This window comes from Asaia sp. W19 (assembly GCF_003994335.1).
In the GTDB taxonomy this organism is placed as follows: Bacteria; Pseudomonadota; Alphaproteobacteria; order Acetobacterales; family Acetobacteraceae; genus Asaia.
In genome coordinates this window covers 343,756-401,426 of record NZ_PNQZ01000013.1, presented here as the reverse complement: position 1 = coordinate 401,426, position 57,671 = coordinate 343,756, and the positions used below count along the sequence as shown (strand labels likewise).

Genomic DNA, 57,671 nt, shown 5'->3' with positions numbered 1-57,671 from the left:
TCCGGACGGCGAAGAACCCGGTCTGATGCGGGCGGCCAGTTCGCTGACCGAGCCAGGCCGGAGTGAGGCTGAAGCCAGACTGCAGCAAACCGCATCGTTTCTGCGTGAGCCCGCGGACCACCCCGCCGGTCTTGCTTCGGAGCCGGAGAATGGACGAGACGACGGACAGGCTCATGATGCCCTGACCGGCCTGCCGGACCGGGCCGCGTTCGACAGGCAGGCGGCGCTTCTTCTTTTCGAGAAGGGGGCGCTCGACGAGCGCGTCGGGTTGCTCCTGCTCGATATCGACTATCTCGGTGACATCAACACGCTCTATGGGCGTGAGACAGGCGATCGTATCCTGTGCATTGTCGCCGAATGCCTGTCGGATATCGTGGCAGGGAGGGGGATCGTGGCCCGTAGCGGCGATGATGAATTCGCCGCTCTGCTCACGGGGATCGGGCGGGATGAAAATCTGGCCGATCTGGCCCAGGCTCTTCTGGCCGCCACGGATCATCCCGTTGCAATCGGCGCGCAGCAGATCACCTTCGGTCTGAGTATTGGTGCCGCGCTGTTCCCGCGCGACGGGCGCGTACTCTCTCGCCTGTATCAGGGAGCCCAGATTGCCATGGGGGATGTGAAGGCCCATGGTCGCGGTGGCTTCAGGCTTTTTGATCCGACGACCATGAAGCCCGAAGGCGGTGTCAGCGCTCAGGCCAATGTGGTCCGGCAGATGTTGAGCGACGATCTCGTCTATCCGGCCTATCAGGCGAAGGTCAGGCTGACCGATGGGCAGTTGATGGGTGCCGAAGCGCTGATGCGCTGGCGTGGCCGGGGTGACCTGCATTGCGGCCCGGACTCCTTTCCAGAGATCTTCCGTAATTACGATCTCGCCTCACGTGTCTCCGCGCGCGTGCAGGAGCGTGTTTTCGAGGATATCGCACTGTGGCGCCGTACAGGGCTGATGCCGCCGCCGATTTCGATCAATGTCGCTCCGGTCGAGTTCATGCAGGACGATTACGCCGAAAAGCTGCTCGCGCGGCTCGAGCGCTTCGGCCTGTCTGCACGAATGATCGAGCTCGAACTGACGGAGCATGTGCTCTACCAGAACAGCGAGCACTATATTCACCGCGCTTTGGCCCAGCTTCAGCGCGCGGGGATCAGGATCATTCTCGATGATTTCGGGACGGGATATTCTTCGCTCGGCTTCCTGCGCGATTTTCCGGTATCCTGCATCAAGATCGATCGCAGTTTCATCAGGCGTATCTGCGCAGAGCCCTCGATGGAGGTCATCGTCGAGGCGATCATCCGGTTCGGGGAGGCCATCTCTGTCGATGTTGTGGCTGAAGGGATCGAGACTGACGATCAACTCGCCTTGCTGCGTCGAATCAACTGCCCCACGGGACAGGGGTATCATTTCTCTACCCCGATCGATTCCACGGCGTTTGCCCGGCTTCTGACGGGGAGCCGTCGCTTCCCGGTCTGAAACGCTCCCCGGCGCGTATCAATTGCCTTTTCGATCGAACCCCGCTAACAATCCGGCCATCAGGCGAGAGTGACGGAACGGTAGACGTAGTCGGCTCAAAATCGACCGCCGCAAGGCATGGGGGTTCGAATCCCCCCTCTCGTACCAGATTTTTCACTGAAAACAGGTGAGTGACCGGGCCGTGACTTGCGCCTGTGGGTCTGCCTCCGGCATATCTCGCAAACTTTCCTGGAGTTTGCCGGACCGATCATGCCCCAACGTCCCGTTCAGAAACCTGCCCGTCCGTTCTTTTCCTCCGGGCCCTGCGCCAAGCGCCCGGGCTGGACGCTGAACGCGCTCGATGGCGCCCTGCTGGGCCGCTCGCATCGCGCGGCTGAGGGGCGGGCTCGGCTGAAAGACGTGATCGATCGGTCTCATGCCCTGCTCGAGGCCCCTTCGGACTGGAAGATCGGTATCGTCCCCGCCTCTGATACGGGCGCTGTGGAGATGATCCTCTGGGCGCTTGCAGGGGAACGCCCTATCGATGTTCTCTCCTTCGAGAGCTTCTCCGGACTCTGGGCGCAGGACCTGCGCGATGTGCTCAAGCTTGATGACCTGACCGTTCATGAGGCGCCCTACGGGGCACTACCCGACCTGACGCGTATCGACTGGTCGCATGACGTGGTTCTGACCTGGAACGGTACGACCTCGGGCGTGTGCCTGCCTGGCCCGGACAGCATTCCGGCGCAGCATGAGGGGCTCGTGATCTGCGATGCTACCTCGGCCGCCTTTGCGATGGATCTTCCCTGGGATCGTCTGGATGTGGTCACCTGGTCGTGGCAGAAGGCGCTGGGTGGTGAAGCCGCGCATGGCATGATCGCCCTCAGCCCCCGTGCCGTGGCGCGTCTGGAACAGGCTGCGCCACGCCCCCTGCCCAAGATCTTCCGCCTGACCAACAAGAAGGGGCTGATAGATGCCATCTTCTCGGGCGATACCATCAACACCCCCTCGATGCTGTGTGTCGAGGATGCGTTGGACGGGTTGCGCTGGGCTGAGGCGATTGGCGGCCTCAAGGCGCTGAAGGAGCGTTCGCGCCGCAATTTCGACGCGGTGGCACGCTGGGTGGCAGACACCACCTGGGTGGAATTTCTCGCCAGCGACCCCGCGCAGCGTTCGACCACGTCCATCTGCCTGCGTATTACGGCCCCCTGGTTCACGGCCCAAGATGTCGAAATCCAGCAGAAAATCGTCAAGCGTCTGACAGGGCTCATCGCCGATGAGGGGGCGGGTTACGACCTCGCCTCCTATCGCGATGCGCCGCCCGGTCTGCGTATCTGGGGAGGGGCCACGATCGAGGCTGAGGATATCGAGGCGCTTCTCCCCTGGCTCGACTGGGCCTATGAGAGTGTCAGCATGGAATACGCCGCATGAAACTGACCGACGAGCCCGATACCGCCCTTTTGCCCTCAGGGTTCATCGACCTTTTGCAACACGAGGCCGAGGCCGAGGCGCAGGGAATCGAATCCGTCATGGATGTGTTCGCCGCCCATGGTTATGAGCGGGTGCGCCCCCCTTTGCTGGAATTCGAAACTTCGTTGCTCCATGGCGCGGGTCAGGCGCTCGAGGAACAGACTTTTCGTCTGATGGACCCGGATTCCCGGCGTATGATGGCGCTACGCCCGGACATGACCACCCAGATCGCCCGTATCGCCGCCACGCGGCTGGCTGGCACATCGCGTCCTCTGCGCCTGTCCTATGCCGGGTCATGCATTCTCGTCGGAAGTCCCGGGCGCGAAGGCGAACGCCAGATCAGTCAGGCCGGGATCGAGCTGATCGGTGTCGATTCCGTCGAGGCGGATTGCGAAGTCGTGCTGATTGCGGCCGAGGCTCTCGAAAAGCTCGGGATCGAGGATTATTCCTTCGATCTCTCCTGCCCGGCGCTCGTTCAGGCGCTTGTGGCGCTCTCGGGCTATACTGGGACCCGGCGTGCGCAACTCGTTCATGCGCTCGATCGCAAGGATATCGCTGCCGTCGCGGAGCTGGGCGGGCCGGTCGCCTCGGTGCTTACGGCGTTGGTCGAGGCTTGCGGGCCTTCCGAAACGGCGCTGCTGCTGTTGGAAAAACTCGACCTCCCACCCGAGATCCGTATTCATGCCGAACGCCTGATGGCCGTTGTGCGCATGCTCCATTCCCGCGCGCCCGCATTGCGTCTGACGGTCGACCCCGCCGAGTTCCGGGGCTGGCAGTATCATACGGGTGTTTGCATGACCGTCTTTGCCAGGAGTCAGCGCGAAGAACTGGGGCGTGGCGGTCGTTACCAGGCGCAGGGAGAGGAACCGGCCTGTGGTCTGACCTTCCGTCCCGAGGTGCTGCTGCGCGCGGCCCGTCCCATCATCCTGCGCCCACGCGTCTATATTGCCGCCGAGATGCAGGATTCACCCGGCGCGGCGCGGCTGCGGGAGGAAGGCTACGCTACCGTGGCCGGTCTCGAGCCCGTCGAGGACCTGTCTGCCGAAGCGCAGCGCCTGAATTGTACCTTCGTTTTCGTCGCCGACGAACTCATCACGCTGTAAAAGGAAAAGAGCATGTCCAACGTCACCGTCATCGGCACCCAGTGGGGTGACGAAGGCAAGGGAAAGATCGTGGACTGGCTGGCCAGCCGTGCGGATATCGTCGTCCGCTTCCAGGGCGGCCATAATGCCGGTCATACACTCGTGGTGGGCGATCAGGTCTACAAGCTCTCCCTCCTGCCCTCTGGCCTGGTTCGCGGCAAGACGGGCGTGATCGGTAATGGCGTCGTGGTCGATCCCGAGGCGCTGCTGGCCGAAATCGACCGTGTTTCTGCACAAGGTCTGGTGGTCAATCCCGAGACGCTGTGGGTCGCCGATAACGTGCCGCTCATCCTGCCGCTGCATGTCGCGACCGATCGCGCCCGCGAGGCGGCACGCGGCGACCGCAAGATCGGTACCACGGGGCGCGGTATCGGCCCTGCCTATGAGGACAAGGTCGCGCGTCGCGCCATTCGTCTGTGCGATCTTTCGGAGCCCGAAACGCTAGACTGGAAGCTTGATGAGCTGCTGCTTCATCACAACACGCTTCTGGCTGGTCTCGGCGCGCCGACTTTCACCAAGCAGGAAATCCTGGATCATCTGGCGAAGCTGGCCCCGCGTGTGCTGCCCTTCGCCTGCTCGGTCTGGGAACGTCTGGACGAGGCGCGTCGCGCCGGTCGTCGCATCCTGTTCGAGGGTGCGCAGGCCGTCATGCTCGATGTCGATCACGGCACCTATCCCTTCGTCACCAGCTCCAACACGGTTGCGGCAGTTGCGGCCAGCGGCAGCGGCGTTGGTCCCGGTACGGTGGGTTTCGTGCTCGGTATTGCCAAGGCCTATACCACCCGCGTGGGCGAGGGGCCGTTCCCGTCCGAACTGTTCGATCAGGTCGGGCAGGATCTGGGCGAGCGTGGGCGCGAATTCGGCACAGTGACGGGCCGCGCGCGCCGTTGCGGCTGGTTCGATGCCGTACTGGTGCGCCGCGCTGCGCGTGTTGGTGGTGTCAGCGGTATTGCCCTGACCAAGCTCGATGTGCTCGACGGGTTCGAGGAAGTGAGGATCTGCGTCGGGTATGAGCTCGATGGCAAAATCATCACCTCCTTCCCATCCAGCCCGGCCGCACAGGCGCGTCTGAAACCGGTTCTGGAATCGATGCCCGGCTGGCAGGAAACGACCTTTGGGGCGCGTAGCTGGGCCGATCTGCCCGCCGCAGCCATCAAGTATATCCGCCGTATCGAGGAACTGATCGAAGCTCCTGTGACGCTGCTTTCGACCAGCCCGGAACGCGACGACACCATCCTGATGCGCGATCCTTTCGAGGACTGAGCTGGAAGAACGGGCCTTCGGGCCCGTTTTTTTTTGCGTAGACGTCTGGACTTCCTGTCAGTCCAGGCGGTGCAGAGGATGCCCCATGCTCTGCCGCATTTTCTGCGGAGAAAGCCCATAGGCGCGGTTGAAGGCACGTCTCAATCGCTCGGGATCAGCAAATCCGACCTGCCCTGCAATCAACTCGATGGGTGTTTTTGAGTTGATGACCCGCTCACGAGCGGCCTCCAGGCGCAGGGCCTCTACGGCCTTGGCTGGGCTCATCGATGTTTCGGTCTTGAAGCTGCGTGAAAAATTACGCGCGCTCATTCCCGCCCGAGTGGCCAGAGCATCGATCGAGAGGTCGTCGGTGAGATGCGCACGGATCCAGCCGAGGAGGCTGGAAAACCGGTCAGTCCCGTGCGAAATCTGAACCAGAGACGAGATCTGGGATTGTCCCCCGGGGCGATGATAATAGAGCACCATCGTCTGGGCGACACTTTGGGCCACCGCCTCACCGGCATCTTCCGCCAGAAGGGCGAGCGCCATGTCGATGCCAGCCGTGATACCCCCTGACGTCCAGACCTGACCGTCGCGGATATAGACGGCGTCGCTTTCGATTTCGGCATCGGGGGCGCGTGTTTCCAGATGGCCTAGATCCTGCCAGTGGGTCGTTGCCCGACGCCCGGCCAGAAGGCCGGCCTCTGCAAGAAAGAAAGCGCCGGTGCAGACGCTACACAGGCGGCGTGTCTGACGTGCCTGCTGTCTGAGGAAATCAGCGATGGGGGTATTATCCAGTCGTTCACGATAATAGGCGCTGCCCACCACAATGAGCGTGTCGAAGCTCTCCCTGGCATCCAGCAATGCGGTCTCGACGGCAATACCTGACGAGGAGCGCACGAGCCCACCTCGGTCAGAAAGCATGGCGATCTCGTACGAGACGGTACTCATCACCCCGCCAATCTCAAAGACAGCAGCGGGTCCGGTCGCATCGACGATCTGGAAATCCGGATAGAGGATGAAGCCGATTTTTTTTCGCATGGCCTAAAATGAGGGATTTCTGTCGTTGTGGTCAATATTCCCGTCGATGTATCAGGCAAGCAACAAAGAACGGAGACTGGGCCTGTCTCGGGCAATACGCAATAAATAAGTCGGTCATTGTTCCTGTATCATGATCGAGTATTCTATATCGTAAGGTATTCGTCCAAGAAGACAATAGTCGTTATTTCTGGATCGTAAAGACCTGGATTGTGCCTTTCGTCGCCCGTTCGCTGCGACTGACCAAGAGTGATGAGGAAGGTGCGTCATGGGATTGGGTGGCTATATTACGCTCTACAACGATACCGATTACGATCTGAAAAAAGGCGCGGGTGGCGCCTATCAGATGCGTTTTCAGGCACCCGACCTCATACCCGCGCATGAATCGCGCAGGTTTTATGTGGAGTGGGGGCAGAGCGGCAGCGTTGCAGACGACGATAGTGCCTATGCTGATTATGTCGTCCAGGATGGAACCGGACGCGTTGTCACGATCGAGGCCTGGGCACGGGGCGGCAAGCATTTCCAGATGCATTTCAAATCCTATAGTCAGCCCGGCTACCCAATCGGCAAGATCGTCAATATCGGCTGGCAGCATGATGGTACCGTGGGTTTCCACATAACCCAGCCCGTCGTACCAAAGCCGGACCCCTGCTTTCTCAAAGGCTCCCTCATCCTGACGCGGGAGGGGTACAAACCTGTGGAGACCATCACTCCAGGAGAAACCGTGATCACCATGGGCGATCACGGACATGAATTCCGAAAGGTGATTTATGTCGGGCATAGTCGTCGCATTGTCGATGCCGCAGAGGGGCTGGGGCCAGACGAGGCAGGGTGGCCGGTATGTATCCGGGCAGACGCTTTCGGACCCCGGACACCGCGTCGGGATCTCTGGCTCACATCTGAGCATTGCGTGCTGGTCGGGGATCGTCTGATCCCCATCCGGATGCTCGTGAATGGGGTCAGTATCTTCTATGATCGACGACGGCCCGTGTATGATTATTATCATATTGCCACCCGTACCCATTCGATCATCCTTGCAGAAAATCTCTGTACCGAGAGCTATCTGCCGGGTGATAACGAAGCCGGGTTCACGATGCGCCAGGGTTCATTGGCCGAGATAACGGCACCGTTCCATCCAGCGCGGCCTATTGTGACGGACCGAGCCGTTGTCGAGCCTTTGTATCGCGCGCTTGCTGGGCTGGGGCAGGATGACGCGATCAGTGACATTTCCGCTGGGCAAATGACGGACGATCCGGATCTCCACCTCGCTCTACCCTGCGGTATGAAAATTGCCCCGATCTCCGTGGAGGGAGGGATCGCCCTGTTCAGTCTGGGCGCGGGCGTCGAGCGCGTATTCATACGGTCGCGCGCCGGGCGGCCCTGCGATACGGTCGGGCGCTTCATCGATGACAGGAGACGCCTCGGAGTCCTGATCGGGGCTGTCACGGTGCAGGACATGCACAGCCGGACCACGCGAGAGATCGATTTCCAAGACCCTTCGCTCAACGGATGGCATGACCCCGAACAGAATGACACGCGCTGGACCGCTGGATCGGCCGAGCTTGTCTTGCCTGAAACTGTTCAGGCCAATGAGGCGTATCTTGCAGTGCGTATCGTGCGAAGCGAGGCGTACCGGCTATAGAGCCCGCGCGCGCCACGCCCTGATCACGCCGCAGCATCTATCGATGGCGCAGGCAACATGGCCTGCCCCTCGTTTAACTCATGACCGGCATATCAGATATCGAGACGATATCCGAGCAAGACCTCATGCGCGTAGAGATGGCCCTTGAGCTGCTCGTCTTGCAGGTTGCGGGCATTGCCGAAGCCGTTCATGCTGGTATGGACGTTGCCAATATCCGCAAAACGATAACCGAGATCCAGCGTGTGGCGTCCTCCCAGGCGTTGGGATAAACCGGTCCCGACCATGTACATGAGATTTGTATTGGTGTTGGGCAGGAATACGCGGGTATCATTGCCCTGCCAGCCGGTGGATCGCGCAATTGCTACACCGACGCCTGCCATCAGAAATACGGAACTGCGCTCCGTCAGCGCAATATCGCGATAGATATTGACCGTCGCGCGCTGAACCTTGTTCGAAAAATGATTGAGGCTGGTCGGGAAGCGCGTTGAACCACTCGTATAGCTGGTCTTGCGGGGGATCACGTACTCGGCTTCAACGCGCCAGCTCGGTGTCAGTCGCTCGCCAAAGGCGAAGGACCCGGAGGGAAGGTTCGCGGTCTCGCGCCCTTTGACGAAGGCGCCAATGCCGGGGCGGAGACTGGTATCCATCGCCGTGATCGAGTCAAAGCTGCCAAGCAGGCGTGCCGAGAGATAGAGATGCGTCAGCGGCCCGGGTGTCACCATCTGCGATTTTTCCGGTGTCGGCGCGCGTGCGGATTGCTGAAGGTCCGGCCGCGTATGCAGTGTCGCGTTGGGGGCAAGACCGGCATCGGTCGACGCAGCGAAAGCCGTGGCATCGCCAAAGACAGCCAAAAGTCCTGCGAAGAATACTCTTCTCATCGCATTATATCCTTTATCTTACTTTATCGGCGAGTTGTCCGGCCTGTCACTGTGACCTTGGCGCATTTGTTTGTTCATACATTGAACGCAGTAATAAAAAGACCGTATACTCGCGTATCTAGCTAGGTTTTTATTGTTTGTTCTCATAGTGAATAGTATTCACTATGAATGAACAAAATTTCATGGCTTGCGCTGTGCCGCTACGGATCGATGCGCACTGATTTATGCAAGCGGCCCGGAATTGGGTCTCGCAGCGCTCATTGCTGGTCGACATCCCCATATTCTCGCGTCGGCTGCCGCCGGGGCACTGGACAGGGAATGATGGAGAACACACGCAAAGATGATCTGAGGCCTGTGTAGATGATGCCTCATTGCCGCACCGTATCGGCTTGTCGTGCAGGGAGGCTTCAACACGAAAACTTGTCTTTCGAAATGAAAGATTCTCTTTCTTACTTTCCTGTAATGCCGCGTAAAGGCGGCCGAAGCGACAGGAGAGATCATGCAGTCCGCCGTCCCGTCATTTTCAGACCCTACCGGCTCCCCCGGTCCTGCCGGCAACGGACGCAGGCGTGTCTTCATCGCCTCCTGTGTGGCGGGGCTTGCCGGTGTGCTCTTCGGTTATGATCAGGGGATCATCTCGGCAGCGCTGCTGACGCTGGGAGACAGCTTTTCACTCGGCACGCTGGGCAAGCAGGCGATAGCGGCAGGCATGGTCGCGGGTGCTCTGCTCGGCTGTATGGGGGCGGGGCCGCTCTCCGACCGGTGGGGGCGTCGTCCTGTCGTTGCTCTCGCCGGTGCGTTGTTTCTTCTGGGCTCTGTGGGGTCGGCGCTTGCACAGTCTCCTACGGAGCTGACCCTGACCCGTATCGTGCTTGGGTTGGCCGTAGGCGGGGCGAGTCAGATCGTGCCCGTCTACATCGCCGAACTGGCGCCCGCCTCGCGACGCGGCCGACTGGTGCTTCTGTTTCAGCTCGCCATCGTGGGGGGCGTGCTGGCGTCATCTCTCGTTGGATGGGCGCTCAGCGACGATCCCCTGCTCATCCGTCTTTTCAGCCGGGGCGGGGATTGGCGCATCATGTTTCTGTTAGGGGCCGTCCCGGCACTGATGTTGCTCATCGGCCTCATCTTCCTTCCCGAAAGTCCACGCTTTCTGGCCTCCAGAGGGCATGTCGAGCGCGCACGCGCCATCCTGCTTTCCCTGCGCGGTCCTGATGAGGACCCCGAAGCCGAAATGCGCGATATTCAGGGGGCGGCGGGTGAGACGGGCAGTTGGCGTCTGCTTTTTTCACGCAAGCTCAGGCCCGCCCTGATTGCAGGTACTGGCCTGGCCATGTTCAGCCAGATCACCGGGACGAACGCCGTCCTGACCTACGCGCCTACCATTCTCTCCGGGGCCGGGTTTGATCGCAATTCGGCCTTGCTGATTTCCATCGCCATCGGCGTGACGATCACCATCGCGACAGTTTTCGGTTTCTGGGCGGTCGATCACTGGGGGCGCCGCCGCCTGATGCTGCGTGTTCTGCCCGGCTCCATTCTGGCGCTTCTCGTACTGGCCTTCGTCTTTTTCGGCGGGGATCCTCAGGGTATGGGCAAGTTCTTCGCCGTCGGCGGATTGCTGGTCTATGTGCTGTGCACGCTGGGCAGCATCAATGCCTCACTCTGGCTGGTTGGGGCGGAGGTGTTCCCTCTCTCGGTGCGCGGCAAAGGCATGGGGCTGGTTACGATTTCCCACTGGTCCTTCGATCTGCTGATTTCGCTCGTGACCCTGTCGATCATTTCCCTGATTGGCGTGTCCGGCACCTTCATTCTCTTCGCAGGTATGACCAGCCTTGGCTGGGTATTTATCCGCAAATGCGTACCGGAAACGAAGGGACGTTCGCTGGAGGCGATCGAGCGCAGCCTGCATGAAGGTGATTTTCTCTCCCATGGCTGAGGTCGTGGCGAATTGGCTATATGATAAGGGTCAGGGGCGCGAATACCGCCCTGGACTCACGCCTGTCAGGGCCTTGAAGGCGGCGGTAAAGGCACCCTGGCTCTCATAGCCCACCGAGAGCGCAACGTGGGTCACGCGCTCGCCTCGCGCCAGACGCTCCCGCGCATTCAGGATACGCAGCCTTTGCCGCCAGGCACCGAAAGCGAGGCCGGTATCCTGGCTGAAATGCCGCACGAAAGAGCGTGGCGACATTCCCGCCAGATTGGCCCACTCCGCCTGTTCACGCTTATCCGAAGGGTCATGCGACAGAGCCGTCGTGACCCGCTTGAGACGTTCATCGCTGGGCAGGGGCAGACAGGTCTCGTGACGCGGCAGAGCGATGAACTCGTCCCAGAGCGTCTCGGCGAGGCGCGCCGTTCTGTCGGAAACGGGGCTCTGAGTCGCATCCCGCGCCAGTCTCTCAGCCTGTGCGTTCAGGAGTGCGGTACCCTGCGCCATGAAGGGCGTGTGGGGAAGCAGCGCGCAACGCACGCGGCTAAGGTAGAGGCTCCACCCCTCTACTGCACCGTGTGAGCGCGCTTCATGCGCGAGGTAAGGGGGAAGCCAGAGGAACTGGCCAGGGCCGATCAGCCAGTAGGCCCGCTCGGTCCGGAGCCCCATAAGGCCGGACCGGATACCAAAGATCTGTCCGCGCGCATGGTGATGGCGCTCGGCAATCCGGCGCGTGAGCTGGGCCATGGATCCGCCAAGGAGCCAGAACGCAGCGTCCCTCTCGTCATCGGCTTCATCCGGGGTCATGCAGGGTCTGGCGCGCATGAGTCATTTTATGGCGCAGAAGCGGCGGAACGCCAAATGCTCCCGCGTTAAAACCTGTCAGGCGCTCCGGATTTGAAGAAGCGTAGGCAGAGGGAGTAAGAGAATGGATATCGGATTTGTCGGTCTGGGCGCCATGGGACAGGCCATGGCCCTGCGCCTGCAGAAAGCAGGGCATACTCTGACCGTCTGGAACCGCACGCGGGCCAAGGCCGACCCGCTCGAGCAATCAGGCGCATTCGTGGCTGAAACCCCGGCTCAACTCGCGAGCCGTTCCGACATTGTCTTTTCCATGCTGTTCGACGATGCGACGACCGAGTCCGCGAGCTTTGGCGCACAGGGTATCGCCGAGGGGCTGCGCGATGGCGGGTTGCATATCTGCTGCAGCACGCTTTCGCTCGAGCAGGCACGCAGGTTGCGCGACGGTCACGCCGAGCGCGGTCAGGCCTATGTCACGGCCAATGTGCTGGGCCGTCCGCCAGCCGCGCAGGACGGCTCGCTATACGTGATCGCCGCAGGCGAGGCTTTACAGATCGAGCGGGCGATGCCTTTGCTCGCGTGTCTGGGGCAGAAGGTCTTCATAGCCGGATCGGATCCGGTGCAGGCCAATCTGGTGAAACTCTCCCTCAATTTCATGATCTACTCCACGATCGAGCAAATGGCTGAGGTCTTCACGATCAATGAGAAGCTGGGCACTGATCCCGCCCTGATGTTCGAGATCATGACCAACAGCTTCTATACCGCACCCGTGCATCGCAACTATGGAAAGCTGATGGTGGCGCAGGACTACGATCAACCCGGTGCCCCTGTCACGCTCGGACTCAAGGATGTTGCGATGTTCCTGGCGGCTGGAAGCGAGCAGAGAGTTCCCTTGCCATTCGCGTCGGTCACGCGTGATCGGCTTCTAGCCTCTATCGCTGCGGGGGATTCAGAGCGCGACTTTGTGGTGCTCCAGGAGAGGGTGCGCCAGGAGGCCGGGCTGAAACCGCGCTGAGCCGGGATGCGATCACAGGCGCGGTCTCTTGTTGCAGCCCCTCATGCGCTCCTGTGCGTGGGGTCATCCATGATGCCATGCTGCGCCTGTATAGAAATAGTGGCCCAGCCCGAGCGTGAAAATGAGGCAGCCAAAGAGACTATGTTCCAGGCAGGAAAGGCGCAGCGAGCGATGGCGCTCGTAATCGCGAGCGAACAGGACGCCGCCTGCCACAGTCAAGGCGACGGCGATCCAGTTCAGAAAGATGACATGGGCAAACCCGAAGGCGATCGCGCTGGCCGTGATACGCCGTAAGGGTGTTTCCAGAAGGGCTGCGTAGCGTGTGAAGAGAAACTGACGGTAGAGCACCTCCTGCGGCCAGACCGACAGCAGAGGGTAGAGCAGCATCAGAAGGAGCCAGAAACCAGGCCGATGGCGGGGCAGCTCCAGGAAATGCTCCGGTGCGAGTTGCCAGCACAGAAGGGCCAGACCCGATCCGAGTACCAGAAACCGCCCGAACACGACCGCGATCTCACGCTTTCGATGATGCGGCCGGGCGCGGGTACCATTCATCCACCAAGCCGCCAGCAGAGCGGCCACCCAGAGGAAGATAAAGAGTACCATCGCCCTGCGCAGAGACAGGATGAGCAAGGGTGTTCCCCCAAACAGGAGCATGAATTCAGCGCCCAGACGCATCGTGCCCCAGCGGGAACGAGCCGGTCCGGTCTCCGGGGGGATGCCAGGATGCGTCATGAAATCTCCTGCTTTGTGGAATCGGCGCTCTCGGTTCAATGCGGCAACAGGCTGTTGGTTCAGGCCGTTCAGGACCGATGAGAGGATCGAAAGGGGTCACTTTTCCTCCCAGTACAGGCGCCTTCCCTGGCAGATGCGCCGCCCAAAGCGTCAGGACAGTGCTTAAATTCAAGAAACAAACTTAATCTGTAAACGTCGCCAGAAATATTGTTGCGCGTGGCGTGGCCCAAGATGTGCCGCAATGGTTGCTGAGCCTGGATAATGGAATCGTGAATGTTTAGGGGAAAAATACGTTTTTCTGTCGTTTATGGAAATATATCTCAAAATGACAGTCTTATAACTATATATATTATATTTGAAATTCGATGATTTTATGAATATGGACTATTTCGTCATACTTCATGAGTGCGACGGATTATTTCTTCTGTTTATTTATTTGAAATATTGTCCACATTGATACGTGTCCTCGTAAGGCGTTATTTCCTTTCCGCAAGGGTTATCGGCAGGGCGATGGACGCCGCTTTCGAAAGCCGCAGATTTTATCGGATGGGATTCTCTTCTTCAGCCATGAGGAAGGGAGGCATCGGGGATCCTGGGGATCGCCGGAAAGGAACGAGGGATGGCTACGCCGCTGTCAGGAAGCTGGGTTGCAAGGAATGTTGACGGGAAAACCGTCTATCAGAGCGGTACGGTCACCGTAGAGCCGCCGCAATCCTTTTCAAACGGAACCTATCTCTCGATTTCGAGTGGTGCTGTCGTCACAGGGCTGAGCGGCACAAATCTGACCGTGACCCTTTTCAACGGCGGCGTTCTGTCTGGCGCCGAACTGAATGCGGGTGTGGTGCGTGTATCGGCGGGTGGTATCACCAGTGCGAATGCCTTCAACGGTGTCTCTCTGACCGTCAGCACCGGGGCCAGTTCGGTCAATGACACATTTTTCGCCTCCTCCGGCGCCGTCATTAATTATGTCAGCAGTGGCGGGACGATTCTGGGGGCGACGGTCATGTCGGGCGTCACCCTCACTGTCTGGGCGGGGGCGACTGTCTCGGGCATTCTGGCGACCAGTGGCGGGTCAGCCATGATCCCGACAAGTGCGCCGGGCACCAGCGCTGTCAGCGGTGGCTATATCAGCAATGGCGGGATGGTCTATTCCGGCTATATGGGCAACGGCGACAATATCCGTAATGGCGCGGTGCTCACCGGCACGTGGTCTGCAGTCAATGTCGGGGGTCAGACGGTCTACAAGAACACGACGATGACCGTCAGCGGACCGGTCATTCTCAACGCTGCGACCCTTTATATCATGTCAGGTGCCACGGTGACCGGGCTTGGGTGCATCGAGGCCTCCATCCCCACGATCAGCATCTATGCAGGGGGCGCGCTCACCGACTCCCACGTGACGCGCACCTATGTGCGCGTCAATAGCGGGGCCTCTGTGAGCGACAACCGCTTCGATGGATGTGCAGTCACCCTCAATCCCGGCGCAACCTCCACGGATGACAGCTATTCCTGGTACAATTATGCGGTCCAATCCGTAACGGTAGGCAGCGGTGCCACGATCACCAATGCGACGGTCAACAATAACACCATGATCAGCGCCGCAACGGGCGCGACGGTGAATGGTCTCGATATCACCTCGGGCGGATCGGCCTATATCGGTTCCGGCGTCAATCTGTCCGATCTGCATGCCGAGGCGAATACCTATCTCGAGACCTACACCTCGATGGGGGGCACGATCACCCCGCCGACGACCCCGCCCACAGGAACAGGAACCGTTCTCAATGGTACGTGGAGCGCGGTCAAATCGGGAAGCACCACCGTGTATCAGAGTGGGGCAACCATCGTGCAGGCACCGGCAACGCTCGGCACGGGTGCTGTCCTGACGATCATGAGTGGCGCGGTTGCGAGCGGCCTCTCGGGTATCTCCAACACAGTGTATGTGCAGAATGGTGGAACGCTGCTGAGCTCCTATGTCGGGAATGGCGCGGTGTATGTCAGCGCCGGGGGCATCACGAGTGGCAATATGTTCAACTCGGTACCGGTCAATGTTCTCGCGGGTGGCAGCTCCGTGAGCGACCTCTATTACAATAATGGCTACAACGTCGATCTCGCGACGGTTCAGGCTGGCGGCTCGCTGATCAGCCCGCAGGTCGGTTCCGGGGGCAATGTCTCGGCCTATACGAGTTCAGTCGTGCTCGATCCCTCAGTCGGAACGGGCGGGCATCTTGTGGTCAACAAGGCTGTTACCGAGGTATGCTTCGTGAAAGGCACGCATATCCTGACAGCGCGCGGCGAGGTCCGTGTGGAGGAACTCGAGATCGGCGAGGCAGTGGCGTGCGTGGTGGACGGAGAGATTCTCTATCGCCCTATCCTCTGGATCGGCAGCCGCTTCAACCGTCTTGAGCCCTATCAGCCGGACGACCTCGCCGGATATCCGGTGCGCATCCTGGCTGATGCCTTCGAGCCCGGCATTCCTTCGCGTGATCTGCTGGTGACGCCTGAGCATTGCTTTGCGTTCGAGGGGCGTCTGCTGCCGATCCGCATGCTGGTCAACGGGCGGACGATTTTCTACGACAAGGCGATCCTGAGCTACGAGTATTTCCATATCGAGCTGGCTGACCATGCGATCCTTCTGGCCGAGAATACCCCGGCGGAAAGCTATCTCGATACTGGTAACCGCGACGGACTGACCGCCCGGGGGAATGTCTCCATCCTTCGCCATGGCGCTTTGCCGGAGCGGGCGCTGCCGCTCTGCGTCGATCGCGATTTCGCCGAGGCCCTGCATCGTCGTTTTGCCGGAGAGCAGGCGCCCCGTCAGAACATATCGGTCATGCATGATCCCGATCTGAAGCTTGTCTGTCCGAGTGGTGCGACACTCAGCCCAACACGCAGGACAGGCAGTAACTACGTGTTCCAGCTGCCTGCGGGTCTGTCCGAGGTCAGAATCGCGTCACGCACGGCACGTCCCTGTGACATGATTGGACCCTATGTGGATGATCGCCGCCGTCTCGGCGTCATGGTGGGCGCAGTCAATCACTTCACGGCGTCAGGGCACGGTGTGATTACTACCCATACGAGCGCCTCGCGTGAGTTGGGCTGGCACGAAGGAGCGGAAATCGGGCGCTGGACCGATGGGAACGCCACCCTTACGCTGGGTGACACAGCCTCGACGTCAGAGAGCGTACTGACGATCGAAATCCTGGCGGCAGGGCCGTATTGCCTCGATGAGGATGTCGTGCACCTGCAAGCGGAGAGGGTCGTAGCTGCCTAAACGGCCCCGAAAGGCCCCCGCGATCCGGTGGGGGCCTCACACGGCGCTTGGGCCTGAAAACGCGACCTCAGGACGATGAGAAGGGAAACAGGGGACGTTCCCCCGGAGTTTCGCCTTCCCGGCCAGCCCATCAGGACTGGATGTGGTGGTGCAGGGAAATACCTTCATCCTGCTTGCGCCGCAATTCGACCTCGGCAGCCATGGCTTTCTGCAGCTTCTCGAAAGCACGGGCCTCGATTTGCCGGATACGCTCGCGCGAGACACCGTATTCATGGGAGAGCTCTTCCAGGGTGGAAGGCTCGTCCTTCAGGCGTCGCTCGGTCAGGATGTGGCGCTCACGCTCATTGAGCGATTTCATGGCTTCGGTCAGGAGCGCCTGGCGGCCACTCATTTCCTCGGCCTCGCCCAGCGTTGTTTCCTGGCTCTCCTGATCATCGACCAGCCAGTCCTGCCATTCGCCCTCGCTGTCACTGCGCAGAGGCGCGTTCAGACTGTGATCTGGCGCGGAAAGGCGCTGGTTCATCGAGACCACGTCCTGCTCGGGTACGCCCAGCGTGGTAGCAATCTTGTCGACCTGCTCCGGCTTCAGATCGCCATCGTCAATCGCCTGCATCTGGCCCTTCAGGCGACGCAGGTTGAAAAAGAGCTTTTTCTGCGACGCGGTGGTGCCCATTTTGACGAGCGACCAGCTATGCAGGATGTACTCTTGCATCGCGGCACGGATCCACCACATGGCATAAGTAGCCAGTCGGAAGCCACGGTCGGGATCGAAGCGTTTGACAGCCTGCATCATGCCGATATTGCCCTCGCTGATCAGCTCATTCAGCGGCAGGCCGTAGCCACGATATCCCATGGCAATCTTGGCGACGAGGCGCAGATGGGAGGTGACCAGCTTGTGGGCTGCGGCGTCATCCTGACGGTCACGCCAGCGACGAGCAAGTTCACCTTCTTCCTGCGGTGTCAGGATAGGAAATTTGCGGATGTCCTGAAGGTAACGGGTAAGATTGTTTTCAGGACCAAGAGACAACACGGCGGAAGAGGCCATTGGGCTGCAACTCCTTTCGCCCGGTGCAGAGAGGAACCTTATCTACGGGGATGACCCCGTCAGGGTTCCCGACACCGGGTGACGCTTGATGAGGGAAGGACCAGCGTCCCCGCACAGCATCCTCAGCATGAGCAATGCCAGGCGGTACGTCCATTCCGGCGGCGCGTCACTTCGTCGGATCGACCATGAGTGGATCATACACCGAATTTCGAGTCAAGAAAACGTACCACATTACTCCCAATTAACTCCCCCGAAGGGTGCGCAGCAGTGTCTGGAAATCCTCTGGCGGTTCGGAGGTAAAAAGCAGTGTCTCTTTCGTTCGAGGATGGGTGAAGCCCAGGCGCGCTGCGTGCAGTGCCTGGCGCGGGAAATCGAGTGCAGCGCGTTTTGCGGTTTCTCCGAGTCCTCGTGCCGCAGCGGGGATGCGACGCAGATAGACCGGATCGCCCAGCAAAGGATGGCCAGCCTGGGATAGATGAACGCGGATCTGATGGGTGCGCCCGGTGGCGAGCTTGCATTCCACAAGGCTCACCGAAGCGTCGAAGGCCTCGAGGCAGCGCACATGCGTCAGGGCATGCTTGCCGCCCTGCGTAACCACGGTCATGCGCTTGCGGTCGCGCTTGTCTCGACCGATGGCCCCGTCATAGCTGACTTGCGGCGGAAGCAGCCCCCAGGCGAGAGCCTGATAGGCCCGATCGATGTCACGCGCGGCAAAGGCCTCGGAGAGGGCATTATGTGCCGTGGGGGTCTTGGCCACGACCATGAGACCTGAGGTATCCTTATCGAGGCGATGCACGATCCCTGGGCGCTTTTCTCCTCCGATCCCCTCAAGATCCTCACCGCAATGGCCGAGCAAGGCGTTGACCAGAGTGCCGGTCTCATTCCCGGGGGCGGGATGCACGACCAGGCCGGCAGGCTTGTCCAGCACGATCAGGTCGCGATCCTCGAAAAGGATGGGCAGGGGGAGATCCTCCGCCTGCGGGCGGGCCGGGGCTGCTGGGGGCAGGATCAGCGTGATATGACGCCCCGCTCTGGTGGTTTCCGAGGGCTCGCGTATGATGGCGCCATCGCAATAGACCTGTCCGGCCTCGATCAGGGATTTGACGCGCGAACGGGAGAGGGTGCCGATCGATTCCGCCAGAAAGCGATCGAGGCGTTGCCCCGCCTGGTCGGGCGTGACATCAAAATCGAATCGGTCGTCATGGGGTGCGTGGGCTTCGGTCATGCGCCCGTTTAGCAATTAGGATCGCGTCTCGCCATGACCACGCCTGCCCCTCCCGTTTCCCGTGCGCTCATGGCGGCCGTTATCATCATGGGTGTGATGATCGTAGTAGGGGTGGCGGGGCTGATCGGGGTGATCGCCCATAGGGCGCTCTCGGGTGGCACGGCGGCGCATCATGGCGTATCCATCCCGCCGAAGACGGGGGGCGCGTCATCAGGTGGTGCCCGGCCCGGTTTCGTCTATCACGCTACCGGCCATATCGTCTCGCAATCCGTACGCCCGGATGGTTCTGTCGTTCTGCTTATCAGCAATCCCGAGGGAGAGCAGGTCGTGGTCTGGAATCCCGATACAGGACTTGTCACGGCGCAGTTTTCGGTCACGCCCTGAGGGCGACGCGCTGGGTGCCCAAAGAAGCGGTCAGAGCTGGAGGAGCGTCAGTTCGGGCAAAGCCCCGACGCTACAAAAGCGCGTACCGCATCCTGTCATGTCACGAGCGCACTGGCCTCTTCGGGGTTGAGGCCCAGAGAAGCATAGACCTGAGCCATGTCAACCAGCCCCTCCCATGCCGCGAAGCTGCTTTTGTCCATGCCGGTGTGGTGGGGCATCACGACGATAGCGGGGGGCGTATCCATGAAGCGGATGCGCAGATCAGCCCATCGCGGCCCAATATGGCGGTGAAAAATGGCGGCCAATGCGCATTGGTCGATACACCAGTTTGTCGGGTTTGCCGTCAGATAGGCCGTACGCAAATAGTCATGCAGGTCGTGTGCGAGTACGGGTAGCAATGCTGTCTCACCAAAATACGAGACACCGGCACCAAAGCCCCAGGGCTCGCCCATGAATTGTCTGCCCTCCGAGTCAAAGGCATAGAGCCGGAATCCGTAATCATGATTGGTGCGCAGAGCTTCCGAGAGGGAAAGAAAATCGGTCGGGAACATGGCGTCGATATCGGTTGTCATGACCGGACAGGAGAACCGTTCGACAATTTTCGGCATCATGAGATAGCGAATGCAGGAATAGGTCGCGCCGTCATTATGCGCCAGACGCCCGGAGGTAAAACTCAGGGCGACGGGGCTGCGGGCGGCGTGCAACGTTTTTGCGACGCGTTCCAGAAAGCTGATCTGGTCGGGGCTGGGACTCGCGAAGCCGAGGATCAGATGGATCATGCCGGGGCGGCTGCCTGCGGCGCAGGCCTGAATGAGAGAGGCGACCAGCCTTGGCACGAAGCGGAAATAGCGCTCATCGCTGCCGGCGACGATGCAAAGATCGGGCTGGGCAGCTGTGGCATCCGTCCCCGTCCAGTGCCATTCCCACCCCGAGAGATCGAGCGGCGCGGGCTCCGGCTTGCGGGGGAAGCCGGTCAGCCAGGAATAGGCACCACAGTTGAAATGCACGAACTGCATGCCTGTTTCGATCGAAAGCTGTCGTGCCCGTTCGTAATGGGGGTTCGCACCGTCTGCATCCCCGCGATACCACGCCTCATGTCCGCTTACCACGCTCAGAGCATGGGACTCTCCGTTGAAGGCCTTCTCGGCTTCCAGAAAGAGGCGACGGCGAGCGGGGGGGCACTGCCCCCAGATTTCCTCGAGGGTCTGCAGATAGACGCTGCGTGTCTCGTACGTTGCATCTGCAAGCAGGGGAGAGGGCACGAGGACCCTGCAGAATTCGCCGTCGAGATGCACGTCGTAAACCTCGCGGAACAGACGGGCGGCTGCCAGCGGATGACAGTTTTCGGGAAGAAATCTCTCGCTGGTTTTCATGATGAGTTGCTGACGTAATGAGCGTTTGGCAGCGTCCTCGATTGCGTCGCGCAAAAGCGGCCGGACAAGAGCGTATCTCTCCTGTCGATACGCGATAGTGGCGCGGGCCCAAAGCAGCTCTGCTGGCTCCATGAGCCCGTCCAACGCGTCCAGGCAGGCAAGGGCCGCGTCATAATGCCCGAGCAGCGCACAGAGGCGAGCAAGGTGATACAGATGCGGTGCATGGTGGGGGGCGGTAATCACGTGTAGCATCTGGGCGGCCAGATCACCGCCATGCGCCCAGATTCTCTCCTCTGAGGTGACCAGAGGATTTCGGATCAAATCGTCTACCGATGCGATAGCATGAGACAGGGCGGGGCCAGGATAGGCCGGGCAAACGCGGCCACCCGGAAGCGTCAGGGTCTGCCCATCTTCCGACAAAAGCAGGGCAGAGGGGTCGAAGCGTTCCTCTCCGAGCCAGACCGAGAACTCGGCACATCGACCTCGTGGCGTCTGTTTTCCTTGCACGAGCCAGCGCATCGCTACGACGCGGGCGATGAGGGGAATGCATGCTTGCGGTAAAGACACGAAAAACTCCCATGCCTGCGCATGGGGTACGAGATGAAACTCGGTGTCGTTTCGGCAGCTCAGATAGAGCGATCCCGTGCGGATCACGAAAGCCGACGCCTTGTGCCCCGTCGGGACAGGATCGCCGGGGGCAGGGTCTATCGCAATGCAGGCGGGACCACTGAGAAGGTGATCATTTTCATCAACGAGAAGGGGAGTTGCATCGCCGGCTGCCACTGCGGCTGGACTGACTGGGGCCAGTACGCCACCCGACCAACAAACGACCGCTCCATGCCAGGTCAGTAAGATGCGTGCCATTCGGGTTTCCTCCTTCTTGCCTTGCGCCGGGGTGAACACTGCTTCCCCCTTCACTCAGCAGGCGAGCACGGCGTCGATCAGACCCGGAAAACGGGCATCAAGATCCGCTTTCCGCAGGGAGTTGAAGTGTTGCACACCCTGAACCCGTGTGTGCAACAGCCCGCTTTCTCGCAGCACCTGAAAGTGATGGGACATGCTGGATCGGGGGCGGTCACCGAGCAAGGCAGCGCAACTTGCTTCGGGAACCTTCCCGAGGTGCTGAACGATCTCAAGTCGGATCGGATCGGCTAGTCCTCGCAGAACACCCAGCAGGGTCAGAGTATCCGGAGCGGGGTGGTCATAGTCAGGCATTTGCGCTGTCCGATTCCAAAAAACTCGGGGGAGGGGTTGTCGTGAGCCATGGGCATCCCCATTCCTGATATTGTTCGATCAAAATCGAATTAAACCCCCACGGGTTCATGAGGACACAGCATTATGACAACTCTGTTCGATCCGATCCAGCTTGGCGCTATCCATGCGAAGAACCGGATCCTGATGTCGCCGCTCACCCGCGGCCGTGGCACGCGTGACCATGTGCCAACACCTGTTATGGCAGAATACTATGCCCAGCGCGCCAGTGCCGGACTGATCATCTCCGAGGCGACTGGAATCAGCCGCGAGGGGCTGGGCTGGCCCTATGCGCCCGGAATATGGTCGCAGGAGCAGGTCGAGGCTTGGCAGCCAATAACGAAGGCCGTTCATGACAAGGGCGGCAAGATCATCGTCCAGCTCTGGCACATGGGCCGTATGGTTCATTCCAGCGTAACCGGCCAGCAGCCAGTTTCAAGCTCGCCCACCTCAGCTCCCGCGCCGCTGCACACCTATGACGGCAAGCAGGATCCAGAGCAGGCGCGCGCGCTCACCAAGGCGGATATCACGCGGATTCTGGGCGAATACGAAGTTGCTGCACGCAACGCTATTGCCGCCGGGTTCGATGGGGTGCAGATCCACGCGGCCAATGGCTATCTCATCGACGAGTTCCTGCGCGATGGTACCAATCACCGTGAGGACGAATATGGTGGCTCGCCCGAGAACCGTATCCGACTGCTGCGCGAGGTTACCGAGCGTGTGATTGCGACGATCGGCGCAGAGCGTACCTCTGTGCGCCTCTCGCCGAACGGCGATACCCAAGGCTGCATCGACAGCGCGCCTGAGACCGTGTTCGTCCCTGCGGCGAGAATGCTGAACGATCTGGGGATCGGCTTTCTCGAACTGCGCGAGCCTGGCCCGGACGGTACCTTCGGCAAGACCGACCAGCCCAAGCTGCATGGGCCGATTCGCGAAGTATTCCGGAATCCTCTGGTCCTGAATCAGGACTATACGCGCGAGGAAGCGATCGAAACGGTGGCTGGCGGAGTTGCCGATGCCATTGCTTTTGGTCGAAAATTCATCGCAAATCCTGATCTGACGCGACGTCTGGCCGAGGATCTTCCGCTTCAGTCGGACGATATCAAGACGTGGTACAGCCGTGGTGATGAGGGATACATCGATTACCCGTTTTATAACGAATCATGACTTGGTGTTGATTTCGATAAGACAACATTGACGTCATCGCGCGTTCGGGTTTCAGGAAGATACATTTCGTTTCTTTCTGGGACCTCAATGCGCGCAACATCCATTTTCACCGCAGCCCTCCTCTCAGTTCTCACGGTTTCGACGGCGCTGGCCGACCCGCTGCCTGTGGTTGCTGTTAATCGGGAAATTGGCCTTTCGATGGCCGGGATTTTCGATAATCTCGTAGGGGGCTATGGCGACCAGTATCAGACGACCGGCGGCCGGTGGTACGGCCCGTATCGTTCTGCGTCGCAATCCCGCTCCCGTCGTATCGGCTGGGTTCCGGGGTTCCAGGTGGACGCCTCGACGATGGTGTCTCTGGGGCGAATAGAGAACCTCTATGCTTCGGCACTTTTCCGGCTCGGATCGGGAACGCGCAATGACAAATATGCGCGTCGCTACAGTTCGGCTTATGGAGGCGACGCCTGGCAGAGCAATGGCGGGGAAAGTGCTAACTCGACTTATAGTCGAGGCGAAATCGGCAAGGGTTTCCTGTTCCTGCATGATAAGGCGCTCATCACCCCCTTCGTCCAGGGGGGATATGACTCCTATGGCTACGATAGCTTCGGCGGGCAGAATGCTTTTTTTGTCGGTCTCGGCGTGAATGCGGATTATGCGCTCACCGATCGCCTGGTCCTTCGCGGTCGGTTTGGCTGGGCCGAGATTCTCGATACGCAGACCTATCGTGTTAAGGGCGCTGCGACGCGGCCGCGCTGGGAAGGCAGCCTCGGGGCGGATTACCGCATGACGCGCCACTGGCATCTGACAGCCGGGGGGGATTACGCCTATACATCTTATGGCCATGACAAAGACCAGTATCGCTATCAGAGCGTAAGTGAGGGGCAGGTCGCAGGACGCTGGACCTCAAGCGGCATCCAGAACGGCCTTACCCTTCGTGCAGGTCTCGCCTACGCGTACTGAGATGGCAGCAGCAGGATAATCCGGCGCGGGAATGTCTCCTTAAGCCGGGTTACAGGGCCATCGCGCGGCTTGCGTCGCGAAGCGAGCCGCAAGCCGCGCGTAATCCTCTAGAATTATCCGGGGTATATCAACGTGCCCGATAAAGCCGCGTCCCTTAGGGCCATAACCAGAGGTCGTATCTTGAAGCCGGGGAATTTCCCCTAGAAGCAGGGACAGGTAGCGCTCCTCCGTCCAGGATTGCGAGGTTACCGTCTCTCTGAGGCGGGGCGTGAAAGGCGGGGACGAGAAAAAATGTGTCGATCGCTCGCGCCAGACATGGTGGAACGTCGCATCGGTGCGGCGTTGCAGGAGCGGGTCCTGAACCAGAACGACATGATGCGGCCTGAGCCCGAGCTCATCGAGCGTGTCGCGCGTGAAAGCCGCGTTCTCGCCCGTATTCGTCGAGCGGGTTTCCAGGATGATCTGGTCACTCGCGATGAGGGAGTCCGCCGCAATTAGGCGAGAGATCAGCTCGGCCTCGGAGAGATCGGCAAGGGCAGACGGCGCGCAATCGAGACGTGAAGCGAGGGCCGCTACCAGCGGCGGAGTCGAATGCCCGATGCCGCCGGTAATCATCAACAGGCAGCCATGTTGGCGCGCCAGGCTCGCAGCATGATCCACGCAGGCGAGTACGCCATTGCCAGCAAGGCAGACTAGGTCGATCCGGTTTGGCGCATCGTCGCTGCTGGTCAGAGCCAGATAGGCAGCAATGCGATCCGCGGCCTCCCTGATCTCGGGCTGTTCCAGAGCGGTAAAATCCGGATGTGTCATCTCTGTCCCATCGCCTTCGTTTCTCCCGAACCGATCGAGGGAGTGACCGGGTAGGGTGACGCCGCACCTACTGGGGAAATGCGACGCCGGTTTTCATTGCGGACAAATATGGCCCCGTGCCTGCTGAAACGCGGCATCACACTCGGGTCAGACCGTGAAATACTTGGCCCGCGGGTTGAGCATGACGAGGGCGGAAGTCGATTGCTCGGGGTGCAACTGATAGCCATCCGAAAGCGAGACCCCGATGCGCTCTGCATCGAGGAGCTTCAGAATGGGCTCCTGATCTTCCAGACGCGGGCAGGCCGGGTAGCCAAAGGAGTAGCGCGAGCCACGATAGGATTGCGCCAGCATCTTTTCCATGTCGCGGTCATCCTCGCCCGCAAAACCCAGTTCGGCGCGGATCCGCTTATGGGTGTATTCCGCCATGGCCTCGGCCATTTCGACCGACAGCCCGTGCAGATAGAGATAATCCTGATACCGGTTGGCCTCGAACCAGTCTCGCGCCAGATCAGAGGCTTTCTGCCCCACGGTCACGACCTGCAGACCCACCACATCGCGCTCGGTTTCGTCGATGTCACGTACGAAATCGGCAATGCACTCGCCATCTTCGCGGGGTTGGCGGGGGAGGGTGAAGCGCGCAGCCTCGGTCACGCCATCCTCGTGAAAGAGCACGAGGTCATTGCCTTCGCCCGCGGCCTTCCAGTAGCCATAGATGGCCTGGGGTTTGAGAATGGTTTCTTCCGCACAGAGCGCCAGCATGCGCTTGAGCACCGGGCGCAGTTCCTGCTTGGCATAGGTCATGAACTCGTCGAGCGAGCGCCCCTGCTTGCGAAAGCCCCATTGAAATTGATAGAGCGAGCGCTCATTCAGGAAGGGGAGCACAGCCGCGGGCGTGGCCTCGACCACGCGGGCACCCCAGAAAGGCGGCACGGGTACGGGCTGGGTTCCGGCCACGCGGGCACGGCGGATGCGCGCGGCGTCCTTGTCGATGGGCGCGAAGCCGCGTGTCTCGGCCAGCTCGGGCGCACGCTCGACCTTGCGCTGCTTGCCCGCCCGGCGCGTCTGGATGGCGCTCAGATAGTCGTCGAACTGGTCATTCACGACCTTGTCCATGAGCGACAGCCCATCGAAGGCATCGCGCGCATAGGCGACGCGCCCTGCTGTCTCGATCCCGTAGGAGCGGGCGCATTCGTCCTCCACGTAGTTGCGTGTCAGTGCTGCGCCACCGAGGAAGACAGGAATATCGATACCCTGACGCGCCATCTCTTCGAGGTTTTCGCGCATGATCACGGTAGATTTCACAAGCAGGCCCGACATGCCGATGGCCTGCGCGTTATGCTCGCGCGCCGCAGCAATCATATCAGCCAGAGGGACCTTGATGCCGAGATTAATGACGCGGTAGCCGTTATTGGTCAGGATGATATCGACGAGGTTCTTGCCGATATCGTGCACGTCGCCCTTGACGGTCGCGAGGACCATCGTGCCACGCGCCTGACCCTCTACACGCTCCATATAGGGCTCGAGCCACGCCACGGCGGTTTTCATGGTCTCGGCCGATTGCAGCACGAAAGGAAGCTGCATCTTGCCCGCGCCGAACAACTCGCCCACCACTTTCATACCATCCAGCAGCACGGTGTTGATGATGTCGAGCGGTGGCATTTCTTCCATTGCCGCGGCGAGATCGTCCTCGATGCCCTTGCGGTCGCCATCGACGATACGGTCCTTCAGACGTTCGGCCGGTGTCTCGGCGCGACGCTTTTGAATGGCATCGGCGGCTTTTCGGCCCGCGAAGAGCTCCAGCAGCTTCTGGAGCGGATCGTAGTCCTCGCTGCGTCGGTCGAAGATCAGATCCTCGGCCACCTTCACTTCCTCGGCGGCGATCAGATGCAGCGGGCGGATCTTGCTGACATGCACGATGGCGCCGGTCATGCCAGCCTTGACCGCATGATCGAGGAAGACCGAGTTCAGCACGGCGCGCGCCGCCGGGTTGAGGCCGAAGGAGATGTTTGACAGGCCCAGGATGATCTGGATATCGGGGAAGCGCTCGCGGATCATCCGGATGCCCTCGAGCGTCCAGACACCCAGCTTGCGATCGTCTTCCACGCCCGTGGCAATGGTGAAGGTCAGCGGGTCGATCATCAGATCGGATTGCGGCAGACCGTGCTTCGTGCAGGCGAAATCGACCAGACGCTCGGCAATGCGCAGCTTGTCTTCCGGCGTCTTGGCCATGCCCACTTCATCGATGGTGAGCGCAATCACCGCAGCGCCGAATTTGCGCGCCAAGATCATGCGGTCCTCGGCATGGCCTTCGCCATCCTCGAAATTGATCGAGTTGATGATGGGTTTGCCGCCATGCAGCTTGAGCGCAGCTTCAATGACTGGGGTCTCGGTTGAGTCGATCACCAGAGGCGCATTCACCGAAGACGTGAAGCGCGTGACGACCTCATTCATCTCGGCAATTTCATTGCGTCCGACAAAGGCCGTGCAGAGATCGAGCGCATTGGAGCCCTCGGTGGCCTGCTCGCGCCCTACGGCAACGCAGCCATCCCAGTCGCCGGCTTCCTGCAACTCACGCCATTTCTTGGAGCCATTGGCGTTGCAGCGCTCGCCGATGGAGAAATAGGCGTTCTCCTGACGCAGCGGCGTCTGGGTATAGAGGCTGGCAACGGAGGGCACCCAATGGTGGATGCGCTTGACCGGGGCAGGGCGGTGACTGGTCCCGCCGCGCTTGCGAAGCATCCCGTCCAGCGCCTGGATATGCGGGGTGGAGGTGCCGCAGCATCCGCCTACCAGATTGAGCCCGTCCTCCACGATGAAGCGCTCCACCCAGCTCGCCATCTCACCGGGGGTGAGAGGGTAATGCGTGGTGCCATTCACCAGCTCGGGAAGCCCCGCATTGGGCTGGATGGAAATCAGCCCCGGCCAGTTCTCTGACAGCCATTTCACATGCTCCGCCATTTCCTGCGGGCCTGTGGCGCAGTTCATGCCGATGAGAGGCACGTCCAGCGCATGAATTGTGGTGGCCGCTGCGGCGATATCGGGGCCGACCAGAAGCGTGCCGGTGGTCTCGACCGTTACCTGCACGAAAATGGGGGCGTCAGAGCCCAGCTCGCGCCGTGCAGCCTTGGCGGCGTTGACGGCTGCCTTGATCTGAAGCGTGTCCTGGCAGGTCTCGATCAGAAAGGCATCGACCCCCCCATCGATCAGGCCACGGCATTGCTCGATGATCCCGGCCTCGAGAGTGTCGTAGTCGATATTGGCGAGGCTGGGCAGCTTGGTGCCTGGGCCGATGGAGCCCACAACATAACGATGACGCCCGTCGCTGAAGGTCTCGGCAGCCTCGCGCGCCAGCTCGGCAGATCTGCGGTTGATCTCGCGAGCGCGGTCCTGCAACCCGAATTCGGCAAGGGTGACGATCGAGCCACCGAATGTGTTGGTCTCGACCATATCGGCGCCGACCCCGAAATAGCCGCGATGAATCTCGCGGATGAGCTCGGGCCGGGAGAGGGTCAGGATTTCCGTGCAGTTTTCCTGCCCCCAGTAATCGCGCTCGACCTCCAGATCCAGCATCTGGATGCGCGATCCCATGCCGCCGTCGCAAAGCAGGACATGGTCACGCAGGGCGTCGAGAAGATGGGGACGTGTCATGATGGCAATGGGTCTCGTCGTTCGGATCGGGCACGATCGGGATTGCGCCGCCAGAGAGGTCGCGGCAGCCCGCTTTTTTCAGAGGCAATGGATTCTGTCCAGAGTAGGGATCGATACGTATAAATGTCCATGGCGAACAGGGAGGGTCTTCAGCCATGTCTTCAGGCGGTCGTATCCCGCTCATTCTGATCACTGACGCTCTGGCGCTCGCTATGCCGTGGCAGGCGCGTCGTCGCGAGGGGGCCCTTCTCTCTTATGGGGGAGGCATGACGGCTGAGGGCATCTTCCCGCCGGACGAGCCGGACTGGGCTCTGAGGAGGTCAGTCGCCCCGATGATGCCCGGGTATGGGGCTCATGGACGTTTTTGCGGATGCTGCGGCGGGCGGGATCCACTGATCAAGGCTCTGCATCAACTCTTCCTTGATCATGTGCGCGGTGCCTGTCCCGACTTCAGCTTTGTAATCTGTCTCTGTAACGGAGGCGCGGAAAATGAAGTCAGAGCCAAGCTCAAGAGTGATGGAATGATCATGGCGCGATACGAATTTTAAATTCTATGTATTTTTTCATCATCCTCTTAGGAATTTACACAGTATCGTTAAGGGAATAAGAGGGGTTTCGGGGCGCGGTTCCGTGATTTCTACAAGTTCAGGTCGAGGATGAAAGGGTGCGCCCGATCTGGGGCGGTGATCCCATCTCATTCTGGCGTCCTGGAATCCGGGCGGCTCAGAGGTAAGCAAGAGGAAGCTTCGTGAAGCATCGTGATGGCGTCGCTGCGGACAGCGAGACCCAGGATCCAGTCTATATCCGGCTGCGCGCCGCCATGGCGGCCGCCAAATATCACGGGCTCGATCTGGATATCCGTGACTTCGCTGCGGAACCTGGTGAATCGTCGCCTTCCCCTGCTTCTCTCGCACGCTGGCTCAATGAAAATGGGGCTGTGGCGAAGGGAATGCGCATTAAATGGCGCTTTCTTGTGCGTATGCAGAATACGCCGCCGATCGTGCTGATGTTCCGCGATGGCTCGGCGGCCTTGATGGTGCGTGCCGATCCGGAGCGCAACATCGTCTGGCTGCGTGACCCCCTTGGGGATGATGGCAGCGTACCTGTGGCCGTGGATGAGCTGCGTCTCTCTCAGGTCTGGACAGGCGATATCCTGCTCATCAAACGCCGTCGTGACCTTTCCGAGGCCGATGCGCCTTTCGATTTGATGTGGTTCGTACGCATCGTCATGCGCGAGAAGAACTCGCTGCGCGATGTGCTCTTCGCCTCGATGGTTCTGGCTATCCTGCAGATTTTCCCAGCGCTGATCGTCATGCAGGTTATCGATCGCGTGGTGAATTACCATTCGATGTCGACGCTGGTCTCGATCACCGCCATCGTACTGATCCTGAGTTTCTACGAGGTCCTGCTGACCTATGGGCGGCGCGAGCTCATGCTTGTGCTGACCACCCGCGTCGATACGCGTATCTCGCTGCACGCCTTCAGCAGACTTCTGGCTCTACCCCTCGAATTCTACGAGCGTGAGCAGACCGGGCGCATTCTCGGTCGCTATATGGCGATCTACAAGGTACGTGACTTCCTGACCGGCAAGCTCATGTCGACCTTCCTGGATATGTTCACGCTTTTCGTGATCCTGCCGCTGCTCTTCTATATGAGCGCCACGCTCGCCTGGCTGACTGTGGCCTGTGCCGGGTTGATCGGGCTGATCATCGTGATCTTCCTGCCGCCCATGACGCGCGTGTATAACCGCCTCATCCGCGCCGAGATGGAGCGCAGTTCGGTGCTGTATGAGACAGTGGCCGGTATCCGCACCGTCAAGACGCTGGCGCTGGAACCCACCCGACGGGAGAAATGGGACGAGACAACGGCCGATGTAATCCGCTGGAAGCTCGCTGCCGGTCGTATGCAGAGCTGGCCCTCCACCCTTGTCATGCCGCTCGAGATGTTCATCAATCGCGGTATCATTCTGGTTGGGGCTTATCTGATCCTGACAGGATCGAGCTCCATCCAACCCGGCGCTCTCATGGCCTTCATGATGCTCGGGGGTCGCGTCGCGGCGCCTCTGGTTGGCTTGGCCAAGATTCTGGAAGACGTGAACGAAGTCATGACCTCGCTGGGTGAGGCAGGGCTGGTGCTGAACCAGCCCACCGAGACCAAGGCCCTGACTTCGGGGCTACGCCCCCCGATCAAGGGGGCGCTCTCCTTCACGCAAGTAGATTTCTGTTATCCCGGGTCCACCATCAAGGCGCTTAACGACGTCAATTTCGAAATTCCGGCTGGCACGATGCTGGGCCTCGTCGGACGCTCAGGCTCTGGCAAATCTACCGTGACGCGCCTGTTGCAGGGGGTTAGCCGGAATTATACCGGTTATCTGCGCCTCGATGGCGTCGAACTGCGCGAGATCAATCTGAGCCATCTGCGTCGCTCCTTCGGTGTCGTGCTTCAGGACAACTTCCTCTTCCGCGGTACCGTGCGTGACAACATCACGGCCGGGCGGCCTGGCTATACGATGGATGACGTGATCCGCGCAGCGCGTCTGGCGGGTGCCGAGGAGTTCATCGATCGCATGCCTGCGGGTTATGATACCGCGATCGAAGAAGGCTCGACGAATATCTCGGGCGGTCAGAGACAGCGCCTCGCGATTGCCCGTGCGGTGATCAGCGATCCCAAGCTCATGATCCTCGACGAAGCGACCTCGGCACTCGATCCCGAGAGCGAGGCTCTGGTCAATGCCAACCTGCAGCGTATCGGCAAGGGTCGCACGATGGTGATCGTCTCGCACCGTCTCTCCTCGCTGGTGGACTGCCATCAGATTTGCGTCATGGACAAGGGCAAGGTGGTGGATGTGGCCCCCCATGCGGTGCTCCTGGAACGCTGTGAGATCTATCGCATGCTCTGGATGCAACAGAACCGGCATGAACACAGTGCGCGCAGCGCCAATGCCGGTCCCCAAGATGATCCCATGCTGATGGATGAGGAATAAGCCATGAGCAACAAGGATATCGTTCCGGAAAACGGAACCGAAGATCACAAGGAAGTCGAGCAGCATATCCCGCGCCCGGCCGATGATCCCTTTGCGCAGCAGGGCATGCCCCTAGCACTCCTGGAATTTCACTCACCCAGTGCGGCGCTGGTCAACCTGCCCCCCACGGCTACGGCGCGCTATATCATCTGGATCGTCGGCGCGCTGATGGTTGCAAGTCTGACCGCAGCCTCCGTGTTCCCGCTCAATAAGGTGGTGAGCACGCCCGGACGTCTGGTTGCTGTCGATCGCGATCTGGTCATCCAGCCGCTGGAAATCTCGATCATTCGTTCGATCGATGTTGAGCTGGGGCAATATGTGAAGAAGGGTCAGGTTCTTGCTCATCTCGACCCCACACTCTCGAAGGCGGATATCGTCAACCTCAAGGCACAGCGTGATTCCTATGTCGCAACAATCGATCGTCTGCATGCCGAGGCCGAGGGCAAGGCTTACACGCCTGATCTGAACAACAGCTATTCGGTGCGTGAGGCTGCGTCATTCGAGCGCCGTCGCGCCGAGTACACAGCAAAGATCAATCAATACGATCAGGAAATAGCGGCTCTTCAGAGCCAGATGACGGGTTCACTCGCCAGCGCTGCGATGCATCAGAGCCGTGGACGCGTGGCGAATGAAGTGCTTCAGATGCGCCGGCGCCTTCAGGCAGATCAGGTGGGGAGCAAACTTTCCACGCTCGCGGCTCAGAGCGAACTCATGGATGCCGAACGCGCGCAGATCGAAGCCCAGCAGACGGCTTCGGCCACAAAGGCCAAACTGGCAGCGACCCAGGCGGAACGCGATGCCTATGTGCAGAACTGGAAAGGGCAGATCTATACCCAGCTCGCCGAGGTACAGCATCACGCCGATGAAGCGATTGGCGAATACAAGAAAGCCGAGTTGCGTAACAAGCTTGTCGAACTAAGATCTCCGGATGATGGCGTGGTCCTGAATATTGCCAAGCTTTCGGTAGGTTCGGTCATATCTCCGGGTCAGATGTTGATGGCTATCGTGCCAACGGGAGCTGCGCTTGAGATGGAGGCGGTGCTTCGCGGCAATGATGCAGGCTTTGTCAAGCTGGGCGATCATGCGCTGTTGAAGTTTCAGACCTTCCCCTACACGCAATATGGCGGGGCGGATGGCACGGTGCGTCTGATCAGCGCCGATGCCTTCACGGCAGGCGATATGAAAAGTGCAGCTTCGGGTGAGCCCCCGGCAGGGGATCAGGATCCGTCGCAATCGGGCTTCTATCGCGTGCGTCTGCGGATCGATCGCTATACGCTGCATGGTGTCCCGAGCTTCTTCCATCCGACGCCGGGCATGCCCGTCACGGCTGATATCCAGGTCGGCAAGCGCACCATGATGCAGTATTTCTTCAGCAAGGCGATACCGGCGGCAACTACTGGCCTGCGGGAGCCGTCATGACCCCGTAAGGACGAGCGGGAGGGAGAGCGGTTTGGCACTGAAGACACGTCTGGCAGGCATCGTTTCGCGTGAGGCCAGACTCAAGAACGCGATCAGTCAGATCGAGTCCGGCGAGGATGCGGTTCGCGGCTTTGCCCAGCTGGGACAATTGGCCCAGCAAGGGAGCGTCGAGGCTCAGTATCGCACGGGCAAGGCCTATCTCGAGGGATGGGGCACGCCCCCAAGCCTGGAGGAGGGCACGCGCTGGACGAGAAAGGCCGCCGAGGCCGGGCATGTTCAGGCTCAGCTCATTCTGGCCACGCTCTATCTCATGGGTTTCCCTGAAGGTTTCGATGAGAATCGCGGGGCAATCCTGACCGAGAAAACGGATGCGACCGAAGCGAGGCGCATTCCCGATCTGCAAAATGCAGCCCGATGGGGCCGTCTTGCAGCGGAGGCAGGAAGCCCCGACGCTCAGGCGCTTTTCGGTTATGTGCTGACGAACGGCCCGGATGATCTGCGCGATCTGGATCAGGCGCGAGGCTGGTACGAGAAATCCGCTGCGGCGGGCTCTGCCCAGGGGCATCTGGGCCTGGGTATTGCCATGCATACCTGGCCCCGTTCCGAGGCGGATCGCCAGCAGGGTACGATCGAGCTGAGCCACGCTGCCGAGGCGGGGCTCGCGACGGCTTACTATTATCTTGCCTGGATCAATGAGCAGGGTGTCGGCCAGGATCAGGATTTCGCCAGGGCCGCCCATTACTTCGAGAAAGCTGCCGAGCGTGGTGTTACCGCTGCGCAGACCCGTATTGCGCTCTATCTATTGCAGGGCAAGGGCGTCAAGCGTCGCCTCGACCGGGCTGAAACCTGGCTGCGCCGCGCAGCCATGTCGGGCGATGCCGAAGCAGCAGCCTTGCTGGGCGACCTGCATATCCGCGGCGATGATATGGCGCCGAATTATCTCGAGGCGGCGACCTGGTACCAGATCGCGGCGGAGCTGGGGCATGGGGCCGCCGCCCGTGGCTTGGCACTTTTGCACCTTACAGGAACAGGGGTCGCACGTAATCCCGACGAAGCAGCCAGGTGGTTCCGTATCTCGGCAGAGTGCGGGGATCGCGTGGCCGACGCGGATCTGGGTAATCTGGCTCTGACCGGCATCGGCACGGAAGAAGACAGGCAGGCCATGCAGGCGCGCTTCCTGAAGGCGGCTGAGGAGGGCGATCTCGTCGGCGCCTTCAATCTGGGGGTCTGCTATGCCGAAGGCGTGGGGACCATGCGCGATGACACGCGTGCGCTGTTCTGGATGCAGCGCGCCGCCGATGGCGTGATCAATGCGCAGTACTGGCTGGGCCGCATGTATCTTGAGGGGCGCGGTGTTCCGCCTGATATGGCGCAGGCTCATCAATGGCTCGAAAAGGCGGCGCAGGCGCGGATGGTCGAGGCCATGACGCTTCTGGCCCAGTTGCATGTCTCTGGCCATGCGGTAGGGGCGCGCAATCACACCTATGCGCTCGGTCTTTACAAGGACGCCGCGTCGCTTGGCAGCAGCGAGGCCATGTTCTCTGTGGGGGCCATGCTGGGAGGCGGGCATGAAGTGCCGGCCGATCGGCGCGAGGCGCAGCTCTGGTTCAGGCGCGCAGCCGAATGCGGTCATGGCCTTGGACAACTCATGCTCGGGCGGTATCTGAAACGCGGCCTGGCCGGAGAGGTCAATCCGATCGAGGCGCGCTTGTGGCTGGAGCGTGCCCATTCTCAAGGCGTGGCCGAAGCCCAGGAGGAGCTTGCCAAGCTCGATCGACGCATGGGTTCGCGTGCCTGAGAGGCGCAATACCCCCTCGCGGCGTCCGCGCCCCGTAGCCTCCGGTTATGGACATGTCGTCACGGCCAAAGATCGGGAGAACTGGCAAAGATGGCATGACGCCAAGGCACAGGATTCCTATCGCCGCGGGACCGAGGCTGGTCAAAAGGGCAGGAAGGACGAGGCCGTCTACTGGCTCGGCCGGGCCGCGCGCATGGCGCGTCACGAGCCCAATGTCATCTTTGCCTATGCGATGGCGCTTCTTGCGGCGGGCCGTTGGCAGGACGCCGCGAAACGGATGGCATGGATCGCTGAGCGATTCATCATGCGCAAGGCACTGGTCGGGCGGGCGATCGCCTTGTCTCATCTCGGTCAATGGGATGAAGCCGTCGCGTTGTTTGGCAGGATGCTGGGGCACTACGCGCCCTCGCCCGAGGTATTCAGCTGGGCTGACGTCTTCGCCCGCCATGCCGGGTTTGACGGCTGGTGCGCGACCAGCAATGCCGGGGAGGTATTCGGCGTCTGTCCGGGCCCGGTAACAATCCGGCTTGATGATGGGCTGGTTGCCCAGGATGTCGCCCTGCCTTTTTCCCTGCCGGAAACATGGCGCAAGGCGCGCCGATTGGTGGTCGAAAGTGACGGAAGGCCGCTCTATGGCAGCCCGATCGCCTTGCCCGCCATTCGTCAGGTTCAGGGATTTGTCACCGTCAGGAATCACCATCTCGAAGGATGGATCTGGTATCCGGCAGATCCGGATTTCACGCCTCATGCCGTGATCGAGGTCGCCGGGGAGATGATCGATCTGACGGCGTCCCAGATCGAGCAGGGGGTCAATCTCGACAAGCCTCTGGCACGCCCCCGTCATTTCGGGCTGCCGCTTGACGCCCTGCCGGAGGGGATCATCACCCTCAGGGACCGATATGGCACGGCGCTGACGGGTAGCCCGCTCGGCCCCGCCGTGATTGCGATGCTCGATCCTCCGCCGGGTAAATCGTCCTGTACTGCAGAGCCTTTAGCGCGCAGGCCAGAGGGCGCACGGCCACTGCCGGACCGCGCGTCAGGATGTCTTGTCATCATACCCGCCTACCGGGATGCTGCGCTCACGCGACGCTGCATCGAGGCGATGCTCAGGGAGGCGGGCGACGATGTGGAATGCCTCGTCATAGATGACGCCTCACCCGAAGAGGCGCTTAGCGCCATGCTCGACCAATTCGAACAGGGCGGGCGGATTACTCTCGTCAGGCATGAGGAAAATCTGGGCTTCACGGCGAGCGCCAATGCCGGTCTGGAGCAGGCGCGCGGGCGTGACGTTGTTCTCCTCAACAGTGATGCGCTCCTCCCGAAGGGGGGATTGGCGCGCCTGCGCGCCTGGTTCGATGTGGGAGAAAAGATCGGAACCGTCACGCCCTTCTCGAATGATGCGACTATTTTGTCCTACCCCTCGGTCGAAAAACCGAATCCGACGCCGGATCTGGCCCAGGCGAGGGCGCTCGACAGGATCTTTGCCTCGTTGCCCCGGCAGAAACCGGTCGATCTGCCTACAGGTATCGGATTTTGCATGGGGATAAGAGGGGATTGCCTCGTGCAGACGGGTCTGCTCGATGTCGCGCTCTTTGCGCAAGGCTACGGAGAGGAGAATGATTTCTGCTGTCGTGCCAGTGCGCTGGGGTGGCGCCATATCGCGGCGAGTGATCTCTTCGTCCTCCATATAGGATCTGTCTCATTTGGCCGGACGCGCAGCCTGCTGCTGGAGCGTAATCTGCGCCTACTGAATTGCCGCCACCCAGGCTATGAGGATACGATCGCCGCATTCGTCAAATCCGATCCCCTGGGGGCCGTTCGCCGTAATGCGGGGCTTGTCCGCATGATCATCCGCCGCGCCAAGGCGCGCTCGTGTCTTATCATGGTCACGCATGATTCGGGGGGCGGTGTGGAGCGTGTGGTCCAGCATCGTCTACGCAAGGCTCAGGCGGAGGGAAGTCAGGTTCTGATCCTGCGCCCCCATGAAAGAGGATGCCGGATCGAGGATTGTGGGGGAGACACGGCCAATCTCATTTTCGACCTTCCGCATGAATGGCTCAATTTCGTCGCAGTGCTGAAGCGCATGAAGGCCGAGCGTCTCGAGTGGCATCACCTGATCGGCCATGCGCCGGCCATGCATGATCTCGCTTCCGCTCTGGGCATGAAGTGGGACATCATTCTGCATGATTATGTCTGGTTTTGTCCGCGTATCTGTCTGATTGGCCCTAATGGACATTATTGCGGTGAGCCTGCCCTTGCAGGCTGTGTCTCCTGCGTGGCGCAGCAGGGGGCTCTTGTGGAGGAGCATCTGTCCGTGGCGGAACTCGTGGCCCAGTCCGATCGCGCCCTGCGTGAGGCACGTCAGGTCATCGCAGGGTCCAATGATCTCAAAAGGCGGATGGCCCGCCATTTCCCCGGGCTCGAAATCAGTCTGCAACCCTTCGAGGCGCCTTTGGCCCCGCTTGATCCGCGTGTTTCAGCGGGCACGGCCCGGGCGCGCAAACGTATCTGTATTCCCGGCGCAATCGGTCGTGAGAAAGGATACGAAATCGTGCTTCAACTGGCGGAAGAGGCGGCCAAACGCGACCTGCCCCTGGATTATGTCATCGTCGGCTACACAATTGACGATGATCGTCTGATGGCAACGGGGCACGTGCTGATCACAGGGGAATACAAGGAGGATGAGGCGACGGATCTGATCCGCGAATTCGATTGCAGTCTGGGTCTGATCCCCTCTCTCTGGCCCGAGACATGGTGTTTTGCCCTGTCGAACATCTGGAATGCGGGGCTGCGTGCCGTGAGCTTCGATATTGGCGCGCAATCCGAACGTATTCAGAAGTCCGGACAGGGCGCCGTCGTGCCGCTTGGAATGCCCGTGCCGTTACTTAGTAATCTGCTGCTACACTTATCACATTGAGCCTCGGCACTTTTACCGTAAGGCCACAGCTGTTATACAAGTTTAACGATCGTATGAGATGTAAAAAGCTTATTCCGGCCAGCATCTCTTGAGCAAGCCTATATCAATGATGGACAAATACAGATGTCTAATGCAGTGACTTCCTCCGGAAAGGAACAGGTTGTCCAACTCAAGGTTCATGCATCCTTGATGACTTTCGACGCAGGATTATTCTGCGTGTTCCTGCCCCCCGACCAGGCGGCGCATTGCGTTAACGGTTATCCTGCTGTCAGTGTGACGCAGGCACCGAACATGCCGGCAGGTGTAGTCACGATCAAGACTTTCGAGGATGACGGGCTGATCAGCAGCACGCGCGGCGCTGGCGCTGGTGCGGCTCTTGTTCGCATCGCGCGTGGTCCGGCCCAGATTCTTGTCACGACCTATCAGGCACCTGACAGTACGATGCCCGCACCGGGCATTCAGGTCGCGCGACTTTCTAATGAGCCCTCGGCTTCCACCGCGGCGGCCGCTCCCTCGGGCGCTCAGGAAGAAGCTGCTGCAGCCCCGCAGAGCGATGCCAAACCGGAGCTCGCAGCCCATATACAGCGTCGCGGTGACGTGCTTGCCCAGATCGGCGAGTGGATGGGTGAACCCGGCAGCCATAACTGGATCGAGGGATTCGGGATCGCTCCGCAGAGCCTGATCGCGCCGGAAGACATCGAGTATCAGGCCGTGCTGGGCAAGGGCTGGCTCTCTCCCTGGGCGGAGGCCGGTCAGTATTGCGGATCGCGCGGCATGGCCCTGCCTATTCTCGGGCTTTGCGTTCGTCTGAAGAACGGGGCAGAGGACAAATTCGATCTCGCCGTCAGTGCGAGCTTTACCGACGGCACCCGTCTCGGTCCGGTGGCCGGGGGTGAGGCGCTTGAGGCAGAGTCTCTTGCGCCGCTGGAAGCCTTCCATATCGCGATTGTCCCCAAGAATAGCGCATCAGCCGTTGCCAAGGCGGGCAAGAAGAGCCCGAGCCGTCGCAAGGGACAGGCGGGCTGATCCAAGCCGATCGGGCAAGGGACGCAACGCGCCCCGGCCCAAGGGCTGAAAGGGCCGGGATCCTTCACAGGGGCTGGCCTCTCCTCTCATGTTGAGGCCGTGGCGGTCCGTCCCTGTGAAGGGTCACCCGAAATCGGGTAGGATCGTTTCGACGCAGGAGCATCGGATGACCGAATCCGGTGACCCCAGCTTCATGATGAACGACTATCTGAAAGTCTCCCGATCGTGCGTTTCCTGTTCGTGCATCAGAATTTCCCGGGTCAGTTCCTCCATCTGGTCCGACATTTGCATGAACAGGGCGGCCATGAGATCGTTTTCATCTCGGAGGCCAATGAAGGCCATCTTCCAGGTGTGCGCCGTGTCCTCTATCGTCAGGATCGGCAGGTTTCCGCGCACACCCATCCTTCGCTCCGTGAATTGGAACTCGGTCTCATCCGCGCAGAGGCGGTGGCCCGCGCGGCGGCAACGCTTAAAAGTCTTGGCTATACCCCCGATATCATCATTGGCCACCACGGATGGGGTGAACTGCTCAATATCGTCGATGTTTATCCCTCGACACCTATCCTGGGATACTTTGAGTTCTTCTATCATACCGACAGAAATGACGTCGATTTCGATCCGGAATTCCCGCCGAGAACCGATCTGTTCCCCACCGTTCGGGTCAAGAATGCCATCAATCTTCTGGCGCTGAATCTGAATCAGTATGGCCAGACCCCGACACTGTTCCAGCGCAGTACCTACCCCGACTGGGCACAGGAGCGGATCACCCTGCTCCGTGAAGGGGTCAATCTCGATCTTTGTGCGCCAGATCCTGCCATCTTCAAAGGAGAGGTGGTGATCGGTCCGCACGTGATCAGCCCGAAGGACAAGCTGATCACCTTCGTGGCACGTAATCTGGAGCCTTATCGCGGCATCCACAGCTTCTTGCGCGCCCTCCCTGCCGTCCTGAAGGAAAGACCGGATGCGCGTATCGTTCTGATCGGGGGCGATGGCACGAGCTATGGCGCTCCCCCTCCGGCCGAGGTGGGGAGCTGGCGCGATCTGTTCCTCAAGGAAGTGGCGTCCCAGATCGATCTGGATCGCGTGCATTTCCTCGGGAAAGTCGATTACGATACCTTCCGTACCGCCCTCAAGCGATCCGACGCGCATGTCTATCTGACCTACCCGTTCGTCGCTTCCTGGTCGTTGCGTGAGGCCATGGCGACAGGCTGTGCGCTGATCGGTAGCGAGACAGCCTCGGTCGAGGAATTCATCAGTGATCGGCAGACCGGGCTTCTGGCCCCTTTCCTGGAGCCTGACGCCATTGCGCGCGCCATTCTTGAGATACTTGAGGACCGCAGGCTTGCGCGCAGGCTTCGCAAAAACGCGCGTCAATTCGCGGAGAATGCCCTGTCCCTCGATCATTATCTCGCCAATTATGACAGATTGATCGCGTCGATTGTAGGCTAGGCCTGAGGGTCGCCAGCGACCGGGAATCCAGATGTGAAAAAAGCCGGATCGCTTCAGCGACCCGGCCTTTTTGCCGTCGATGATCAGGCCCGAGATGACTAGGCCCGATCGCGCTCGGGATACCGGCCCTCTCGGGCCAGCAAGTAATCAGAAGATTTCGATATGGGATTTGAAGCCCAGAACTGCCGCGTCTTTCAGGCCCTGCTGCGCACCGGGACGGATGAAATACTGGAAGTCAGGAGCGAAGGTGATGCCGCGCCAGACACGGATCTGATACATGGCTTCGATCACCATCCCGTTGGTCTGCGGGAAGAAAGATCCGTTCAGAAGGGTCTGATAGCCAAGGCTCTGCTGAATCTGCTGGGCCGTCTTCACCTTCTTGGAGACCTGGATATAGCTGAAGTTCACGCCCCAGGCATCGAGCGGGCGGGATTTCCAGAAACCACGGTCAAGCACACCGAGAGAGAACTGACGCTCACGGGTCTGGGTAACGGGTGAGTTGTTGTAGAACACGCCAAGCAGAGTAATGCCGGCATCAGGGCCATTGCCCTTGTGGCGCATGATCATCTGGTCAGCAAGTGCATAGGCCGACCACGAATTGTTATGCACCTTGCGGGCCTGACCCGTCACGGCCCAGTAATTATCGTTCAGATCATACAGTACATCGGGATGCGGTGCGGTATCGACGATCCCACCGATCTTGTAGTGACCGGGCAGCTTGTCCTTGCCGAAGATGGGTTCCCATCCGGCTTCGACCGGTGCGGCCTCGCCATTGATGTCCGCGCCGTTCCACTTGAAGCCCGTACGCATCTGCTTCACGCCGTAGATGCCCATCGTGTTGAAGTAAACGCCGGCCTGAATATAGGTGTATTGTGAGGGACGAACACGGACTCGGGCTGCCCAGTTCGAGTCCGGATAGGACGAATGGCTGGTATTGTCGGAAGATGCTTTCGGATTACCGCAGAAAGCATTATTCATGAAGTTGCAATACAGCGGGTTCGACGAGAAGTCGGTCAGAAGCGGAATACGACCGGCCGCGATATCGAGATGGCCGTTGAACAGTGTCTCCTCGCCATAGATATAAACGAGATGGACGACCACGTTGCCGCCACCGCCGTAGATTTCCTGGCTGGGATTCAGATTATCGCCGAACATGCGGCTGGCGGGAATGCCGTAACGGCCAACGAAAACGGCATGGGTGGAGAAGCCGCGGATACCGGCAAGCTTTTCCCAGTCGATATCGTTCTCGAAGCCGTATTGACCGGCATTGCTGCTGCCCTGGCGGAGACCGAGACCCTTTGTTGGGCTCGTGATGGCACCGGCGAATTCATTGGTCGTGTCGAGAAGGATGGCCACACCATGCTGACGCAGCCAGGTGTTCCAGCCCCAGGGATCATCAAAGATCGCCTCAGGATGGGGTAGGGGCGGCACGGAAGAATTCTGAAGATTGACGCTGCCGATCGGGCTCGATACGCGCACGGCAGGAGCAAGGCCCGTTCCGTTTGGAGCACCACCCGCCAGAGGCGACTGCGCCTGGGCCGACGGGATGGCAGAGAACGTAGCGAGAGCTGAGGTGACGACACCCAGCGCCTTTAGGGAAGTACGGGGAAGAGACATGAGGGCAGTCCGCCAGTCGGATGGATAACGCAGGGTTCCGGTGCTTTGAGGGAAGAGGAGTGCTTCCTGTTCCCAACATGACCCTTTTATTACATATGATTTAGATTTGGCAACATGACCAAGGCAGGATAACGCCTCACAGCCCTGTGATACAGAAAACCGGAAGGACGCTGTGTCTTTCCGGTCACTGTTTATTACAGCGCAGGCCGATTACTTGGCGGCTTCAAGAGCTGCGATGATGGCTTTCTTGGCTTCTTCCGGGCCTTCCCAGCCCGAGACTTTCACCCACTTGTTGGGTTCAAGGTCCTTATAGCGTTCGAAGAAGTGTCCGATGGCCTTCAGCGTGATTTCCGGCAGATCATTGATGGTCTTTACATCAGTGTACTGTGTATGGATCTTGTCATGCGGCACGCAGATGATCTTTTCATCCTGTCCGCTTTCGTCTTCCATCTTCAACATGCCGATCGGACGCGCGCGGATGACCGCACCGGGAACGATCGGGCCGGGAGCCAGCACGAGAGCATCAGCCGGATCACCGTCTGCGGCCAGCGTGTTGGGGATGAAGCCGTAGGCTGCCGGGTAGTTCATCGGGGTGAACAGGAAGCGGTCGACGAAAACTGCGCCGCTCTCTTTATCGACCTCATACTTGACCGAAGAGCCCTGCGGGATCTCAATGACAACATTGATGTCGTCGGGAACAGACTTGCCGGGGGAGATTTTGGTGACGTCCATCACTTCATTTCCTGGAAGGGTTGCATTTATGGTGCGATCCTAGCCGTTTGACAGGACGCTGCACAGACGCGGTAACGTTATGTACCGGACATATTGTTAACATCACCACTTTTTTCCGTTTTGATGTGTTCTATACGCGTCATCATGCCGCGTTTCTCATCGGTCCACATGACCAAGATCGCGCTCCGGGGCGATGACATCACGCAAGCGTTGCTTGATGTCCTTCGGGCCAGGGAAGCCCCCATCGCGTTTGCGTTCCCAGATGAGCACGTCACCCGCCGTGATACTGAAATGCCCTCCCGTATCCGGCACCAGCGCGACCTCACCGAGATCGGTGCCGAAACTCGAGAGTAATTCCTGTGCAATCCAGGCGGAGCGCAGCATCCAGTTGCATTGCGTGCAGTAGCGGATCGCAACGCGTGGTTTGGGATCGCGATCGGGAGGGGAGGGCTGTGTCGACATGGGGCGTATTCCCGCTGCAGCAGGCTGTGAAGGATAATCGGGTCGCCTGTCCCAGGCGACCCGACACAGGATTTCCCTAACATTGCAAATTTGGGGCGAATACGGATTTCTTTGCCGCGCCGTCTTGCAAAACGGCGGGAATTGCGCGATTTCGAGCCTAACCTGTGCGCCTGTAGCTCAATTGGTTAGAGCAGGCCGCTCATAACGGCTTGGTTGCGGGTTCGAGTCCTGCCGGGCGCAGGGGTTTTCGCTCCAGAACGGAGCGCACTCGAGCCGCGTTCTCGTCTTTTCCGACCGACCATTTCATCAGGAGATCCGTCATGGCCGCCTATCAGTATGTCTATGTCATGAAGGACCTGACGAAGGCCTATCCCGGGGGGCGCGAAGTCTTCAAGGGCATCACCCTATCCTTCCTTCCCGGCGTCAAGATTGGTGTGCTCGGTGTGAACGGTGCCGGTAAATCGACGCTGCTCAAGATCATGGCGGGCATTGAAAAGGAATATGGCGGTGAGGCCTGGGGCGCGGAAGGCGCACGCATCGGTTATCTGGAGCAGGAGCCCAAGCTCGACGAGTCCCTGACCGTTGGCGAGAACGTAGCGCTCGGTTTCGGTGACCTGAAGCACGCAGTGGATCGCTTCAACGAGATCTCGATGGCGTTCGCCGAGCCGATGACCGATGACGAGATGACCGCCCTTCTGGCCGAACAGGCCGAATTGCAGGAAAAGATCGACGCTGGCGACGGCTGGGAGCTCGATCGCAAGCTCGAGATTGCGCTTGAGGCCCTGCGCTGCCCGCCTGCCGACAGCCCTGTCACCATGCTTTCCGGTGGTGAGCGTCGTCGCGTGGCGCTGTGCCGCCTGCTGCTCGAAAAGCCCGATCTGCTGCTGCTTGACGAACCGACCAACCATCTCGATGCCGAGAGTGTGGCCTGGCTCGAAAAGACCCTGCGCGATTATCAGGGCACCGTCATGGTCATCACCCATGACCGCTACTTCCTCGACAACGTCACGAACTGGATTCTCGAAATCGAGCGTGGCCGTGGCTATCCGTTCGAAGGCAATTACTCCTCCTGGCTGACCCAGAAGCGCAAGCGCCTCGCCCAGGAAGAGAAGGAAGAAAGCTCGCGCCAGCGCGCTCTTGCCGCCGAGCAGGAGTGGATCAGCGCCTCACCCAAGGCCCGTCAGGCCAAGAGCAAGGCCCGTATCACCAAATACGAGGAAATGCTGGCCGCCAGTCAGGAGCGTGCCGGTGGCACGGCCGATATCGTCATCACCCCTGGCCCCCGTCTGGGCGGCACTGTGATCGAGGCCGAAAACCTCTCCAAGGGTTTTGGCGATCGTCTGCTCATCGACGGTCTGAATTTCAAGCTGCCGCCGGGTGGCATCGTGGGTGTGATCGGGCCGAACGGTGCGGGTAAATCCACGCTGTTCAAGATGATTACGGGCCAGGATCAGCCGGATGGCGGTGCGCTCAAGATCGGTGACACGGTCAAGCTCGGCTATGTCGATCAGTCACGCGACTCGCTCGATGACAGCAAGACGGTGTGGGAAGAAATCTCGGGCGGCACGGATGTCATCCAGTTGGGCAAGCGCACGGTGCCGTCACGCGCCTATGTCGGGGCCTTTAACTTCAAGGGCGCCGATCAGCAGAAGCGCGTCGGTGTGCTCTCGGGTGGTGAACGTAACCGCGTGCATCTGGCCAAGATGCTCAAGAAGGACAGCAATGTCATTCTGCTCGACGAACCGACAAACGATCTCGATGTCGACACGCTGCGTGCGCTCGAAGATGCTCTGGCCGAGTTCGCCGGTTGCGCCGTGGTCATCTCGCATGATCGCTGGTTCCTCGACCGTCTGGCCACGCATATCCTCGCCTTCGAGGGTGATAGCCATGTCGAATGGTTCGAGGGTAACTTCCAGGACTATGAAGAAGACAAGCGTCGCCGCCTTGGCCCGGATTCGACCGAGCCGAGCCGCATCAAGTACCGCCCCATCGCACGCTAAGGGATGAGGATGTCGGAGTGGCGTTTCTCTGACATCTCTCCTGTCGGTGTCGGAAAGGGGTCAGTGCCATGACCCTTGGGCGCCAGATACGGACCCAACGGCTCGTGCTGCAGCCGGTCTCCTGGCACGACATGCAGGACATGATTCGCCTCAAGACCAATGGCGCTTCATTCGGGCGCATGCTGGGCGGGGTTCGCTCGCTCAGGCAGGTCGAGGACGAAATGGCCGATGACCTCGCTTTCTGGGCAAAGCGTGGCATCGGTATTTTCACCATTCGCGAGAATGATCGCTTCGTAGGAATTACGGGGCTGCATGAGCGTCCGGATGGGCGCGGTCTCGGGCTGCGTTTCGCACTTGTGCCGGAAGCGGCGGGGCGCGGTATTGCGCGTGAAGCCGCTGCCGCTGCCATGCGTTTCGCTCTCGATGCCGGGGTGAAACGCATCGTCGGCGTGACCCGCGAGGACAATATGGCTTCGCGCATCGTGCTGGGCAGTATCGGTATGCATCATGTCGAAAGCTTCGAACGCGACGGTTATCTGATGCTTGTTTATGAGATCAGGCAGGACATCCCGGATTCCACCACTCGGATATGACCCGTTACGAGGGCTGCTCGGTCCGGACGATGTTCCCCTTTGCGCGTTGCGCAGCACTCCTTCAGCCACTGATAACGCTTTCCAATCCGCTGCCGGTCCTTCGGCGCAGTTATGCATAAGCGTGATACGCAGGTGCAGCTATCCTGTCTTGATCCGGTTAGACCCGAGCCTAGCGTGAGGCGTAGGGCATGGGTGCGCGCGCAGGATGAAGGGGGAAGGTTGGCGATCTGCTCGCGCTTCGACTCCCTGCGCGATGGCACAAGCTTTGTATCGCGGGCCGGTAAGCAGCATCGCATCATGGGATGCCTTGAATGGGCAGGAAATTGGCGAGGCACGGGAAGCCTCTATTCCGGCGAGACGCGCACGATTGAAGGTGCCGTAAGCAAGGCGAACCAACCCCCATAGTCCATGAGGCGCAGGATCTGTCGACGGCTCCGACAGTTATCCCTGACCGCCAATGGATCGAGCGCCAAGAGCCCTCGGGCACCCTTATGCGGTTAAGGGGGAGGGGGCAGATGCATGATCATCCGGCACGGGGAGTAGGATCTGGGTCGTGACACGCAGAATCTTCCGGGATTGCCTCGAGGGCATCCACATAGTCGTACTGACACGTCAAGTTCGCGATTCAGGGGCGTTCAAACCTTCTCCCGCGGGGTGCGCGACCCGGCGGAAGAAGGCGTTACCGTCAGTGACGGTGGGAGAGCTGACGCTCCAGAGCGCTGATCAGCGTGGCGACATTGCCGCCATTGCGCGCGAGGTAGGAGCTATAGTCCTGTCGCTGGGTCAGGCGCAGGCTTGTGCCTTCACCGATCATGTCGACAATCTTCATGCCGCCATCATGGGCAATCAGCAGGCCCATATCGGCGACGGGCTGGCCCGGACGCATGATCTGCGCGCTGACCAGTTCGCCGTTGGGCGTATTGGATGTGCCGGTGACCTTGAAGCTGACGCCACGATAATCGCCGATCTTGTCGGTCACCGCATTGACCAGAACCTGATGGAACAGCTTGAGATACTGTGCCTGCTGTTCAGGCGTCGCGGTGCGCCAGTAGCGCCCCAGGCAGAATTTGCCGATGGTGGCGATATCAACGTTATCCTGCAGCAGCGGCAGCACTTCGGCGCGCTTCTCGGACAGGGATTTGTCGCTGTTGATGATCCCGACCAGCTTGCCGCCGAAAGAGGTGACAAAGCCCTGGGCATCTTCCGCATGAGCAGGGCTGGACAGGGCCGCTACCGAAACGAGTGCCGTGGTCAGGACACCCAGAGCCGTGCGGCGGGAAAAGGAGAGGCAGGTCTTGAGCATGTCGGGAGGTCCTTAATTGTACCAGTCCGGCACGGTCGCCCGGTGGTCGTTGCGCATGGTCTCGACCTGGCTGGCACGGTTCTGCTGCCAGGCGCTACGGATGAAGGCGTAGGGATCGAGCGAATCCTGTTCGACCTGATCGATCTCGTCAATATGGCTCGAAAAGCCCCCCAGAACGCCAGCGATATTATACGCCCAGTTGAAGGTCAGGAGACCGTAGCCACGAGGCACATAGTTGATCGGGGACAGGCCCTGAGCAATGGCGTAACCGCCTGCGTCGCGCAGGGTGTTCGGGCCAAGGCCGGGGAGGAAGAGATACGGACCGCTCGGAACGCCCCAGGTGGCCAGCGTCAGCCCGGGATCGCTGTCATGGTGCGGATAACCGAGCGAGGTTGCGACATCGATGAAACCGGCGGCACCCAGCGTCATGTTGATGACGTAACGCATGAAATCGTCACCGGCGCGACGCGGCTTGCCTGCACCGACATCGCTGAAGAAGACGGTGGGCATGTACCAGGTCTGGTTCAGGTTATCGATCGAGTTGCGGATCGGCTTGGGCACTGCCCAGGCCCAAGCCTTGCCCACCGGGCGCAGGGCATGATGATAGGCCCACATCTGGATGCCGTACATCTTGCGATTGACCGGCTCGTAAGGGTCGTTGGCTTCCTTGTAATCCGCCAGGGCTTCCGGATCTTTCGGGGGCGGGTTACGCCAGCTCGCGCAGGCGCTCAGGGAAAGAAGGGCTGTCAGCCCGACAAGAAGACGGCCGCCCTTGCGCTTCTCCTGCCGTGTCGTTCGGCTCTCGACGGCAGATCCGGCGTCTTGCCGGTTATCGGAATCACCTAGCGGTGCGGTCATCGCAATCCCCAAGTCGTGTCAGCGCGCTCGGTCGCGCCAGAAACTGCGCACCTGCCCACGATCGTTTTGTACGAAGCTGGCATCCAGCCCCGGTCTCGTTACTTTATCGCGTCACCCGAAAGCGCAGCATGACACCAACCACCCGAGGGGAGAAGAGGCGCGTGCTGTCCCTTAAGAGACGCAGCATCGTGGTTTTCTAGCACGATGTCTGCCAGACGCCAGACCGTAGATGCCAACTCATGCTGTCTCTCTAGCGTTTGAAGAGGCCCGCGGTTGGCGAAGAGAGGCTTTATATACTTTGACACAGAGCATTTCTCCGATCAGTGTGGCCCCGAATCAACAGATGGAAGCACCTCGTCCATGAGAGCATTAGTTAAGAGCGCCGTATGTGTGGCGGCGCTTGCCGGGTTAATGGACGGTGCGGCGCAGGCAGCGCCCGCTGTGACGGTACAATCCTGGGGCCAGACCCCTGCAGGTCAGGAGGTGAAGATCGTCACCCTGACCAACGATCATGGCATGACCGTCCGGGTCATCACCTACGGCGGAATCATCCAGTCTGTCGAGGCGCCGGATCGTTCCGGTCATGTGCAGGATCTCGTTCTCGGCTTCGGCACGCTCGACGGTTATACCAAGGACTCCGCACAGGGCGGCCTGTTCTTCGGCGCGATGATCGGCCGTTACGCCAATCGTCTGGCGCATGGCACGTTCACCATCGATGGCAAGAGCTACCATACCGATCTGACCGATCCGCCGAACGCGCTCCATGGAGGCAAGGTGGGTTTTGATAAGCATGTCTGGACGTTGGTCGATACAAAGAAGAATGCCAAGGGTGCGTCGGTTACACTGCGTCTCGTCAGTCCCAGTGGCGATCAGGGCTTTCCCGGCACACTGACCACTAATGTGACCTACACGCTTGATGAGAACAACGCGCTCAGCCTGCATTACCAGGCGACCACCGACGCGCCGACCGTCCTGAACCTGACCAATCATTCCTATTGGAACCTGAATGGCGAAGGCTCGGGCTCGATCGAGAATGAAGTGCTGCAGGTGAATGCCGCGCGCTATACCCCGACTGACGGCACCTCGATTCCGACGGGCGAACTTGCTCCAGTCGAGAATACGCCGCTCGATTTCCGCAAGCCCATGCGCATCGGCGACCGCCTGCGCAGCGATTTCCCGCAGATGCTCATCGCCCGTGGCTATGACCATAACTGGGTGGTGGATGGCGCTTATGGCAAGGCACCCCGCCCGGCTGCGGTGATCTTCGACCCGGCTTCGGGGCGTACGCTTGAGGTATCGACCAACCAGCCCGGTCTGCAGGTCTACACCTCGAACTCACTGACCGGGAAATACGCGGGCATTTCGCATCGCGCCTATCGTCAGACTGACGCTGTCGCGCTCGAGGCCGAGCATTATCCGGACAGCCCCAACCACCCCGCGTTCCCGACTACGGAACTCCGCCCGGGTCAGTACTTCGACTATACGACAATCTTCAAGCTCGGGACACGCTGAGCCGGTCTTATGCCTGTGCCCCGTTTTCGGGGCACAGATCACGCATCATGGCGGTGGTGAGGGTGACCGAACGCCCCATCGCCCCCCCATCTTTTCCCGTCATGACCTCCCAGAACGCGCCGCGTCACGAACACGCCGCGATCCGCTGCCAGATGCAGCACGGTCAATGTGGCGCCATGCCGTCCCGATCCTGGATCTGAGGCCAGAGCGACGCGATGCTTTACCTCCAGTTCGAGAGGGCGTTCGAGTTCGAGCGCTACTCTGTGGCTGCGCCAGGTCATCGCCAGTTCGGTTTCGCCATGGGCGCGGCCATAGCTGAGGGACATGGCATCTTTCAACGCGATCTGATGAGCGGCGCTGCCGAGCATGAACATTCCGGCCACGGCGGCGGCTGCGTGACCGATGCGGCAGAACTGGGCGTGGGTCAGAAGGGGCAGAACCAGACGGGTTACCTGAAGCGCGACGATGGCCGAGGCCCCGACAACCAGCCCGGCCACGAGCACGGAATGATCGAACAGGCCAAAACGCGCATAGAGCACCAGCTTGATTGCGTGAAGCAGCACCTCATTGGCGGCGCGCGTGGCGATGATGGCTTCTTTCTGCAGGCCGAGCTTCTGGTAGAACCGGTTGAACAGGAGGCCCGTTGCGCCGGTGAATCCCGAGATGAAGCCGGCTGCAAAACCGATGACGGGCAGCCTGCGCCAGCAGGCGGGATCGGTCTTGATCGTTGCCTGCGGGCGCAGGAGAAGTACGACATTGCCGCTCAGAAACAGTCCCAGAAGCAGTTCGAGATAGACTGGTGGCATGAGGCGCAGGCAGTACACCCCCAAAGCGGCGGCTGGCAGCGCTGCGGGCAGGAACAGAAGCACCACGCGCCACATGATGGCGCGCCGGAATGTCGCGATTCTGCCTGTCGTACTGATCATCGTGCCGATGGAGAGGGCCGCCGGGATGCGCGACGCCGTCAGCATCAACCCCAGCACGGGCATGATGACGAGCCCGGCCCCACCGCCCGCTACGGAGGAGATGGTGAAGGCGGCACAGGACAGGATGAAAAGGAGCAGGACGAGCAGCATCGCAGGGCTTTCCGTTTCCGTGGTCCCCTATGTCTCGCGGCATCGGGAGTTTCGGTCCGGGAGGTTAGCTGAGAATTATTCGCAGCTATCTGACAAATCATGTCTGCCTGCGGCGGGGGAGGGTGCGAGGTGCTGTGCTGATGGCAGAGCGCAAGCTCAAAGCTTGCGATCGCGCTTGATCCTGTCCCAGGCCGCATTGATGCGCGCCACGCGATCGGCGGCTTTGGCCATGGCGTCGGGGGTCAGGTTTTTCTGGCTTAGCACATCGGGATGATGTTCGCGTATCAGCACGCGCCAGCGGGTGCGCACTTCCTGATCCGTAGCCGAGCGCGTGAGTCCGAGTTCGATATAGGCGTCGTTCTCGTTGCTTGCCGAGCCTGAGCGCCCACTCTCCGCCCTGTCCCACGCGCCGGGAGGCAGGCCGAATGCTGCATGCACCTTTTGCAGGAATGTGGTCTCCGCCGGATGGAGCGGCGCGCCCGGAGGAAGATCGGCACGGGCAATGACAAACAGCGCCATCAGGAGTTGCTCGAGTGGCGCGCGATCCTTGGCAAAGCCCTTACCGAGCTCGCGGGCATACATCTCGTAGTCATCGGTCCGGTCGCGTGCCCGATCGAACAGCATGCCGACCTCACGCATGTTATCGGCCGGGAACTGGAAAAGAGAGCGAAAGGTAGAGATCTCGGCCTTGTTCACGGGACCATCGATCTTGGCCATCTTCGCGCAGAGTGCGACGAGACCGATAGCGTAGAGTTGGTCGGTCTTGCCCAGCAGGGTGGACATCTTGGCAGCGGCCATGAAGGCAGCGCCATTGGGGTCAGGTGCGCCCCTGGTACGCCAGTGCTCGTGCCAGCCGCCTGCAGGCGTCTCGAGCAGCGCCCCCCGGTCGGCCGCATGCCCCAGAGCTGCCCCCATGAGCGCGCCCATCGGCCCACCTACCGCGAAGCCGGCCACACCGCCGAACATTTTACCCCAGAACGCCATGACCTACCGGTAGCATGAGGGCAGGGCGGAGTTCAAACGCTGGCCGGACGATCCGCAGCACTGCCCGCTGCGGTATCCCTCTCCTCATTGGCTGCCCGACCGGGTGCGAGACGCGGCAGGCAGTTACCCAGCGCGCTGATCAGCGCTGGCAGGTCATAGGGTTTGGGAAGGATCGTCACGGAAGGATCGCCCTGCACCGCGTGGCTGTCCCCAGTGGCGAACACAATCCCGATATCGGGACGCAGGGATCTGGCCTGCTCGGCCAGTTCCTTGCCCGATTTGCCGGGGAGATTCACGTCGGACAGCAGCACATCGACAGGCATGGTCTGCAGGACGATCAGGGCCTCGTCATAATCGGCGGCCTCAACGGTCAGATACCCTGAGTCCCTGAGCATCTCGGTCGTCGTCTGACGAATAAGCCGGTCATCCTCGACGAACAGCACCGTGACACAGAGGGCCTGTGACGGCGCGCGCGCCTCCTGCGTCGCCTCCGGTGGCATCGCGTTACCCGTTGACGTCTGAATGCCACGTGTCTCGGCAGCACTGCGCTGGGCGCGATTGCCGAGCACGTGGCGGAACTTCCGGGCGAGGGCGTCGCGCGTGTAGGGTTTGGAAAGCAGTTCGACCCCGGCATCCAGACGTCCGCCATGGACGATGGAGTTCTCGGTATAGCCAGAAGTGAACAGCACCCCGATATCGGGCAGGCGTTCCTTGGCACGACGCGCCAGTTCCGGGCTCTTGAGCGTACCGGGCATGACGACATCAGTGAACAGGATGTCGATGGGCATGCCGCTCTCGATCACCACGAGCGCATTGGCCGCATCGGTCGCTTTCAACACGCGATAGCCGAGGTCCGACAGCATTTCGACTACCGTCGCGCGTACCTCGTCATCGTCTTCGACCACGAGCACGGTTTCGGTCCCGCCGGTGACCGGCCCCATATGGTGCTCAATCTCGACATCCTCAGCATCCATGGCGCGCGGCAGATAGAGCTTGATCGTCGTGCCTTCGCCGGGCTCGGAGTAGATATTGATGTGACCGCCCGATTGCTTGACGAAGCCATAGACCATGGACAGACCAAGCCCCGAGCCCTTGCCCTCGGCCTTGGTGGAAAAGAAGGGCTCGAACACCTTCGCCAGGATCTCGGGCGTCATGCCCGAACCCGTATCACTGACAGCGAGCAGCACGTACTGACCGGCCTTCACGTCGTCATGCTGGCGTACATAGGCATCATCGAGATGGGTATTGCCCAGTTCTATGGTGAGCTTGCCCTGACCCTCCATGGCATCACGTGCGTTGATGGCGAGGTTGAGCAGCGCGTTCTCGATCTGAGCGGGGTCGATGAACGTATTCCACAATCCGGCAGACACCACAGTCTCGATCTCGATCCCCTCGCCGATGGCGCGGCGCAGCATGTCATCCATGCCGCGCACGAAGCGCGTCACATTGACGATCTTGGGCTCCAGCGCCTGCCGCCGCCCGAAAGCGAGCAACTGGCTGGCCAGGCGCGATCCGCGCTGCACCCCGCCCATGGCGCTGGCAATATGGCGCTCGGCACGTGCGTTACCGGCTACATCGCGCCCAAGTAACTGCAGATTGCCGCTGATGACCTGCAGCAGATTGTTGAAATCATGGGCCACGCCCCCGGTGAGCTTGCCGATCGATTCCATCTTCTGGGCCTGCGCCAGACGGGCCTCGGCCTGGCGGCGCTCCGCAATTTCCTCGATTACCCGGTTTTCGAGCGTCTCGTTGAATTTGCGCAGTTGTTCCTCGGCCCTCTGGCGATGCCTTACCTGACGGGCAAGATCTTCCGCGTGCTCGCGCAAGGCAGCCTCGGCTGCGCGCTGATGGGTGATGTCGGTATGAACGCCCACCCATTCGGTAATGATGCCACGCGAGTCGAGAATGGGCAGGGCGCGTATGGCGAAGTTCCGCCACTGACCGTCGCAACTGCGCACACGATGCTCATGGACGAACATGGTGCGTGCCGAGACCGAGGCGTTCCAGGCCATTACCGTCGCGGCAGAATCATCGGGATGCACGGCATTGGCCCAGCCAAATCCCTGATACTCCTCATAGGTCTGACCCGTCAGGGCTGCCCATCCCGGCTGTTCTCCCGTCATGCGGCCATCAGCGCTGTTGGTCCAGAGTACGCCGTGGACGGCCTGCATGGCGGTACGAAAGCGCCGGTCGCTGGCGGCTACCTCGACGATTCGTCTCGTGCGCTCCTCGATATCGATGCCCAGAATATGCACGCCGGGTATCGAGCCATCCTCGGCCAGATGCGGCACATAGCGGAATTCCGTGTGGCGGCAGGTGCCGTCCTGTTGCGGCAGTCGTGTTTCGGCCACCACATGATCGCCGGACAAGGCGCGCTCCAGATCCGGGCGGCGGTCCTGATAGACGCGCTCGCCCAGAACCTCGGTGACTGGCCGGTTGACGATGCGATCGAGCGGCAGGCCGAGCCAGGTTTCATAATGCGCATTGGCAAAACGATAGACGTGTTGCCGGTCGACATAGGCGACAAGCATGGGCGTCGCATCGGTCACGCGCCGCAATTCGGCCTCGCTCGAGGCAAGACGCTTCTCGGCAAGAGCACGTTCAGTGTTGTTGACGATGGTGCAAAGCACCCCCCCGGCGGTTTCGCTCGTTTCGTAGACGGGGGTGAAATAGAAATCGAGGATCAGCGTCTCGATCTGATCCTTCCGGTTCAGTCCGATCTTCCGATTGAGAAAACTGTCGGCCTCCCCGCGCAACCCCGCTTCGAGAAAAGGTCTTGCCCAGTCATCGAGTTCAGGGAAAGCCCGTGCGAACGAGCTTCCGAGTGCACAGGGGTGGCGGTCCCCTGCGATGATACTAAAGGCGTCGTTATAGAACAGGATCTGTTCCGGCCCCCAGAGAAGCATCTTGGCCACGGGAGAGTTGACGATATTGGTAATCGTCGCTCTCAGCGGGTCGGACCATGTGCGCGTCGGGCCGACGTCATGCTGTGTCCAGTCAAGTCCGCGTATGAGCGCACCGCATTGGCCGCCAGCAGGCGGAAAAGCGATCCCCTCCTTCTTCGCCGCGTTGGCCATTTTCTCACGCAGCAGGGTGAGCCCGGCTTCGATCATGGCGCGCTCGTTTGCAAAGCTGCCACGCGTGATCTCGGCCTCAATGAAGGCTTCGAGGCTGTCAGAAGAAGTGGCAGCGCCAGATGGGCAAGACGTCATGGATCGATGAAGCCCCAGCGTCACAAAGGTGAGCATGATGATGTTGTCGTTAAATATCGACAACAATCGTCATTGGCTAGGGGTTCGCTCACGATCGGGTGAGTGGCGGCTCAGTGGCTCGGAACTCAACCGCATCACGATTGGCACAAAGGCGTCTAACGTCCTCCCGCAATGGCTTTTCGATCAGGAAAATGCAAAAGACAAGACCAGTATAAGAAACAGGTTTTCCATCAAGATCGGAGAGAACTCGATTGCCCGCGCATTGCGTATTCTACCTCAACGAGAAAGATGTGTCGGTGCTTACCTGCGCGGGATTTGGTTCGTTTCCCGCCTATTCCGGGTCCGGCGTCTTAACCAATCGCCCTGCCGCGACCAATAACAGGAATAATGGTCCTCTTCCGCTGGGGCTGTACCATATTCTCGATCGACAATGTGGGGGGCGGCTGGGTGTCGTCAGGGACCATGTCGGTGATTTCTTCGCGGGCACCCATCGTCAGGACTGGTTCGCCCTCTACCGCGATGATGGCGTCATAGACGATCAGACATCAATAGACGGCATCAGGCGTGGGGCATTCCGGCTGCATCCAGTCGGCTTCTGGGGGATCAGCAAGGGATGCATCACGCTGCCCGATGCCCATGATTTCTATCGCCTGCGCGAGATCCTGCTCGCGCAGCCTCCTGCCTACCTGAATGAAATGCGGTCTTACGGGACGCTGGAAGTCAAATGAAAGCGCTCATCACCCTGCCAGTCGCCGTCGTTGTCTATCTTGCCCTGGGTAATGCGACCCATCACTATTTTGCCTGGTCGGGCCGAAGCTGGAAGGTTTTATCGCCCGTCTTTTATGTCAATGACGCTCTCGGTCTGGATCTGGGTCAGGCCAGCATCATCATGGCGACCATGATGCTCGTCAGCCTCATGCTGGCCTCTGGCATCGTGACGGGGCTAGGCGCGCTGATAGGCCGCCGCCGCGGCTAGATGACATCGGCAGCATGAGGAGGTGGGACGGACCTCGACGGATCGAGGCCGCAGATGTCTTGTCGAATCATGGTCCTTTGCTGCGCAGGAAAACCAGACAAGCCACGCGCAGCGCCGAGGCGAGCGGACGTTCCGGTGGGCGCGTCGCATCGATGCTGGCGATCAGAGAGGCGAGGGAATTCTCCGCACTCATCTCTTCCAGCACGGCCCAGAATTCAGGCTCGAGGGCGATGCTTGTGCGATGGCGTGACAAGGTGAAGCTGCGTTTGACGAGATCACTCATTCGATGCGGCTTCCTGCAATTCGGTTTGTGCCCATGCGGCAGCGTCAGCGACAATCGGGCTTTCGTCCTGTGTCAGATGCGTGACCAGAGGCAGATGCGCGCGATTGCCGGAATTGCCGAGTGCAATCAGCACATTGCGTACAAAGCGGTTGCGACCGATGCGCTTGATGGGCGAGCCGGAAAAGAAGCTGCGGAATCCGGCATCGTCCAGCCGGGCCAGATCATCCAGTCTGGGGGCCATCAGATCGGCACGGGGCTGGAGCTTCATGTGGCGCGAGGTGGCCGCAAACCGGTTCCACGGACAGGCATTGAGGCAGTCATCGCAGCCATAGATGCGATTACCCATGGCCTTGCGAAATTCGACCGGTATCGGCCCGTCATGCTCGATCGTGAGATAGGCAATGCAGCGCCGCGCATCGAGCGCATAGGGGCGCGGAAAGGCATCGGTAGGGCAGGCTGTCAGGCAGCGCGTGCAACTGCCGCATGACCCGGCGCGAGGCGGCGAGGGGGTGAGTTCAAGCGTGGTGTAGATTTCGCCCAGAAGCAGCCAGGAGCCATGAATGCGTGAGACGACATTGGTGTGCTTGCCCTGCCAACCAAGCTGGGCCTGTTCGGCCAGGGGCTTTTCCATGACCGGCGCGGTGTCGACAAACACCTTCACCTGCGTGCCGTCGCCGCCAACATCCTGACGCACCACGAATTGCGCCAGATGCTTGAGCATGCCTTTGAGCACGTCATGATAATCGCGATGGCGGGCATAGACCGAGATCGTGCCCGTATCGGGCTGGTCGAGCGTTTCGGCAGGATCGGCCTCAGGCGCGTAGGAAAGCCCGAGTGAAATCACGCTGCGGACTTCAGGCCAGAGCGCCTTGGGGTCGCCGCGCTGTTCGATGCGCTGCTCCATCCAGCTCATCGTGCCGTGCCGCCCGTCTTCCACGAACTGGCGCAGCCGCGTGCGGGCTTCTTCGGGCAGGGAGGCGTCGCAGAAGCCGATCGCATCGAAACCGAGATGCCGCGCATGGTCGGCAATGCGGTCTTCGATGCTCTTGCTCATGGGGAGAGAGGCGTCATGGGACAGGCGGCCAGTCCGGCTGGGGGAACTCGTCCTGTGTCCAGTCTCCGGCAGCCCAGTCGGCGCGCAGGGCGAGCGCTTTCTGCGGCAGGGTGCCGTCGACAATGGCAACCCGTATCTGGCGCATCAGGCGCTGGTAATAGGCAAGATTATGCCATGTCAGCAGCATCGGCCCCAGAATTTCATTGGCACGGAAGAGATGATGCAGATAGGCGCGGCTATGGCGTGAGCAGGCCAGACAATCGCAATCGGGGCTGATCGGACGGTTGTCTTCTGCATGCCGCGCATTGCGCATATTCAGCGTGCCGCGTTCGGTATAGGCGCGTGCCGTGCGGCCTGCGCGCGTGGGCATGACGCAATCGAACATGTCGACGCCACGCTCGACACCGCCCAGCAGGTCATCGGGCGTCCCCACCCCCATCAGATAGCGCGCATGGTCCTGCGGCAGGAGTGGTGTGGTGAAATCGAGCGTCGAGAACATCAGTTCCTGACCTTCGCCCACCGCCAGGCCGCCAATGGCATAGCCTTCAAAGCCGATATCGGTCAGGGCCTTCGCCGAGCGGGCACGCAGATCGCGTTCTGTGCCACCCTGCATAATGCCGAACTGGCCATAGCCGGGGCGCTGCACGAAGGCCTCGCGAGAGCGCGCTGCCCAGCGCATGGACAATTCCATGGAGGATTCGAGACGCTCCGGCGTGGCGGGCAGGGCGGGGCATTCATCGAAACACATGGTGATGGTGGCATCGAGCGCGTGCTGGATGTCGGTACTGCTTTCCGGTGTCAGGCGATGCTTCGAGCCATCGATATGCGAGTTGAACGTCACCCCGTCCTGATCGAGCTTGCGCAGCGCGCCAAGCGACATGACCTGAAACCCGCCTGAATCGGTCAGGATCGGGCC

Annotated in this window: 44 protein-coding genes and 2 tRNA genes (2 of these 46 only partly in view); 25 read left to right on the top strand and 21 right to left on the bottom strand. The window is 60.5% G+C overall.

The annotated features are described in order from the left end of the window. From C0V97_RS03425 to C0V97_RS03405, 5 genes are all read left to right on the top strand, one after another. Positions 1-1,465 carry the 3' portion of a bifunctional diguanylate cyclase/phosphodiesterase gene (locus C0V97_RS03425; protein ID WP_127100673.1) on the top strand. Its footprint begins 377 nt before the window's first position, so the window shows 1,465 of its 1,842 coding nt (coding positions 378-1,842); the start codon falls outside the window, past its left edge; the stop codon is at positions 1,463-1,465. 63 nt (positions 1,466-1,528) lie between these two features. Beyond that, a tRNA-Leu gene (locus C0V97_RS03420) sits at positions 1,529-1,612 on the top strand. Positions 1,613-1,714: 102 nt separating this feature from the next. After that, the gene (locus C0V97_RS03415; RefSeq protein ID WP_127100671.1) at positions 1,715-2,875 is read left to right on the top strand and encodes a phosphoserine transaminase; all 1,161 of its coding nucleotides are present in this window, start codon (positions 1,715-1,717) and stop codon (positions 2,873-2,875) included. Then, on the top strand, positions 2,872-4,017 hold the full coding sequence (locus C0V97_RS03410) for an ATP phosphoribosyltransferase regulatory subunit (RefSeq protein WP_127100669.1): 1,146 nt from the start codon (positions 2,872-2,874) through the stop codon (positions 4,015-4,017). The genes C0V97_RS03415 and C0V97_RS03410 overlap by 4 nt, the downstream gene beginning before the upstream one ends. Before the next feature lie 12 nt (positions 4,018-4,029). Continuing rightward, a complete protein-coding gene (locus tag C0V97_RS03405; RefSeq protein ID WP_127100667.1) occupies positions 4,030-5,319 on the top strand; it encodes an adenylosuccinate synthase in 1,290 nt (429 codons plus the stop codon). A gap of 57 nt (positions 5,320-5,376) precedes the next feature. Here C0V97_RS03405 and C0V97_RS03400 read toward each other — a convergent pair whose 3' ends face one another. Further along, positions 5,377-6,339 (bottom strand): GlxA family transcriptional regulator, encoded by a 963-nt coding sequence (locus C0V97_RS03400; protein WP_127100665.1) that lies wholly within the window; start codon positions 6,337-6,339, stop codon positions 5,377-5,379. A 265-nt stretch (positions 6,340-6,604) separates the two neighbouring features. Between C0V97_RS03400 and C0V97_RS03395 the strand changes: the two genes are divergently transcribed. After that, positions 6,605-7,978, top strand: a complete 1,374-nt coding sequence (locus tag C0V97_RS03395) for a Hint domain-containing protein (RefSeq protein ID WP_127100663.1) — start codon at positions 6,605-6,607, stop codon at positions 7,976-7,978. Between the two features lie 92 nt (positions 7,979-8,070). Here C0V97_RS03395 and C0V97_RS03390 read toward each other — a convergent pair whose 3' ends face one another. Then, the gene (locus tag C0V97_RS03390) at positions 8,071-8,856 is read right to left on the bottom strand and encodes a porin family protein (RefSeq protein ID WP_127100661.1); all 786 of its coding nucleotides are present in this window, start codon (positions 8,854-8,856) and stop codon (positions 8,071-8,073) included. Between the two features lie 499 nt (positions 8,857-9,355). On the opposite strand from C0V97_RS03390, the gene C0V97_RS03385 reads away from it, so the two are divergent. After that, complete coding sequence (locus C0V97_RS03385) at positions 9,356-10,789, top strand: sugar porter family MFS transporter (RefSeq protein WP_127100659.1); 1,434 nt, start codon at positions 9,356-9,358, stop codon at positions 10,787-10,789. A 30-nt stretch (positions 10,790-10,819) separates the two neighbouring features. Here the strand turns inward: C0V97_RS03385 and C0V97_RS03380 are convergent, their stop codons facing one another. Beyond that, on the bottom strand, positions 10,820-11,587 hold the full coding sequence (locus C0V97_RS03380; RefSeq protein ID WP_127100657.1) for a helix-turn-helix domain-containing protein: 768 nt from the start codon (positions 11,585-11,587) through the stop codon (positions 10,820-10,822). A 121-nt stretch (positions 11,588-11,708) separates the two neighbouring features. Between C0V97_RS03380 and C0V97_RS03375 the strand changes: the two genes are divergently transcribed. Further along, a complete protein-coding gene (locus C0V97_RS03375) occupies positions 11,709-12,596 on the top strand; it encodes an NAD(P)-dependent oxidoreductase (protein ID WP_127100655.1) in 888 nt (295 codons plus the stop codon). 63 nt (positions 12,597-12,659) lie between these two features. Here the strand turns inward: C0V97_RS03375 and C0V97_RS03370 are convergent, their stop codons facing one another. Beyond that, on the bottom strand, positions 12,660-13,328 hold the full coding sequence (locus C0V97_RS03370) for a CPBP family intramembrane glutamic endopeptidase (protein WP_233581937.1): 669 nt from the start codon (positions 13,326-13,328) through the stop codon (positions 12,660-12,662). Between the two features lie 619 nt (positions 13,329-13,947). On the opposite strand from C0V97_RS03370, the gene C0V97_RS03365 reads away from it, so the two are divergent. Further along, the gene (locus tag C0V97_RS03365; RefSeq protein ID WP_127100653.1) at positions 13,948-16,599 is read left to right on the top strand and encodes a Hint domain-containing protein; all 2,652 of its coding nucleotides are present in this window, start codon (positions 13,948-13,950) and stop codon (positions 16,597-16,599) included. 130 nt (positions 16,600-16,729) lie between these two features. Here C0V97_RS03365 and rpoH read toward each other — a convergent pair whose 3' ends face one another. Further along, on the bottom strand, positions 16,730-17,644 hold the full coding sequence (gene rpoH, locus C0V97_RS03360) for an RNA polymerase sigma factor RpoH (RefSeq protein ID WP_127100651.1): 915 nt from the start codon (positions 17,642-17,644) through the stop codon (positions 16,730-16,732). A 241-nt stretch (positions 17,645-17,885) separates the two neighbouring features. Further along, entirely contained in the window at positions 17,886-18,869 is a 984-nt protein-coding gene (locus tag C0V97_RS03355) for an RluA family pseudouridine synthase (protein WP_127100649.1), read from the bottom strand. A 33-nt stretch (positions 18,870-18,902) separates the two neighbouring features. Here C0V97_RS03355 and C0V97_RS03350 point away from each other — a divergent pair, with 33 nt between their 5' ends. Beyond that, a complete protein-coding gene (locus C0V97_RS03350; RefSeq protein WP_127100647.1) occupies positions 18,903-19,253 on the top strand; it encodes a hypothetical protein in 351 nt (116 codons plus the stop codon). 95 nt (positions 19,254-19,348) lie between these two features. Here the strand turns inward: C0V97_RS03350 and C0V97_RS03345 are convergent, their stop codons facing one another. After that, the gene (locus C0V97_RS03345) at positions 19,349-21,490 is read right to left on the bottom strand and encodes a lipopolysaccharide assembly protein LapB (protein WP_127100645.1); all 2,142 of its coding nucleotides are present in this window, start codon (positions 21,488-21,490) and stop codon (positions 19,349-19,351) included. Positions 21,491-21,544: 54 nt separating this feature from the next. Further along, positions 21,545-21,841 carry a helix-turn-helix transcriptional regulator gene (locus C0V97_RS03340; protein WP_127100643.1) on the bottom strand — a complete coding sequence of 99 codons (297 nt, stop codon included), beginning with the start codon at positions 21,839-21,841 and terminating at the stop codon, positions 21,545-21,547. 123 nt (positions 21,842-21,964) lie between these two features. Here C0V97_RS03340 and C0V97_RS03335 point away from each other — a divergent pair, with 123 nt between their 5' ends. Beyond that, positions 21,965-23,044 (top strand): alkene reductase, encoded by a 1,080-nt coding sequence (locus C0V97_RS03335; protein ID WP_127100641.1) that lies wholly within the window; start codon positions 21,965-21,967, stop codon positions 23,042-23,044. Between the two features lie 87 nt (positions 23,045-23,131). Then, positions 23,132-24,004, top strand: coding sequence for a hypothetical protein (locus tag C0V97_RS03330; protein ID WP_127100639.1), 873 nt, complete (start codon positions 23,132-23,134; stop codon positions 24,002-24,004). A 39-nt stretch (positions 24,005-24,043) separates the two neighbouring features. On the opposite strand, the gene C0V97_RS03325 is transcribed toward C0V97_RS03330, so the two are convergent. Further along, entirely contained in the window at positions 24,044-24,814 is a 771-nt protein-coding gene (locus tag C0V97_RS03325; RefSeq protein ID WP_127100637.1) for a YdcF family protein, read from the bottom strand. Between the two features lie 147 nt (positions 24,815-24,961). After that, entirely contained in the window at positions 24,962-28,462 is a 3,501-nt protein-coding gene (gene metH / locus C0V97_RS03320) for a methionine synthase (RefSeq protein ID WP_370264934.1), read from the bottom strand. A gap of 155 nt (positions 28,463-28,617) precedes the next feature. Between metH and C0V97_RS03315 the strand changes: the two genes are divergently transcribed. The 7 genes from C0V97_RS03315 to C0V97_RS03285 all read left to right on the top strand — a co-directional run bounded on the left by C0V97_RS03315 (position 28,618) and on the right by C0V97_RS03285 (position 40,093). Further along, positions 28,618-29,010 (top strand): hypothetical protein, encoded by a 393-nt coding sequence (locus C0V97_RS03315; RefSeq protein ID WP_127100633.1) that lies wholly within the window; start codon positions 28,618-28,620, stop codon positions 29,008-29,010. A 272-nt stretch (positions 29,011-29,282) separates the two neighbouring features. Then, positions 29,283-31,445, top strand: coding sequence for a peptidase domain-containing ABC transporter (locus tag C0V97_RS03310; protein WP_127100765.1), 2,163 nt, complete (start codon positions 29,283-29,285; stop codon positions 31,443-31,445). 3 nt (positions 31,446-31,448) lie between these two features. Beyond that, the gene (locus tag C0V97_RS03305; RefSeq protein ID WP_127100631.1) at positions 31,449-32,903 is read left to right on the top strand and encodes an HlyD family type I secretion periplasmic adaptor subunit; all 1,455 of its coding nucleotides are present in this window, start codon (positions 31,449-31,451) and stop codon (positions 32,901-32,903) included. A gap of 31 nt (positions 32,904-32,934) precedes the next feature. After that, the gene (locus C0V97_RS03300; RefSeq protein WP_127100629.1) at positions 32,935-34,701 is read left to right on the top strand and encodes a tetratricopeptide repeat protein; all 1,767 of its coding nucleotides are present in this window, start codon (positions 32,935-32,937) and stop codon (positions 34,699-34,701) included. Beyond that, complete coding sequence (locus C0V97_RS03295) at positions 34,664-37,618, top strand: glycosyltransferase (protein WP_127100627.1); 2,955 nt, start codon at positions 34,664-34,666, stop codon at positions 37,616-37,618. Before C0V97_RS03300 ends, C0V97_RS03295 begins: the two co-directional genes overlap by 38 nt. Before the next feature lie 189 nt (positions 37,619-37,807). After that, on the top strand, positions 37,808-38,644 hold the full coding sequence (locus C0V97_RS03290) for a hypothetical protein (RefSeq protein ID WP_233581935.1): 837 nt from the start codon (positions 37,808-37,810) through the stop codon (positions 38,642-38,644). Between the two features lie 225 nt (positions 38,645-38,869). Continuing rightward, complete coding sequence (locus C0V97_RS03285) at positions 38,870-40,093, top strand: glycosyltransferase (RefSeq protein ID WP_127100623.1); 1,224 nt, start codon at positions 38,870-38,872, stop codon at positions 40,091-40,093. Positions 40,094-40,240: 147 nt separating this feature from the next. Here C0V97_RS03285 and C0V97_RS03280 read toward each other — a convergent pair whose 3' ends face one another. The 3 genes from C0V97_RS03280 to C0V97_RS03270 all read right to left on the bottom strand — a co-directional run bounded on the left by C0V97_RS03280 (position 40,241) and on the right by C0V97_RS03270 (position 42,904). After that, positions 40,241-41,710, bottom strand: a complete 1,470-nt coding sequence (locus tag C0V97_RS03280; RefSeq protein ID WP_127100621.1) for a carbohydrate porin — start codon at positions 41,708-41,710, stop codon at positions 40,241-40,243. Between the two features lie 210 nt (positions 41,711-41,920). Next, a complete protein-coding gene (gene ppa, locus C0V97_RS03275) occupies positions 41,921-42,442 on the bottom strand; it encodes an inorganic diphosphatase (protein WP_127100618.1) in 522 nt (173 codons plus the stop codon). Between the two features lie 156 nt (positions 42,443-42,598). Then, entirely contained in the window at positions 42,599-42,904 is a 306-nt protein-coding gene (locus tag C0V97_RS03270; protein WP_127100616.1) for a SelT/SelW/SelH family protein, read from the bottom strand. Positions 42,905-43,070: 166 nt separating this feature from the next. On the opposite strand from C0V97_RS03270, the gene C0V97_RS03265 reads away from it, so the two are divergent. The 3 genes from C0V97_RS03265 to C0V97_RS03255 all read left to right on the top strand — a co-directional run bounded on the left by C0V97_RS03265 (position 43,071) and on the right by C0V97_RS03255 (position 45,497). Further along, a tRNA-Ile gene (locus C0V97_RS03265) sits at positions 43,071-43,144 on the top strand. Between the two features lie 80 nt (positions 43,145-43,224). Next, positions 43,225-44,904: an energy-dependent translational throttle protein EttA gene (ettA, locus tag C0V97_RS03260; RefSeq protein WP_127100614.1), complete on the top strand. Its 1,680-nt coding sequence runs from the start codon at positions 43,225-43,227 to the stop codon at positions 44,902-44,904. 68 nt (positions 44,905-44,972) lie between these two features. Continuing rightward, on the top strand, positions 44,973-45,497 hold the full coding sequence (locus C0V97_RS03255) for a GNAT family N-acetyltransferase (RefSeq protein ID WP_127100612.1): 525 nt from the start codon (positions 44,973-44,975) through the stop codon (positions 45,495-45,497). Between the two features lie 685 nt (positions 45,498-46,182). On the opposite strand, the gene C0V97_RS03250 is transcribed toward C0V97_RS03255, so the two are convergent. Both C0V97_RS03250 and C0V97_RS03245 read right to left on the bottom strand, forming a co-directional pair. Next, entirely contained in the window at positions 46,183-46,800 is a 618-nt protein-coding gene (locus tag C0V97_RS03250) for a phospholipid-binding protein MlaC (protein ID WP_127100610.1), read from the bottom strand. Positions 46,801-46,812: 12 nt separating this feature from the next. Next, positions 46,813-47,658 carry a VacJ family lipoprotein gene (locus tag C0V97_RS03245; RefSeq protein WP_127100608.1) on the bottom strand — a complete coding sequence of 282 codons (846 nt, stop codon included), beginning with the start codon at positions 47,656-47,658 and terminating at the stop codon, positions 46,813-46,815. A gap of 360 nt (positions 47,659-48,018) precedes the next feature. Here C0V97_RS03245 and C0V97_RS03240 point away from each other — a divergent pair, with 360 nt between their 5' ends. Beyond that, positions 48,019-49,170 carry an aldose epimerase family protein gene (locus C0V97_RS03240; protein WP_127100606.1) on the top strand — a complete coding sequence of 384 codons (1,152 nt, stop codon included), beginning with the start codon at positions 48,019-48,021 and terminating at the stop codon, positions 49,168-49,170. Between the two features lie 38 nt (positions 49,171-49,208). Here C0V97_RS03240 and C0V97_RS03235 read toward each other — a convergent pair whose 3' ends face one another. The 3 genes from C0V97_RS03235 to C0V97_RS03225 all read right to left on the bottom strand — a co-directional run bounded on the left by C0V97_RS03235 (position 49,209) and on the right by C0V97_RS03225 (position 54,478). Further along, on the bottom strand, positions 49,209-50,246 hold the full coding sequence (locus C0V97_RS03235) for a sulfite exporter TauE/SafE family protein (RefSeq protein ID WP_127100604.1): 1,038 nt from the start codon (positions 50,244-50,246) through the stop codon (positions 49,209-49,211). A gap of 156 nt (positions 50,247-50,402) precedes the next feature. Then, positions 50,403-51,230 carry a TerB family tellurite resistance protein gene (locus C0V97_RS03230; RefSeq protein WP_127100602.1) on the bottom strand — a complete coding sequence of 276 codons (828 nt, stop codon included), beginning with the start codon at positions 51,228-51,230 and terminating at the stop codon, positions 50,403-50,405. A 32-nt stretch (positions 51,231-51,262) separates the two neighbouring features. Next, positions 51,263-54,478 (bottom strand): response regulator, encoded by a 3,216-nt coding sequence (locus C0V97_RS03225; protein WP_199751590.1) that lies wholly within the window; start codon positions 54,476-54,478, stop codon positions 51,263-51,265. A gap of 254 nt (positions 54,479-54,732) precedes the next feature. Between C0V97_RS03225 and C0V97_RS03220 the strand changes: the two genes are divergently transcribed. Both C0V97_RS03220 and C0V97_RS03215 read left to right on the top strand, forming a co-directional pair. After that, positions 54,733-55,170, top strand: a complete 438-nt coding sequence (locus C0V97_RS03220; protein WP_199751587.1) for a DUF2778 domain-containing protein — start codon at positions 54,733-54,735, stop codon at positions 55,168-55,170. Then, positions 55,167-55,418: a hypothetical protein gene (locus C0V97_RS03215; RefSeq protein WP_127100598.1), complete on the top strand. Its 252-nt coding sequence runs from the start codon at positions 55,167-55,169 to the stop codon at positions 55,416-55,418. The genes C0V97_RS03220 and C0V97_RS03215 overlap by 4 nt, the downstream gene beginning before the upstream one ends. 67 nt (positions 55,419-55,485) lie before the next feature. Here C0V97_RS03215 and C0V97_RS03210 read toward each other — a convergent pair whose 3' ends face one another. The 3 genes in view from C0V97_RS03210 to tgt are tightly spaced (at most 13 nt apart) and all read right to left on the bottom strand, a layout consistent with a single transcriptional unit that may run on beyond the window. Further along, positions 55,486-55,701, bottom strand: coding sequence for a ribbon-helix-helix domain-containing protein (locus C0V97_RS03210; protein ID WP_127100596.1), 216 nt, complete (start codon positions 55,699-55,701; stop codon positions 55,486-55,488). Further along, positions 55,694-56,755 (bottom strand): tRNA epoxyqueuosine(34) reductase QueG, encoded by a 1,062-nt coding sequence (gene queG, locus C0V97_RS03205; protein ID WP_127100594.1) that lies wholly within the window; start codon positions 56,753-56,755, stop codon positions 55,694-55,696. Before queG ends, C0V97_RS03210 begins: the two co-directional genes overlap by 8 nt. 13 nt (positions 56,756-56,768) lie before the next feature. Continuing rightward, positions 56,769-57,671 carry the 3' portion of a tRNA guanosine(34) transglycosylase Tgt gene (tgt, locus tag C0V97_RS03200; RefSeq protein ID WP_127100592.1) on the bottom strand. 270 nt of this gene lie beyond the right edge of the window, so 903 of the gene's 1,173 nt are visible here — the last part of the coding sequence; its start codon lies beyond the right edge, outside the window; the stop codon is at positions 56,769-56,771.

What these genes read in the sequence shown, in the direction of transcription:
- C0V97_RS03270 (WP_127100616.1), bottom strand. Translation starts at nt 42,904, where the DNA reads ATGTCGACACAGCCCTCCCCTCCCGATCGCGATCCCAAACCACGCGTT.
- C0V97_RS03340 (WP_127100643.1), bottom strand. Translation starts at nt 21,841, where the DNA reads ATGCCTGACTATGACCACCCCGCTCCGGATACTCTGACCCTGCTGGGT.
- C0V97_RS03250 (WP_127100610.1), bottom strand. Translation starts at nt 46,800, where the DNA reads ATGCTCAAGACCTGCCTCTCCTTTTCCCGCCGCACGGCTCTGGGTGTC.
- C0V97_RS03355 (WP_127100649.1), bottom strand. Translation starts at nt 18,869, where the DNA reads ATGACCGAAGCCCACGCACCCCATGACGACCGATTCGATTTTGATGTC.
- C0V97_RS03330 (WP_127100639.1), top strand. Translation starts at nt 23,132, where the DNA reads ATGCGCGCAACATCCATTTTCACCGCAGCCCTCCTCTCAGTTCTCACG.
- C0V97_RS03315 (WP_127100633.1), top strand. Translation starts at nt 28,618, where the DNA reads ATGTCTTCAGGCGGTCGTATCCCGCTCATTCTGATCACTGACGCTCTG.
- C0V97_RS03410 (WP_127100669.1), top strand. Translation starts at nt 2,872, where the DNA reads ATGAAACTGACCGACGAGCCCGATACCGCCCTTTTGCCCTCAGGGTTC.
- C0V97_RS03325 (WP_127100637.1), bottom strand. Translation starts at nt 24,814, where the DNA reads ATGACACATCCGGATTTTACCGCTCTGGAACAGCCCGAGATCAGGGAG.
- C0V97_RS03240 (WP_127100606.1), top strand. Translation starts at nt 48,019, where the DNA reads ATGAGAGCATTAGTTAAGAGCGCCGTATGTGTGGCGGCGCTTGCCGGG.
- C0V97_RS03365 (WP_127100653.1), top strand. Translation starts at nt 13,948, where the DNA reads ATGGCTACGCCGCTGTCAGGAAGCTGGGTTGCAAGGAATGTTGACGGG.
- ettA (WP_127100614.1), top strand. Translation starts at nt 43,225, where the DNA reads ATGGCCGCCTATCAGTATGTCTATGTCATGAAGGACCTGACGAAGGCC.
- C0V97_RS03395 (WP_127100663.1), top strand. Translation starts at nt 6,605, where the DNA reads ATGGGATTGGGTGGCTATATTACGCTCTACAACGATACCGATTACGAT.
- C0V97_RS03405 (WP_127100667.1), top strand. Translation starts at nt 4,030, where the DNA reads ATGTCCAACGTCACCGTCATCGGCACCCAGTGGGGTGACGAAGGCAAG.
- C0V97_RS03310 (WP_127100765.1), top strand. Translation starts at nt 29,283, where the DNA reads ATGGCGGCCGCCAAATATCACGGGCTCGATCTGGATATCCGTGACTTC.
- metH (WP_370264934.1), bottom strand. Translation starts at nt 28,462, where the DNA reads ATGACACGTCCCCATCTTCTCGACGCCCTGCGTGACCATGTCCTGCTT.
- C0V97_RS03350 (WP_127100647.1), top strand. Translation starts at nt 18,903, where the DNA reads ATGACCACGCCTGCCCCTCCCGTTTCCCGTGCGCTCATGGCGGCCGTT.
- C0V97_RS03370 (WP_233581937.1), bottom strand. Translation starts at nt 13,328, where the DNA reads ATGACGCATCCTGGCATCCCCCCGGAGACCGGACCGGCTCGTTCCCGC.
- C0V97_RS03345 (WP_127100645.1), bottom strand. Translation starts at nt 21,490, where the DNA reads ATGGCACGCATCTTACTGACCTGGCATGGAGCGGTCGTTTGTTGGTCG.
- ppa (WP_127100618.1), bottom strand. Translation starts at nt 42,442, where the DNA reads ATGGACGTCACCAAAATCTCCCCCGGCAAGTCTGTTCCCGACGACATC.
- C0V97_RS03280 (WP_127100621.1), bottom strand. Translation starts at nt 41,710, where the DNA reads ATGTCTCTTCCCCGTACTTCCCTAAAGGCGCTGGGTGTCGTCACCTCA.
- C0V97_RS03305 (WP_127100631.1), top strand. Translation starts at nt 31,449, where the DNA reads ATGAGCAACAAGGATATCGTTCCGGAAAACGGAACCGAAGATCACAAG.
- C0V97_RS03210 (WP_127100596.1), bottom strand. Translation starts at nt 55,701, where the DNA reads ATGAGTGATCTCGTCAAACGCAGCTTCACCTTGTCACGCCATCGCACA.
- C0V97_RS03290 (WP_233581935.1), top strand. Translation starts at nt 37,808, where the DNA reads ATGACTTTCGACGCAGGATTATTCTGCGTGTTCCTGCCCCCCGACCAG.
- C0V97_RS03380 (WP_127100657.1), bottom strand. Translation starts at nt 11,587, where the DNA reads ATGACCCCGGATGAAGCCGATGACGAGAGGGACGCTGCGTTCTGGCTC.
- C0V97_RS03390 (WP_127100661.1), bottom strand. Translation starts at nt 8,856, where the DNA reads ATGAGAAGAGTATTCTTCGCAGGACTTTTGGCTGTCTTTGGCGATGCC.
- C0V97_RS03385 (WP_127100659.1), top strand. Translation starts at nt 9,356, where the DNA reads ATGCAGTCCGCCGTCCCGTCATTTTCAGACCCTACCGGCTCCCCCGGT.
- C0V97_RS03255 (WP_127100612.1), top strand. Translation starts at nt 44,973, where the DNA reads ATGACCCTTGGGCGCCAGATACGGACCCAACGGCTCGTGCTGCAGCCG.
- C0V97_RS03215 (WP_127100598.1), top strand. Translation starts at nt 55,167, where the DNA reads ATGAAAGCGCTCATCACCCTGCCAGTCGCCGTCGTTGTCTATCTTGCC.
- queG (WP_127100594.1), bottom strand. Translation starts at nt 56,755, where the DNA reads ATGAGCAAGAGCATCGAAGACCGCATTGCCGACCATGCGCGGCATCTC.
- rpoH (WP_127100651.1), bottom strand. Translation starts at nt 17,644, where the DNA reads ATGGCCTCTTCCGCCGTGTTGTCTCTTGGTCCTGAAAACAATCTTACC.
- C0V97_RS03335 (WP_127100641.1), top strand. Translation starts at nt 21,965, where the DNA reads ATGACAACTCTGTTCGATCCGATCCAGCTTGGCGCTATCCATGCGAAG.
- C0V97_RS03230 (WP_127100602.1), bottom strand. Translation starts at nt 51,230, where the DNA reads ATGGCGTTCTGGGGTAAAATGTTCGGCGGTGTGGCCGGCTTCGCGGTA.
- C0V97_RS03400 (WP_127100665.1), bottom strand. Translation starts at nt 6,339, where the DNA reads ATGCGAAAAAAAATCGGCTTCATCCTCTATCCGGATTTCCAGATCGTC.
- C0V97_RS03225 (WP_199751590.1), bottom strand. Translation starts at nt 54,478, where the DNA reads ATGCTCACCTTTGTGACGCTGGGGCTTCATCGATCCATGACGTCTTGC.
- C0V97_RS03235 (WP_127100604.1), bottom strand. Translation starts at nt 50,246, where the DNA reads ATGCTGCTCGTCCTGCTCCTTTTCATCCTGTCCTGTGCCGCCTTCACC.
- C0V97_RS03375 (WP_127100655.1), top strand. Translation starts at nt 11,709, where the DNA reads ATGGATATCGGATTTGTCGGTCTGGGCGCCATGGGACAGGCCATGGCC.
- C0V97_RS03415 (WP_127100671.1), top strand. Translation starts at nt 1,715, where the DNA reads ATGCCCCAACGTCCCGTTCAGAAACCTGCCCGTCCGTTCTTTTCCTCC.
- C0V97_RS03245 (WP_127100608.1), bottom strand. Translation starts at nt 47,658, where the DNA reads ATGACCGCACCGCTAGGTGATTCCGATAACCGGCAAGACGCCGGATCT.